Genomic DNA, 54,980 nt, shown 5'->3' on the forward strand with positions numbered 1-54,980 from the left:
GGCGTCGTGCGGCCCCTCCCATGTCCGGACATGTACTCGCGCCTCAGCGGCCGTCTGAAGCGCCTGCCGAACTTCTGTCCACAGGCGGATGTCGCCCTGTGGACAAAGGGGAGTTTCACAAATCAGTCACGGCCTCGGGCACGGCCCAACTTCCCTCCGTCTCCCGCCATCCACCCGTATATGAGGTACGCGTGGTTATGTCACCCCGTGACCATCACCGGGGTCATCCTGCTCCTGCTCAACGACCACCTCTTCAAGCCGCTCTGGCCCGGCCTCCTCACGGGCAAGCTCAGTGACCTGGCCGGACTCGTGGTCGCCCCCGCCGTGCTGGCACTGCTCCTCGGACGCCGCGCCGACCTGGCGGCCACCGTCCTGACCGGCCTGCTGTTCACGTTCATGAAGACCACGGAGACGGGCGCCGATCTCGCCTCCCAGGCTTGGAGCCTCGTGGCCGGGCCCGCGCGCGTCCTGGCCGACCCGACGGACCTGATCGCCCTGCCCGCCCTCGCCCTGGCCTGGTGGGTACGGCAGCGCAGCGCCGGCACCGACTCCCCGCGCCGGCGGATCATGGTCACCGTGCCGCTGGCCGTCCTGGCCGTGACCGCCACGGCCGGGCCCGTCCCGGCATCGGCGGCCCTGTCCGTGGACGTGACCGAGTCGGGCAAGATCGTCGTTGGGACGACCGGCACGGAACACAGCTCCCGCCTCTCCGACGACGGCGGCACGACCTGGACCGACGGAACCGCCCCCGCCGCGACCCGGACGTCGATCAGCGCCCAGTGCGTGCCCGGCCAGGCGACCCGCTGCTACCGCGTCCGCCAGAACCACCTCGGCGTGGACCAGTCGGACGACGGCGGCCGGACCTGGCGGCCCTCCTGGCAACCGTCCCCCGACGCCCGCCTCCGGCTGAGCAGGAAGTACGGCGCGGACGAGAGCATGCTCATGTCCTACGACCTGGCGGTCCAGGCCAGGCCCGGAGGGCACGTCGTGGTCGTCGCCAACGGCGTGGACGGCATCCTGGTCAGGGACGTCTCAGGCGCCTGGCGTCGTCTCGGCTGGTCCTACACCCTCGACGACGTGCGGGCCGACGAGGTGGACCTCAGCCCCGAGCGGAACGTCGCGCTCTTCCTGGCGGTGTGCATGCTGCTGGGCGGCGTCGGCGCCAGGATGCGCAGGTATCAGAGCGCGTTCGCGACATCAGGGGCGATCGGGGCGCTGGCCATGTACGTCGCGCTGGACAGCGGGAGCGGCGAGACGGTGTTCGTCAACCTCACCGCCGTGTTCAGCTGGGCGGTCGCGCTGGCGACCGGGCTGGCGTGCCTCGTGCTGGCCTGGGACGGAAAGCCGCAGCCGGTGAGCGCGCTGACCGGCGTGGTGGCCGCGCCGCTGGTCTACGCGGCCGTCTACCTGCCCTTCCACGGCTGGGCACGCGGCACGCCCGAGACCCACGGGACCGCCGTCACGCTCGCGGCCCTGCTGACCGGCCTGATCGTGGTCGCGGGCGTCGCCGTCATCGCGATCGACGCCCGCCGCCACTCCTACTTGGACGGCTCCAGCACGTCGAGCCCCACGTAGGGACGCAGCGCCTTGGGAACCACCACCGACCCGTCGGCCTGCTGGTGGTTCTCCAGGATCGCCACGATCCACCGGGTGGTGGCCAGCGTGCCGTTGAGCGTGGCCAGATGCTGCGGCTTGCCGTCTTTGTCCCGATAACGGACGGCGAGCCTGCGCGACTGGAACTCGGTGCAGTTGGAGGTCGAGGTCAGCTCGCGGTAACGGCCCTGGGTCGGGATCCACGCCTCGCAGTCGAACTTGCGCGCCGCCGACATGCCGAGATCGCCCGCCGCCGTGTCGATGATCCGGTAGGGGACCTCGATCTTGGCCAGCATGTCCTTCTCCCAGGCCAGCAGCCGCTGGTGCTCCTCGTGCGCCTCCTCGGGACGGACGTAGGAGAACATCTCCACCTTGTCGAACTGGTGGACCCTGATGATGCCCCGGGTGTCCTTGCCGTACGAGCCGGCCTCGCGGCGGAAGCACGACGACCAGCCCGCGTAGCGCAGCGGCAGCTCGTCGCCGCTCACGATCTCGTTGGCGTGGTAGCCGGCCAGCGCCACCTCGGAGGTGCCGACGAGGTAGAGGTCGTCCTCCGGCAGGCGGTAGATCTCCTTGTCGTGGGCCACGTGGAAGCCGGTGCCCTGCATGGTCTCCGGCTTGACCAGCACCGGAGTGATCATCGGGGTGAAACCGGCCTCGATCGCCTGCTGCATCGCCATGTTGAGCAGGCCCAGCTGCAGGCGCGCGCCGACGCCCTTGAGGAAGAAGAACCGCGAGCCGGACACCTTGGCGCCGCGCTCCATGTCGATCGCGCCGAGCGCCTCGCCGAGCTCCAGGTGATCCTTCGGCTCGAAGTCGAACTGGCGCGGCTCCCCGAACGTCTCCAGGACGACATAGTCGTCCTCGCCGCCCGGAGGGGCGCCTTCCTCGACGATGTTCGGCACCGTCTGCATGAGCTGGTCGAGCTCGGCGGCCAGCTTCTCCGCCTCGGCCTCGGCGGCCTTGACCTGGCTCGCGAGGTCTTTGGCCCGCTGGAGCAGCGCGGCCTTCTCCTCGCCCTGCGCCTTGGAGACCGACTTGCCCATGCTCTTTTGCTCAGCGCGCATCGACTCGAACGAGGTCAGCGCGGATCGGTGGCGCTCGTCGAGGTCGAGCAGCGTTGCGACGACGGAGTCGTCCTCACCGCGGGCACGCTGCGACGCCCGTAGCCGGTCGGGATCCTCACGAAGGGTACGCAGGTCAATCACAAGGAAAGGCTACCGGCGCCCACCCCCACCCCGCCCCCGGATTCCCCGGCGCACCACTCGGGGCGCACCCGCAGACCACCCGAAGGCACCGCGACCTGTATGAACCATCGGGAACGGTCGGACCCGCGTCAACACCTCAGAGCGGTCAGTCCCGCGTGAACGCCCCAGGGTCAGAGCCGGCCGGATCTGATGCGGGCCAGCCAGTCGGCGGCCTCGGCGAACTGGGTGTCGGCCGTGCCCCTCTTGATCTGCGGCGCGACCCCGTCGGCGCGGGGGTAGCTGCCGAGGAAGCGCACCTCGCCGCAGATGCGGTGGAGCCCGGCGACGGCCTCGCCCACCCGCGCGTCGGCGATGTGCCCCTCGAAGTCGAAGTGGAAGAAATAGCGCCCGATGCCGTCGCCCGTCGGCCGGGACTCGATGCGGGTCAGGTTGACCCCGCGCACGGAGAACTCGGTCAACATCTCCAGCAGCGCGCCCGGGTGGTCGTCGGCCAGGAAGACGACCAGCGTGGTGCGGTCGGAGCCGGTCGCCTCCGGCAGCGGCCCCGGACGGCTCACCTTGACGAACCTGGTCACCGTGTCGGACCGGTCGCCGATGTCGCCGGCCAGTGCCACCAGCCCGTAGTGCTCGCCGGCGATGCGCGCGGCGATGGCCGCGTCGTACGGCGAGCCGGGCAGCGAGACCTCTTGGGCCGCGGCCGCCGTGGAAGGCGCGGCGACCACCACGGCGTCGGGCAGCTCGCGGGCGATGAAGGCGCGGCACTGCGTGATGGCCGCGGGATGGGTGTAGACCCGCTTGATGTGCGCGATCTCGGTGTCGGGCCTGGCCAGCAGCGAGAACTGGACCGGCAGCAGCAGCTCGGCCGTGATCGTCAACGGCTCGCCCCAGGCGAACTCGTCGAGCGTCGTGGTGATCGCGCCCTCGATGGAGTTCTCCAGCGGCACGACGGCGCCGTCGGCGTCACCGGAACGGGCGGCGTTGAGCGCCGCGCTCACCGTGGCGCAGGGCAGGCGCTCGGCGGCGGGGTCAAGGAGCCTCAGGGCCTCTTCGGTGAAGGTCCCTTCCGGTCCGAGATAGGCGAGTCTGGGCATGTATCCAGAGTATCCGCAGGTGGTCGCAGCACGCCGCCCTTTCGCCGACCGCGTACGGCACCCGTACGGACACTCAGCGTGAACCCTTGAGGACCCGCGGCGGGACCAGCGGCCCCAGCCCGAGCCGGGCCGCCCGCACCGCCTGCTCCTCCTCCGGCGACAGCGGCTGCTGCCCCTTCCCGCCCACCACCGGACGCACGTACGTGCGCGTCTCGCTGGTGCCGTTGATCGAGGTCAGCACGATGCCGTCGCCCAGCCCGTTGATCATGGCCACCGAGAACGAGAGCCTGCCGCTCATCTCGGCGAGCGCGTCGTAGCGGCACACGGCCACGTCCCTGATCGCCTTGAGGTCGCCGGCGCCCTCGCCGGCCTGCCTGGCCACCCTGCGCAGACAGTCGTCGACGGCGGCCCTGGCCTGCCTGAGGCCCATGTAGCCGATGAACACGCCACTCACCCCGGCCACGAGGCCCACGACTACCCAAGCGGTAACGAGCACGACACAGAGGGTAATGCTTCGGTCAAGCCGGCTGCCGCCGTTTGGGCAACCAGGACGCCAGCAGCCAGACCAGAGCCAGCGCCCCGAGCCCGAACCCGTCCTGCACGATCTTCCCGAGCACCAGGCTCACCCCCGGGATCCCGGCGGCGATCAGCGAGACCCCCCACCAGGGCACGGGCACCACGTAGAACAGCCAGACCCCCGCCGCCACCCGCAGCCTCACCGGATCGCGCCCGTCGCCGACGATCGCCCCGAGCACCACGACCACCCAGGCCAGATGGTGGATCCAGGCGACCGGCGAGAGCAGCACCGCCATCAGCGACGTCAGCGCCACCGCCGTCAGCTCGTCCTTGGCCTGGTACGCCGCCCGCGCCGCCCGGAACCCGTACCAGGCCACGGCCGCCACGATCACGGCCCAGATCACGAACGTCAGCGACTCCGGCATGTACAGCCGCAGCAACATGCCGCGGATCGACTGGTTCGTCGTGGCGGTGTTCGCCCCCAGCCGCTCCGGATCGAGCAGCGCCGAGAACCAGAAGGCGGACGCGTCCTGCGGGATCACCACGAACGGCAGCACCGTCAGCACGGCCGCCACGAACGCCGCCATGAAGAACGTCCGCCACTGCCTGGTGACCAGGAAGTAGATCAGGAAGACGCCGGGAGTCAGCTTGACGGCCGTGGCCAGCCCGATCAGGAAGCCCCGCGGCAGCCAGGGCCGCCGTGCCAGGCAGTCCACCAGGCACAGGGCGACCAGCAGGATGTCCACCTGCCCGAACCGCACCTGGTCCCGGATCGGCATCAGGTACGTGCAGGCCACCATGAGCAGCCCGAACACCCACGGCACGTAGGCCCGCAGCGCCTGGCGGAAGGCGAACCAGACGGTGACCGCCAGCGCCACGAAGATGCCGGCCGTCCACACCCATTGGGCGGTGCCCCAGGACATCTCGGCCAGCGCCACGGCCAGCATCGCCGCGACGGGCGGATAGGTGAACGGCAGCAGCTGGGGCGCCGGGGTGAAGAAGTCGTACACCGGACGGCCGTCGAGCAGCATCTGGCCGCCGGTACGGTAGACGTCGAGGTCGACGAGCCGCTGGTCGTCCGGGTTGGTCAGCCACGTGTGCACGAGAGGCGCGGCCGCCGCCGCGACGACGAGCGCCACCACCACCCACGCCCACCACTGCCGCCGGATCACTCGCACCTCGCCTCTTGTCACGATGTGGCACGTTACCGTGGCTGTTGATCGAGGGCGCAGACACTGGGGGTTCCGTACATGCCTTACGCCACGCTCGGGGGCGAGCACCAAGCGCGTCGCGTACGCCCCGCGACCCCGAGCGCCCACCCCAAGCCCCTGCACAGTCTCGGTGCAGCGGCGCCTCGGGCGCGCCGCCATCTCATCACGGTGCTCCTCGGCCTCCTGATCGCCGCCCTCCTCCTCCCCGGCACGGCCGCCGCCGCCCAGGGGAGCGCCGCGGCGGCCTCGGGCAACGGCGTCCCGGGGCAAGGCGGGCCGGCAGGGGGGCGGGTCGTCGTGGTCGGCGTCCCCGGCCTCCAGTGGAGTGACTTCAGCGAGTCGGGCACGCCGACCCTGTGGAAGCTCGTCGCCCAGGGCAGCTCGGCGTCACTGTCCACCCGCGCCGTCCCGCCCAAGGACCGTGGCCTCACCTGCCCCATGGCCGGCTGGCTGACCGTCTCCGCCGGTCAGCGCGCCGGCACCCCCGGACAGGGCTGCCCCGCCGCGACGCCTCCCCAGGCCGCCGGGGAGGGCGCCACCGTCCCCGGGTGGCGGGAGCTGGTGGCCTTCCAGGCCGACACCGGCTACGCAGCCCAGATCGGCACGCTCGGCCAGTTGGTGGCGGACGGCGGAGGCAAGGTGGCGGCGATCGGCCCCGGCGCCGCCCTCGCCGCCGCCGACAAGACCGGAAAAATCACCAAATACGCCCCCACCCTCGACGCCCTGAACGACCTGACCCCCTACAACCTGATCGTCTTCGAAGCCGCCGACCTCACCACCGCCTGGGCCCGCGGCCCCCTCGACGATCACGGAATCCCGGTCTCGCTCCCGGCCGCCGAACGCCGAGCCGCCGCAACCAGGGCGGACCAGCAGATCGCCGGCCTGATCGGCAAAGTGCCCCAGAACACCACCGTCCTGCTCGCCGGCATCTCCGACCTCAGCCCGAACGCCCACCTGCACGCGGCCCTCGCCACGGGACCGTCCCCGAGCGGGCAGCCGTACCCGCGGGGTGGCTCTCTCACCGCCTCCTCCACCCGCCAGGACGGCCTGGTCACCATCACCGACCTCACCGCCACCGCCATCCAGCTCCTGGGCCTGACCGCCCCTCGCGACGTGGTCGGCCGCGCCTGGCAGCCCGACGGCGACGCCTCCGCGCCGGCCGCCGCCACAGTGACCCGACTGGCCGACGGCGACCTGGCCAGCCAGGTGCTCCGGGACGTACGCGGGCCCTTCTTCACCGTCCTGGTGAGCGTCCAGCTGCTCTTCTACGCCCTGGCCGCCCTGGCGCTGCGCCGCCGCCGCTCCTCCCGTGCCCGGCAGGCCCTGCCCGCGTCCGACGCCGCCGGCTCGTCGGCCGACCGCACGCCCACGGCGACCGCCGCCGTGCCGGGCGCTCCCCAGGCGAACGGCCACCCTGCCTCGGCTGCGGGCGGCGACCCGGCCGACGCCTCGAAGCTGCTGGCCGCCATCCAGGTGGTGGCGACGGTCAGCGGCGCCATCGCCGTCTCCACGTTCCTGGCCCAGCTCGTGCCGTGGTGGAGCCTGCCGATGCCGATGGTCTCGGTGATCGTGACGATCCTGGCCATCGCCGCCCTGGTCACCGGCCTCGCGTTCGCCGGCCCCTGGCGTGCGCACGTGCTCGGCCCGCTCACCGTGGTCGCGGCCGTCACCTCGCTCGCCCTCCTGATCGACGTGATGACCGGCTCGGCCCTCCAGGTCAACGCCGTGACCGGCTACGAACCCGTCACCGGAGGACGGTTCTACGGCTTCAGCAACATCGCCTTCGCCGTCTACGCCACCGGCACGGTGCTCGGCCTGGCCGGGGTGGCGCATTGGCTGCTCGGCAGGGGCGTCTCCAGGACGGTGGTCGTGGCGCTGTGCGGCCTGTACGGCGCCTTCGCCGTCTTCGCGGACGGTTCGCCCTCGTGGGGCGCCGACTTCGGCGGTGTCCCGGCGTTCGTGATCGGGGTGGCGGTCTTCCTCATCCTGCTGTCCGGCAGGCGGGTGTCGGTGGTGAAACTCCTGCTCGTGGGGGTGGGCGCGGTCGCGCTGATCGCCGCCATCTCGGTCTTCGACTGGATGCGCCCGGCCGACAGGCGCACGCACCTCGGCGCGTTCGTGCAGCAGATCATCGACGGCCAGGCGTGGACCGTCGTCGGACGCAAGTTCGGGGCCATGATCGGCGTGACCGTGGGCAACTGGCCGCTGACCCTGCTCTCGCTGGTCGCGCTGGCCTTCCTGTTCCTGGTGCTGGCTCGCCCGTCGCGCTGGGGGGCCTCGGCGCTGGGTCAGGCGTACACGCTGGCCCCGCCGCTCAGGGCCGGCCTGTTCGGGACGCTCACCTGCGCCTTCATCGGCTTCCTGATGAACGACTCGGGCATCGCCATCCCGGCCATGGCGCTCACGGTGGCGGTGCCGCTGACGCTCGCGGCCTGCGTACGGGCCCTCCAGCTCGCCACGCCCACACCACCAGCAGAACGGTCAACGCCAGCAGCGCCCACGCGATCTGAGGCCTGAGGACGCCACTGAGCCATTCGACGCCCCGCGGCTGCCCGTCGACCCGGGCGGGCAGGTAGGCCAGGGACAGGACCAGCAGGTGGGCGACCATGAACCCGTCGACGGCCGAGGCTCCCACCAGAGCGAGCATGCCGAACGCCAGCCCGTCGTACCAGGGCAGGATGTACGGCGTGGCGAACAGGTAGGCCACGACGAGCGCCGCCGCCACGACCGGCGCCTCCAGCCCTCCGGAGGCCCCCTCGCGGAAGGCGGACCGCCGGGACGCCAGCCGGAGCAACGACCAGGCGACGAGCGCGAGCACCACCAGCGCGCCCACCTGGATCTCGCCCCGATACGCGCGCCCGGTGCCCACCAGGGCCCAGAGCCCCCCCTGCACCAGCTTCCAGAACGAGGCGTGCGAGATCGCCTTGCTGGTGGTCGTCACCGGTGTGATCGCCTCGGGCCCGACGACCGCGTAGCCGACGACCACCACGGCCAGCGCGCCGGCCGCCATGACGGCGAGCCGCCCAGGACGGCGGCGCAGCTCCCACGCGGGCCCCAGCGCCACCAGCCCCGCGTTGAGCTTCGTCGCCACCCCGAGCCCGAGCAGCACCCCCGACGCGACCGGACGTGCCCTGGCCAGCAGCGCGGCCACCATGCAGGCGATGGCCAGGGTGTCGGCGTGCATGCCCGCGACCAGGTGGTAGAGCAGGAGCGGATTGACCGCCCACAACAGGGCGGCCCGCAGCCGCCGGGCGGGGTCGTCCCTGGTGAAGCGGTCGATCAGCAGGGCCGTGGCGACGAAGGCGGCGGCGTTGAACACCGCCAGCACGAAGATGGTCAACCGGAGCGAGTCGCCGCCGATCCAGCTCGCCAGCGCCTGCAGAGCGGTGGCGACGGGCCCGTAGACGCTGGGTTCCTCGCGCCACGGCCGCTCGACCGCGTCGGCGATGGGATCGCCCGGCAGGTCGACGGCGCCGTGCGTGTAGGGGTTGAGCCCCAGCGTGACCATCCGGCCGTACACGGCGTAGTTGAGGTGATCGCCGGAGCCCGAGGGAGGCAGGAACGCGAGCACCCCCGCGGCGAGACAACCGAGCAGCACCAGCGGCCGGACCCGCAGCCCGGGACGCGGCCCGGCGGCCAGCGCCGCCAGCAGCCCGGCCCCGCCGACGAGCAGAGCCGCCGCGGCCAGGACGAGCACCGCATAAGGATCAGGACGGGCATCCAGCCAGTACGGCGGCTGCCACCCCGGCCCGCCCAGCGCGGGAACCATGGGAGAGGGCCCGAGCAACCCGATCGTGATCGTCAGGAGCACCGAGACCGCGATCATCACCAGCCCGGGAACCGCGAGCCGCGCTCGAACGGCGTCCAAGAGCCGCCCCGGCCGAGGCGCCGCCGCGCGCCCACCGGCCGAGGCCCGGGCGAACACCGGCCGCCCACCCCACGCGACGACCCCGCCCCCGCCCGCCGGGAACCGGCGCCGGTCGGCGGCAGACCACGGAAGCCGCAGCGATGCCACCCGGAAGGGTGGGGCTTGTGCCTGTTTGCGGCGTCTCTCCGAAGTCACCCGCAAATTCCAGCACACTCGTCACGGCCCCAGCCCCAGATCATCCACGCCTGTGGATAACCCGGAGCACGAAATCACCGCTTAGGAAGGAGTTTGCCGAGATTTTCGACGACCACCGGCTCCCGGCTCGCCAGAGCCAGAGCGACGTCCCGCAACTGCCGGGCGCGGTGCAGCTGAGCCCGCCAGTCGTTGCCGGTGGCGCGGTGGGACATCTCCACCTCGACCTCGACGACCCTGAACCCCTTGCGCAGCAGGTCGATGGTGAGCGCCGTCTCCACGCCGAACCCGTGCGCCAGCGGCCGGGCGGCCTCGAAGGCGGCTCGGGTCAGGCAACGCTGGCCGTTGAGCGGCTGGGCGGCCTCGAAGCCGGTGGCGCGGCGGATGCCGTCTTTGGACACGCGCACGACTAACCCATGGCCGCCGAGCTTCACCCGCGTGCTGAACAGCGCGATCGTCATGTCGGCCTTGCCCTCGCGCACGGGCTCCACCAGCGGCGCCGCGGCGCTCGCCGTGTCACCCAGGTCGGCGTCGAGGAAGAGCAGGTGGCGAGGGGTACGGTCCTCGTCGAGGAGGCGTACGGCCTCAGCGCCCGTCTCCATGGCCGCGGCCTTGCCGCGGTTGCGGCTGTGGCGGACCACCCGCGCGCCCGCCGCCCGCGCCACCTTGCCGGTGCGGTCGTGCGAGCCGTCGTCGACGACCACGACGAGATCGACGCCCGGCAGGCCGGCCGCCGCGGCGACGGTGGCGGCGATGCGGTCGCCCTCGTTCACCGCGGGAATGACGACGGCCGTGTCAGCCTGCGTCATGATCCCTCGGTGATGAGGAACTCCTGCGGCAGCTCGTCATGCACGGTGAACACCGAGACGAGCCCCGTCACCTGCAGGATCTTGCGGACGGCCGGACGCGGCGCGGCCACCTCCAGCACACCTCCCCGCTCTTTCATGCGCTTGAGCGCCGAGAGCAGCACGTTCATCCCCGTGGAGTCGCAGAAATCCACGGCGGACATGTCGATGACCACCCGGCTGGGCTCGTCCTGCAGCAGCCGAGTGAACTCGGCCTGCAGGTGAGGCGCCGTATAGAGGTCGATTTCTCCGGTGATGGCAACGAGTGCGCACCCGGCATGTGATCGAGTCGAGACCTTGAGCTCCACATGGGCAGGCTAGCGGCGCGGAGGCTTCCGGTCACGTTGTCACGCCGAGAGGGGAACGACAGGTTTTTGTCCTCCGTTTGGGCTCCATCAAAACGGAGAGTACGCGAAGCTTGACAGCGTGACACCGGAACCGGCAACGCTTCATGGAGAAGGAGGGGCTGTGGCCCGCCCCATGGGCCTCGTATCGATGAATGCAGAGAAACCTGAAGATCCACAGCGTCAGGGGCTCCGGGAACGTCTGGAGACCATCCTCATCCGCACAGAAAAGGCCACGTCATGGCATGACGAAGCAGCGCGCCTGCGCAGTCTGCTGAACCACGAGGGCTACGTCCCGATCCGCACCAGGCTGGCGAGCGAAGACCTCGACTTCCTGGCCGGCTCCCGCGCCGACCTGCTCAGGTTCGCCGAGCTCGGGCTGCGGCTGCTCGACCTGCACCAGCCGCGTGACGCGGGTGGCATCACGAGCGACACCGCCAACCCGATCCTGCGGTGCCGGAGCTGCATGTGGCGCTGGCCCTGCCCGACGTTCCGGGCGATGTCGGAGTCGTTCGGGCAACGCGACACCGCGCTCCCCGAACCCGCCTGACCCGGGCGACCACGATCGAGGAAGCGAGACCACAGCGGAAGATCGAGGCAGGACACCGTGCGGGAACGTCAACTTCCGGACACCAGGGGCAACCGGATCTCGAACCGGCACCCCGGTCCTTCGTTGACCACCCCGATCATCCCATCATGCGCCTCGACGATCCCCTGGGCGATCGCCAGCCCGAGCCCGGCGCCGCCGTCGGCGGTGGGCGTACGCGCGGCCTCCCCCCGGAACGCCACCTCGAACACCCGAGGCAGATCCTCCTCGGGAATCCCCCCGCAACCGTCGGCCACCGAGAGGCAGGCCATCCCCTGCTCGTCCACCCCCGCCCGCAGCACCACGGCCCGTTCCGACGGCGTGTGCCGGATGGCGTTGACGACCAGGTTCCGCAGGGCCCGGCCCAGCGCCGCCGCGTCGGCCTCCACGGGCACGGCCCCCGCCGCCTCCGCCGTGAGCACCACCCCCTTGGCCCTGGCCAGCGGCTCGACCCCGGCCAGCGTGTCCGCGACGAGGTCGGCGAGCCCGATCCTGGCCCGCGAGAGCCGCAACGCGCCCGCGTGGATGCGCGACAGCTCGAACAGGTCGTCCACCATGGCCGAGAGCCGTTCGACCTCCAGCTTGATCTGGCCGTGGTAGCGCGCGACCGTCTCGTGGTCGGCCACCACCCCGTCCTCCAGAGCCTCGGCCATGGCCCGCAGGCCGGCGAGCGGCGTGCGCAGGTCGTGGCTCACCCAGGCGACCAGTTCCCGGCGCGCGCCTTCGAGCGCGCGTTCCCGCGCGTACGCCTCCTCAAGGGTGCTCGCGATCTCCTGGAGCTCGGCCGGCAACCCCAGCGGCGCCCTGAACGGCACGTCGCGCACGGCCGCCACCAGCCGCCTGCTCTCCCCCACCACCCGCCTGGCCAGCACGAACGCGACCCCGAGCCCCACCAGGCCGCCCACCGCGACCACGCTGAGCACGAAGTCCTTGACCGCCCCCTCGATGATCATCTTCATGGTGATGGCGACCACGCCCGCCAGCGTCGCCGCCACGGCGACCACCACCACGACGGCCAGCATCACCCCGATCGACCTGGTCCGCAGCCGTCCCATGGCCCATACGCCGGCGGCGGCGACCAGCAGCCCCAGCCCCGCCGAGACGGCCACGACCATGGGCAGCTCGCTCATCGACACCATGGGATCGGGAGGCGTCACCCCGCGCTCTCCTGCGGCTCGTACCGGTAGCCGACACCCCAGACCGTGACGATCCGCCGCGGCTCGGTCGGGTCCGCCTCGACCTTCTCCCGCAACCGCCGCACGTGCACGGTCACGGTCGAGGAGTCGCCGAACGACCATCCCCACACCTGGTCGAGCAGCGCCGACCGGCTGAACGCCTGGCGCGGGTTGCGCATGAGGTAGGCCAGCAGGTCGAACTCCCTGGCCGTCAGCATCACCTGCGCGCCGCCGAGCCGCACCTCGTGGGCGCCGACGTCCACGACGAGGTCGCCGTCGCGCAGCACGCCGGTGCCGGCCGTGACCGACGCCCCCCGCGCCCGGCGCAGCACCGACTGCACGCGCAAGGCCAGCTCCCGGGGGCTGAACGGCTTCGTCACGTAGTCGTCGGCCCCGGTCTCCAGGCCCACCACCCGGTCGATCTCCTCGCCGAGCGCGGTCAGCATGATCACCGGGACCGGCCACCGCTCCCTGAGCTTCCTGCACACCTGGAGCCCGTCGATCCTGGGCAGCATCAGGTCGAGCACCATGAGGTCGGGCGGGTCGGCCAGGGCCCTGCGCAGCGCCTCGGCGCCGTCGCCCACGCACTCCACCTCGTGCCCGTCGCGCTCCAGATAGCGCGCCACGACCTCGGACACGGTCGGATCGTCGTCGACCACCAGGATGCGGGTGTTCACCGTCTCACCGTACGGCTGAGCCCCACGTGGCGGACATGGTGGCGGACATGGACGTCACAGGTTCGTAAGCCTCGCGGATCATGCTCGCAGGACGTACGGTGGCCTCATGAGTAGAGTCGTGATGCTCGTTTTAGGGACCCTTCTCGGTCTCTTCGTGCTGTTCAACTTCCTCCTGCCCCTGCTGGCAGGTCTGTTCAAGTTCGCCCTGATCGTCGGGGTCGTCGGCCTGATCGTCTTCATCACCGTCACCGTCGTCGGTAAGTCCCGTTCGTCGCAGTGACGTCGCTTCTGTTCGATCCGTGGCTGGTGGGGATCACCATGATGGCGATCCTCCTGCTGGCCACGTGGGCGGCCACGTTGCCGCCCGTCCTCGGCGGTGAGTCTCCCGGCTTCCCGCTGACCTACGCGCGCCGCACGGCCTTCCAGCGGCTGCGCGATCCCGACGCGGCCGGACGCCCGCGTCCACGAGCGCCCTAGGCGAGCCCCGCTTCCGTCAAAGCGGGGCTCATCGTCATGTGTGAGCCCTGATCCGTCGTCATGTCTGAAGGGCTCATGATCGATTCACTTGTCACGTTCGTCATCGGCGTGTCCGGCGGCCATGCCGCGCTCGCCATCGTGCTGTTCACCCTCGCCGTACGCCTAATCCTGCTGCCGCTCAACGTCCGGCAGGCGCGGGCCGGCCAGGTCCGGCAGCGGCTCGCGCCCAAGTTGCAGGAGCTGCGCAAGCGCCATGGGCGCGATCCCGAGCGGCTGTCCAAGGAGCTGACCGCTCTGTACGCCCGGGAGGGCACGTCGCCGTTCGCGGGGATCTTGCCGATGCTGGCGCAATTGCCGTTCCTGTGGCTGATGTTCAGGGTGGCCACGCACCCGACGGCACTGGCCGGTCACACTCTGTTCGGGGCGCCACTGGGCCAGCAGCTCGCGGGTGTGGTGGCCAATTTCGGTCTGATCAGTTGGCCGGTTTCGGTCTTTGTCGTCGTGATCGCGGGGCTCGTGCTGCTGGCATGGCTGTCGGCACGCTCGATCAAGGTGTCGAAGGAGCAGCCTGAGTTGCTGCGCAAGGTCATGCCGCTGTTGCCGTACGGCTCCGCGCTGGCCGTGCTCGTGCTCCCCCTGGCGGCCGGCCTGTACCTCCTGGTCTCCACGGCGTGGGCCGTCACCGAACGGGCCGTACTGGCGGCCAGGACCGCCTAGCCGGCCTCCTTCAGGGCCGCGACCTGCCCGTTCACCGCCGCCCCGTTGGGTGCGGGCAGGATGGCCCACACCGTCGTCGTGTCACCGTCGTGACGAACCCCCCAGCTCTCAGCCACGTATTCGACGATCCCCAGCCCCCGGCCCCCGAGCGAAGACAGGGTCGGGCGGCCCGCCCGCGGCTCCGTCGCCGCACCCCCGTCACTGACCGCCACCTCTATGTGATCGTCGCTACGCATCCAGGCGACCCTCACCATGCCTGAAGGCAGCGGATGCGCGTGCCGCAGCGCGTTGCTCAGCAACTCGCTCACCACCAGCACCGCATCGTCGATCGCGGCGGTGTAGACCCCACAATCCTGCAGGTCAGTGCTCAGACGCTGGCGGGCGACGGCGACGCTGGACGGCGCGTACGGCAGCAGCACCACGCTTGACACACCCACCTCCCCGTTCCCTGTGCCCCCCGCGGGAACACTCCCCGGTACGACCGAAATGCCCCGTTAGCCAATCGCAGAAACCGCATCTCGATCACAGCTTGTACACATTGGACGATAGATCAGCTCAACTGTGACCACCTCGTTACCGCATCGGTGTGTCGGATCGGATAGGGGAAGCGCGCCTCAGGATCAACCGCATCCTCGTACCCCCTCCGGGCCTCGGTTGAGCACTCACTTCTCCCCCCTGTGCCCTGGCCAGACTGCGCACGATGTAGAGGCCCAGCCCCACTCCACCAAAGCGCCTCCGGTCCCCGCTGTCCACCTGGACGAAGCGCTCAAAGATCCGTTCGCGGTCAGGCGGTGGGATTCCGACCCCCTCGTCATCCACCACTACGACCACGCCGTCGTCTTCGGGCCAAGCTTCAACACAGATCAATCCACCCATTGGGGAATATTTAAACGCGTTCTCCAGCAATTGCCCCAAAACGATGTCGGTTGCCAGGGCGTCACCCAGCACCGGCGGCAAATCGTCCGGGATGCGCACTTCGACGCGGTGGCGGTCGGACAACACGGGGAGGCCGAGCGTGGCCGCGTGGATCCGGGCCGCGAGGTCGAACGCCTCGATCCGCACGGCCAGCTCGTCCGCGCCCGCCCTGGCTCCCAGCAGCAGGTGGTCCATGAGCTGGCCCAGCGATCCGGCCCGCTCGGCGATCGTGTGCACGGCCGAGCGGCGTTCCGCGTCGCTCATCTTGTCCCAGCGCGCGTCGAGCGTGCCGGCGAACCCGCGCACGATCGTGATCGGCGTGCGCAGCTCGTGGCTGGTGGTGGCCAGGAAGAGGTCCTTGGCCTCCTCCAGCTCCTTGGCCTGGGTGACGTCGCGGAAGTCGATGACGATCTCGCCGGTCTCCTCGATCCGCGCGCTCACCACGTCCAGCCAGCGCCCGTTCTCCATCTGGAACGTGAGCTTCTCGCCGGGGCTGGGCAGCGGGAACGGCGGCGGGCCGCCGATCACCGCCTCGGCGGGGAAGGCGGTCAGCTCGGCCGCGGCGGGGTTCCAGCGCACGACCCGGCCGGCGTCGTCCAGCACGGCGATGCCGTCGGCGCTGGCGTCGAACACGGCCCGCTCGTGCGCCCGCTGCCGCACCGCCTCCTGGTAGGCCACCGCGTTGCCGACCGCGATGCCGGCGTGCCCGGCCAGCAGTTCGAGCAGCTCCAGCTCCAGGTGGCCGGGGGCGGGCCCGGCGAACAGCGCGTAAAGGGCCCCGTAGGGGCGGCCGCCGACCGCGGCCAGGCCGAGCGCGATCGTGTGCAGCCCGTTGAGCCTGGCCCAGACCAGGTCGCCGAGCCCCTGGGACTCCAGCATGACGGTCTTGCCCGTCCGTAAGAGCTTGTCCACCAGGCTCGTCCGCAGGCCGGTGGTGGTGCCCCTGAGCGTCTCCGGCAGCCGGTACGTGCTGACCAGCCGCAGCCGCTCCCCCTCGATCAGCACGAACCCGCCCGCGTCCGCGCCCGTCAGCTCGGTGAGGCTGGCCGAGATGCGGTCGAGCACGGCAGGCAGCTCCAGCTCGGAGTTGATGTCGCCGACCACGTCGGTGAGCCGGCGCACCAGCCTGGCCCGGCGTTCCATGCGCAGCCCGGCGACCTCGTCGGCCCGCGCGGGATGGTGGGCCAGGACGTAGCCGACCACGGAGTTGCCCATGCGCAGGGCGTTGATGTCCACCCGCAGGTCGAGCGGCCTGCCGTCCTTGTGGACGCGCTTGGTGCGCAGCGACACCTGGCCCCCGGTGCGGACGCGCTCCAGCACCGCGTTTTGCTCGGCGGCCAGCTCGTCGGGGACGATCGGCGCCCGGCGACCCAGCATCTCGGCCGCCGTCCAGCCGAACAGGTGCTCGGCCGCCGCGTTCCAGACCAGCACGCTCTGGTCGCGGTCGAGCGCCACCACGGCGTTGGGGGACCCGGCGAGCACGGCGCGAGCGATCTCCTCGTCACTGCCGACCCATGCGTATCCCACACCTCCATAGTGCACGTGGCGTGGTGGGTCTGACGGGCGATCCGTCCGATACGCTGCGCTCACGAAGATTCCGGTGGCTGAAACGGGTGAGAGGCATGTCGAGCAGCGACCTCGATGCCCTGCTGAGAGTGACCTCCAGCACCTACAAGGGCGAGGGGCCCCCGGACATCGCGTTCGGCACCTACGACGGCGCGGTGGGCAGGCTGGTGCTCGCGGTGACCGGCAAGGGCATCGCGGCCTGCAGTTTCGAGGCCGAGAACACCGTGTTCGAGCGGGTGGCCAAGGAGGTCGGCACGTTCATCGGGCCCGACGCCCGCCGCCTCGACCCGGTGCGCCGGGAGCTCGACGCGTACTTCTCCGGCCGGCTGCGCACCTTCGCCACGCCGGTCGACCTCGCGCTGGCCACGCCGTTCGCCCGTACCGTGCTGCAGAAGACCATGGCGGTGCCCTACGGCACGACCACGACGTACGAGGAGATCGGCGCGAGCATCGGACGGCCGCGCGCCCTTCGCGCGGTCGGCAACGCGGTCGGCGCCAACCCGGTGTGCGTGATCGTGCCCTGTCATCGGGTGGTCCGCGAGGACGGCGAGCTCGGCGACTACGCCGGAGGCGTGGCCGCCAAGCAGCACCTGCTCAACGTCGAACGCCGGGTCTCAGCGGGCCGCTGAGCGGCGCCGGCCGAGCACGCCGATGAGCAGCGTCACCAGGGCCGCGACCAGCGCGCCGCCGAGCGCGCCGTTCATCCACGGCTCCCGCGTGAAGCCGACGGCCTCGCGGGCGGAGGCCCAGAAGCCGTCCCAGCCGGCGACCGTGGGCGTCGAGGTGGTGAACCAGTAGGCGGCGAAGCCCAGCGCCCACGGCAGCAGCATCAGCCAGCGCGAGGGCGCGTCCTCGGCGGTGTTCCAGCGGGCCGCGCCGCCGAGCACGAAGTAGTCGACGGCCAGCACCGCGAACATCGGCACGAACACCGCGCCGATCACCCCGAGGAACGCGCCGTAGGAGGTGACGTCCACGACCAGGGCGATCGCGGTGGTGAGCACGCCGATCGCGGTGGAGACGACCCGCCGGTCCACCTTCGGCATCAGGTTCTGCAGCGAGACGGTGGTGGAGTAGACGTTGGCGAAGGACTGGTCGGTCTCGCGCAGCACCAGGATGCCGAAGAACAGCGCGCCCAGCGGCGCCGCGACGAACGGCTGGAACACGACCATGCCGTCGGCCTGGACCGCCTGGGCGCCCGCGATGGCCACCGCGTACACGCCGAGCGCCAGGCAGGCCACCTGGGCGACGGTGTAGCCGCCGACGACGCCGGTGAAGGCGGCCCGGCTGGAACGCGAGTGCCTGGCGAAGTCGGCGGCCATCGGCACCCACGACACCGACAGGGCGATGACGTAGTCGACGGCCGGGGCGAAGGCCGTCCACGACCCGCCCGTGTACGTCGGCGCCTCGCCCAGGAACGACACGGTGAACCAGATCAGCGACACGATCACGCCGGCGGTCACGTACCGGCGCAGCAGCCGGATCGACCCGAGCGGCCAGACGGCGAGCGCGGTGGTCAGCACCCCCGCCACCACCACCCACACCTGGTACGGGACGCCGCCGAAGATCGCGTTCGCGGCCTTGGCGATCACCCAGAGCTCGAAGGCCCCCCAGCCGAGCATCTGCACGATGTTCAGCACGGACGGGACGTACGACATCTTCGCCCCGAACAGCCCACGCAGCAGCACCATCGCCGGCCGCCCGGTCTGCGTGCCGGGGATGGCCGACAGGCCGACCATGGCCGTGCCGATGAGGCTGCCGACCACGGCGGCCGTGAGCGCGGCCACGAGGCTGAGCGGCGCGTTGCCCAGGGGATCGATCAGGACGAGCGCGCCGGAGAAGCCGAGGAGGCTGACACCGAGGTTGGCCCAGAGCGCGCCCTGGTCGAGGACGCCGAGGGTCTTGGGGGGCGCGCCGTCAAGGGTCAGCGGAACTTCGTCGACGACATGCGTCATCGCACACTCCCTACGCCGGCATTACCCGGACAGGTTCAGGCGGTCGGCAGCGGCTGTGTTGCTGCCCTCTCAGCCCGGCGCCCCGAGCTCCCGCGACTATGCAGTTGGCGCCCTCATCATGCCTCAATGGCGGCGGAACCGCCACAGTGGGGCATTCAGGCCACGAAAGGATCCTGCCCGGTCTCACTGACCATCGGACGGCGCGCGAACTCCCACGACTGCATGCCGCCGCCCACGTTGACGGCGTCGCGCCCGAGCTGGTTGAGCCACGCCGTGACCTGCATCGACCGGCCGCCGACCCGGCACACCACGTAGACGGTGCGGTCGGCGGGCACCTCCTCGACCCGGCCCTGGATCTGCGACATGGGGATGTGCACGGCCTCGGGGGCGTGGCCGGCCAGCCACTCGTCCTGCTCGCGGACGTCGAGCAGGTAGGCGTCGTCGGGAACGGCGGTGACGTCGATCTCTGGAACGGTCATGCCTCCATCATCCCGCGCCCGGGACCCTACTTGAGCAGGCGCGACATCCGCCGGTCGGCCAGCGGCCTGCCGCCCGTCTGGCAGGTCGGGCAGTACTGGAGCGCGGAGTCGGCGAAGGACACCTCGCGGATCGTGTCGCCGCACACGTCGCACGGCTGGCCGGCCCGGTTGTGCACGCGCAGCCCGGACTTCTTCTCCGCCTTGAGGTCTTTGGCGGCCAGCCCGTGCGCCCGTTCGACGGCGTCGCGCAACGTCGTCACGATGGCCTCGTGCAGGTCGGCGATCTGCGCGTCGGTCAGCGTCGCGGCGATCTTGAACGGCGACATCCTCGCCGCGTGCAGCACCTCGTCGGAGTAGGCGTTGCCGATGCCCGCGATCACCTTCTGGTCGCGCAGCAGCCCCTTGATCTGGGTGCGGTTGCCGCCCACGATGCGCTTGAGCGCCTCGACGGTGAAGGCGTCGTCGAGCGGGTCGGGGCCCAGGGCGGCGACGCCGGGCACGTCCTCCGGCTTGTCGGTGACGTAGACGGCCAGCCGTTTCTGCGTGCCGGCCTCGGTCAGCTCGAAGCCGGGGGCCAGGCCGTCGTCGTCCGGCGCCAGCCGTACGCGTACGGCCAGCGGTCCCTTGCCCGGCCGCACCGGCCGCGCGCCGGTCAGGTCGTCGCGCCAGCGCAGCCAGCCGGCGCGGGCCAGATGGATGATCAGGTGCAGGCCGTCGCAGTCGAGGTCGAGGAACTTGCCGTGCCTCGACACGTTCGTGACGGTGAGCCCGCCGAGCGCGGTGACCGGCGGGTCGAACGTCTTGAGCGCCTGGAAGCCGACGACGTCGACGCCGGCGATCGAACGGCCGACCGCCCGCTCGCGCAGGAAGTTGGTGAGCGACTCCACCTCGGGAAGTTCCGGCATGCCCCCAGGGTATGGCGCGCGCCGGACCGGCACGCGACTACGGCACGCCCCAGAAAGCTACGGCACGTCCCAGAAGGCGAGCTCGTGTGCCATGCCCTCGGCGAACAGCGCCTCCGCCCGTACGGGGTCGGGGTCGGCCTCGTCGATCATCTGCCCGATCCGTACGGTCAGCGCCGCGAACGCGGGGTCGGCATAGGTGTCCACCCAGGCCCGGTACCGCGGCTCGGCGGGCGGGTTCTCGGCGAGGATCTTCCCAAGACTCGAATAGCCCCACATACACGGATAAAGCGCGGCCAACCCCTCCCCGTACGACCCCGCCGCCTCCAGCAGAAACGCCGTGTACGCCACACACGCCGGCCCCTTCACCGCGTTGTCCAGATCGGCCCCGAACTCCGCCGACAACGACCGATGCAGCCGCAGTTCGTCGTGGTACGTCGCGTACGCCAGATCCACCAGGTCTCCCAGATGCCCGTCCGGCGCCTGCCAGGCCAGCCTGGAGAACACCCGCACATAGTCGAGCAGGTACAGGTAGTCCTGCTCCAGCCAGGACCGGAAGATCGGCTCCGGCAGGTCGCCGCGCCCGATGCCGGCCACCGTGGGATGGTCCAGCTGCGCCTGGAGCAAGGGCCGGCCGATCGCGTGAAGTCTTTCCGAAATGCTCATGCCTGGGAGGTTAGTGTCGGGACATGACCGTGACGATCGCCGAAGAACTCCTCCTCCTGGCCCACGACGAGGAAGCAGGCAAACAGCTCATCGGAGGCGTCCAGCTCGACCCCGCGCTCGGCGGCGCGATCCTCGCCGAGCTGGCCGCCGCGGGCCGCGTCGAGCTGGCCGACGACAGGGTGACGGTGACGGACCCCACCCCGCTGGGCGACGCCGAGCTCGACGCCGCCCTCGCCCGCATGGCCGAGGACGGCAAGGCCAGGAAGCCCGCGTGGTGGGTGCAGCGGCTGCAGTCGGACAAGCTGCGCAGGCGCCTGCTCACCAGGCTCGCCGAGGCGGGCGTGCTGGCCGAGGAGCGCGGCCGGGTCCTGGGCGTCTTCCCGACCACGCGCTGGCCGGAGGCGGACCCCCAGGTGGAGGCCGACGTGCGCGAACGCGTCACGGCCGTCCTCGCGGGCGCCGACCCCGACGAGCGCACCGCCACGCTGATCGCGATCATGCACGCGGCGAAGCTCGACCGCAAAGCCTTCCCCGGCGCCGACCGCGAGCGCGTCAAGGAGATCGCCGAGGGCGAGTGGGCCGGCCAGGCGGTCGCCAAGACGATCACCGCCATCACCGCGGCCATCGCCGCCACCGCCTCCACCGCCGCAGTCGTCGCCGCCACCACGACCTGAGCCGTGCCCTTGCCGGGCCGGGCCCCTGATCGGGCCCGGCCGTTCCCGCGAGGCTCGCGCCTACGCGGGGCAGGTCAACCGGCGTCCACGATCTCCTTCGGCACCGGCTTGTCGGCCTTCAGCGCGTCGAAGAGGGCCAGCGCCTTGAGCCGGTCCCACTTGACCGCCGCGCCGCCGCCGGCGACGATCTCGTTCCCGCCGAACGGCACCACCGTCGTGACCGGGCTGTCGCCCATCGCCAGCCCCAGCGAGAGCATGTCGAACGCGCCGGTGCCGGAGTCGACCTCGACCGCGTCCGTGGCGCTCATGGCCAGCGGGATCGAGGTGAACGGGTTGATCAGCACGCCCGGGCTGGCGGCCTTCTTCACCACCGCGCCGAGGAACTGCCGCTGCCGCTTGGTGCGCTCGAAGTCCGGCAGCGCGCCGCCCTTGCGGGTGCGCACGTAGCCGAGGGCCTGGGCGCCGTTGAGCACCTGCTTGCCCTTCTTGAGCTTGAGCCCGGCCTTGGGGTCGTCGACGTCGGCCCGGACGTTGATCTCGACGCCGCCGATCGCGTCCACGATGTCCACGAAGCCGGCGAAGCCGATCTCCATGTAGTTGTCGACGTGCACGCCGGTGACCGTCTCGATCGTGCGGACCAGCAGCTTCGGCCCGCCGGACGCGTACGCCGCGTTGAGCTTGTCGCGCCCGCGCCCCGGAATGGTCACCGCCGAGTCGCGCGGCAGGCTGACCAGGGTGGGCTTGTCGCCGTTGTCGGAGATGTGCAGCAGCATCATCGAGTCGGTGCGCTGCCCGACCGCGCGCCCGGTGGCCAGCTTCTTGCGCTCGGCCGCGGTCAGCCCCTTGCGGCTGTCGGAGCCGACCAGCAGCCAGTTGGTGCCGGGCGTGTCGGCGGGCCGGCCCGGGTACTCGTCGAGCACCCCGTCGATGCCCGCCAGCCGGGAGTTGATCCAGAAGAACAGGCCCACGGACGCCACCAGGAGCAGCGCGACCAGGCCCGCGACGATCTTCAGGACGGTCCGGCCGCGCACCCGCGGCCCCCTGGACCCGCGCGGCTCCTTCGGCGCGGTCTCGCCCGCCGCCCTGAGCGGTTTGACCGGGCTGTTCCCGGCACGCTCGCGTCCGTAGACCTTGCCCGATCGGGGAGGCGGCGGAGGCGGCGGCGACTGCTGCTCGTCGGAGTAGGCGGGCAGCTTGGACGTGGCCGCGTTCGGCACGCCCGGCGGGACCCGGTGGGCGGGTGCGCCACCGGAACGCTGCCCGTCGCCGGGCCTCGGTGGCAGCGGGCGGCCGTCGCCCGGCGAGCGCATGGCCCGCGTACGGTCGTCCTCAGACACTTCGCCTTCTTCCCTTCGGTATGCCATAGACGCTACGTCCAACCCCCTGGCAGTGAAGACATCTCACCAAGTTTCTCCCACGGACAAGTACACACAACTAGCTGAGAGTCACTGCGGAAACATAGACGCGGACTGCGTCGTTAGCGTTATGGACGACCTCTATCGAAGGGATGATCGTGTCCGCTCCGGACTCGTGGAGTCTTGGCCCGTGCCTCGGCACGGGTTCCTCTGAGGGCTCACCCCGGTGAGCGCCTATCTCGGCCTACTGGCCCTTTTCCTCCTCACCGCCGCCACCGGGTACTTCGTCGCCCAGGAGTTCGCCTTCGTCGCCGCCGACCGGGGCCTCCTGCGCGAGCAGGCCGCCGCCGGTGACACCCAGGCCGAAAAGGCGCTCCAGGTGACCTCCCGGCTCTCGTTCATGCTCTCGGGCGCCCAGCTCGGCATCACCGTCACAGCCCTGCTCGTCGGCTTCCTGGCCGAGCCGGCCATCTCCGTCCTGGTACGGCCCTGGCTCGACGGCACGGGCCTGCCCGACGCGGCGATCACGGGGCTGTCCGTGGCCGCCGGCGTGTTCGTGGCGACCGTGGTGCAGATGGTGCTCGGCGAGTTGGCGCCGAAGAACCTCGGCATCGCCAGGCCCGAGCCGGTGGCCAAGTTCCTGGCCGGGTCCACGCTGGTCTACCTGGCGGTCGTCGGGCCGGTGGTCAAGCTGTTCGACTCGGCCGCCACCGGGCTGCTCCGCCGCGTCGGCATCGAGCCGGTCGAGGAGGTCGAGCACGGGGCCACCCCCGAGGAGCTCTCCCGGATCATCGAGGAGTCGACCCAGGCGGGCGAGCTGCCCCCGAGGTTGTCGGAGCTGCTGGAGCGCGCCTTGGAGTTCGGCGACCACAGCGCCGAGGAGATCATGGTGCCGCGCCCCCGCGTGGTGGCGCTGCGCGACTCCCAGCCCATCTCCGACCTGGTGGAGGTCATGCGCGAACGCGGCCACTCCCGCTACCCCGTCGTCGGTGACGACGGCGACGTGGTGGGCGTGACGGGCGTGCGCGAGCTGCTGGAGTCCGGCCTGGACGAGGGCCTGGTCGGCAGCATCACCCGCCCCGCGCTGCTGGTGCCCGACTCGCTGCCGCTGCCGGCCGTCCTCGACCGGATGCGGGCGGCCAACGACGACATCGTCTGCGTCATCGACGAGTACGGCGGCCTGGCCGGCGTGCTCACCGTCGAGGACCTGGCCGAGGAGCTGGTCGGCGAGCTCGTCGACGAGAACGACCCCGAGCCGGCGGGCGCCGTCGAGCGGCCCGGCGGCGTCTGGGAGGTGCCCGGCTGGCTCAGGCTGGACGAGGTCGAGCGCGCGACCGGCGTCGCGCTGCCGGAGAGCGACGACTACGACACCCTCGCCGGCCTGGTGCTGGCCCGGCTGGGCCGGATGCCCGACCCCGGCGACATGGTGACCGTCCCGATCGAGGGGGTCGCCGACCCGTTCGCCGACGACGCGGCCGAGCACCTGGCCGAGCTGACCGTCATGTCGCTCAACCGCCGGGTGCCCGAATGGGTGCGGCTCGCGCCCGTGCAGCACGCGGAGGCGTCCCGATGACGATGATCCTGGTCAGCCTCGCGCTGCTGTTCTTCAACGCGCTGTTCGTGGCCGCCGAGTTCGCGTTCGTCTCCTCCAGGCGGCACCGCCTGGAGGAGATGGCCTCGGGCGGCAACCGCCTGGTCCGGGTCGCGGCCAAGTCGGCCGTGGGCGGCGGGCGTCAGCTCTCGCTCATGCTGGCCGGCGCGCAGCTCGGCATCACGCTGTGCACGCTGGGCCTCGGCCAGGTCACCGAGCCGGCCATCGAGCACTTCCTGGAGCCGGTCTTCGCCGCCGTCGGCGTGCCGGAGTCGCTGCGCATGCCGATCGCGCTGACGATCGCGCTGGCGCTGGTGACGTTCCTGCACATGGTGGTGGGCGAGATGGCCCCCAAGTCGTGGGCGCTGACGCACCCTGAGCGGGCGGCGCTGGTGCTGACGCTGCCGTTCCGCGGGTTCACGCAGCTCATGCGGCCGCTGCTGTCGTCGCTCAACGGGCTGACCAACCTGATCCTGCGCCTGTTCGGCGTGCAGCCGCGCGACGAGCTGGCCACCACCAGGACGCCCCGGCAGCTCGCCATGCTGGTGGGCGAGTCGGGCCGGATGGGCCTGCTCGACCGCGAGGAGCACGACCTGCTCACCCGCGCGCTGCGGCTGCAGGCCGAGGGCATCGAGCGTCTGATGGTGCCGATCGACCGGGCCGTGAAGGTGCCGCCGGCCGCCGGGTCGGCCCAGATCAGGGCCAGGGCGGCGGGCAGCGGCCACCTGCGGCTGCTGGTGGGCGGTCCGGCGGGCATCGAGGGCGTCCTGCACGCCCGTGACGCCCTCCTGCAGCCCACGCGCACGGCCGGTGAGCTCGCCAGGCCGCTGCCGAGGCTCGCGTGCGTCACGCAGGTCCCCGAGGCCGTGACGGCACTTCAGGAGGCCCGCGCGCACCTGGCGCTGGTCACCGGCCAGGGCGGCGCGGTCATCGGCATGGTGAGCCTCACGGACCTGCTGGGCGAGCTCCTGGACACCAAGGCCGCCTCGCGCGCCTACTCCCCGGCGGCGAACCCGTCGAGGTAGGCGGCGTGCTGCGCCCGCTCGGCCTCGATGAGCGGGTGCGGCTCGGCGTAGACGTGTTCGAAGATCGCCGAAGGGGCGGGGTCGGGCAGTTCGAGCAGCCGCCTGCGCAGCTCGGCCCCGATCTTGGCGGCGTCGGCCTCGACCTCGCGGAAGAAGTCGTCGCCGGTGCCGGCCGCGGTCAGGTACGCCCTGACCCGCTCGATGGGGTCGCGCCGCCGCCACGCCTCGACGTCGTCCTTGGCCCGGTAGCGGGTGGGGTCGTCGGAGGTGGTGTGCGCCCCCATCCGGTACGTGAACGCCTCGATGAGCGTGGGCCCCTGCCCCGACCGGGCGTCGGCCAGCGCCTTGCGCGTGACCGCGAGGCAGGCCAGCACGTCGTTCCCGTCGACCCGGACGCCGGGGAACCCGAAGCCCTCGGCCCGGCGGTACAGCGGGATCCGCGACTGGCGTTCCTGGGGCTCGGAGATGGCCCACTGGTTGTTCTGGCAGAAGAACACGATCGGCGCGTGGCAGGCGCCCGCGAAGACGAACGCCTCGTTCACGTCGCCCTGTGAGGTGGCGCCGTCGCCGAAGTAGACGATGGTCGCCCCGGCCTTGTCGGTGCCGATGACGCCGTCGCGCTGCATGCCCATCGCGTAACCGGTGGCGTGCAGCGCCTGCGTCCCGATGACGATCGTGTACAGGAAGAAGTTGTGCCGGGACGGGTCCCAGCCGCCGTGGTTGACGCCGCGCCACATGGCGACCACGTCGAGGGGGTCCATCCCCCGGCAGTAGGCGACCCCGTGCTCCCGGTAGGAGGGGAAGACGGCGTCCAGATCCCCGACGGCGCGCCCGGAGCCGACCTGGGCGGCCTCCTGCCCGAGCAGGGACGTCCACAGCCCCAGCTCCCCCTGACGGGCGAGCGCGACGGCCTCGGAGTCGATCCGCCGGACGGTCACGAGATCCCGATAAAGATCCCGGATCTCATCATCCGAGACGACCAGCGGATATTCCGGATGCTCCACGCGCTCACCGGAGGGCGTGAGCAGCTGAACCATCGAGTCATCCATGTGCGGCAACCCCCTGAACAGAAACCCAGCGGCCACAGTTTGCCGTAGCCCTCAGGATCACCCGAACCCGCCCACCAAACCAATGTGACCTAAATCACGCAAGCCACCAGAAAGTTCGCTGCAAGCCGGCTGACCTAAAGTCCAAGAGCCACGTCACAAGAAAGAAATCCCAGAACCCTTGCGCAGCAAGACCCGGTACGAAACGGTGGGCCAGACCCACGAACAGCAACCCTCATGGATGGGGGTCCGGGGGAGAATCCCCCGAACGCTTGTCCCCCTGGGGGTCCGGGGGTTATCCCCCGGGCAGATATGACGAGGGGACCCGAGGAAGCCGACCTGTAAGGCCGGCGACCAAGGATCCCCTAGTCACCGAGTGGGCGAGGAGGGATTTGAACCCTCACGTCCTTTCGGACACACGGACCTGAACCGTGCGCGTCTGCCGTTCCGCCACCCGCCCGTTTGTGGGTGCGGAGAAACAGTAGCACGGAACAGCCACTGGTACTGAACCCGGATACGATCGCAGAAGACACGGAAGCGGAGGAGCTGGGCGCGACTGGCAACGAGCGTCACGACGCCGCCTCGTGGGACGAGCGGAAACCGGGCGCCGGAAGCGTCTGGGGCCGCGATCATATGCAGGGAAGAAGGGAGGTACCCGGTGGGAGTCCTTCAGCGCTTCGAGCGAAGGCTCGAAGGCTTGGTTGAGGGGGCCTTTGCGCGGGCGTTCAAATCTGACCTTCAGCCGGTCGAGGTCGCCAGCGCGGTTCAACGGGAGATGGACGAGCGGGCGGCGATCGTCGCACAGGGCCGGACGCTCGTGCCCAACGACTTCGTGGTGGAGCTGTCCACGACCGACAGCGAACGGCTTGAGGTCTACGCCGACAGCATCAGCCACGAGCTGGCCAACCTCGCCAGGGAGTACGCCAAGGAACAGGGCTACTCCTTCGTGGGACCGGTCCGGGTGCGCTTCGAGACCGCCGGGGACCTGGCTGTGGGCCTGTTCCGCATCCGGTCCGGCGTCATCCGCGGCGCGACGGTCGAGCAGGACGAGATCCGCCAGCCGGCGAGCGACCTGCCCCCGTCCAGGCCCGGGGCCTTCAACGGGCGGCCCAGGCTGCTCGTCTCCACCCAGGACGACCCGCAGGGCGACCGCTCCTACGAGCTCACCACGCCGGTGACCTTGCTAGGCAGGGGCACCGACTGCGATCTTCGTCTTGTCGATCCGGGAGTCTCGCGGCACCATGCGGAGCTGCGCGTCGAGGGGCAGCTCGTGGCCCTCGTCGATCTCGGTTCGACGAACGGCACCTTCGTCAACGGCCAGCCGGTACGCAGAATCGAGCTCCAGAACGGCACGCGAGTGACGCTGGGACGCACGACTCTGGTGTTCCGGCGCGATTAGGGGTAGACAGACGGTCCATGTCCGAGCTCACGCTGCTGCTGATCCGGCTCGCCTTCCTGGCGGTGCTGTGGTTTTTCGTCATTGCCGCAGTCGGCGTGATCCGGACTGACTTGTTCGGTTCACGCACGGCTCCCGCGGGCCCGCGCAAAGCCGTGAAGCCCGCCAAACCGGTGGCCAAGCCCAAGAGCAAAAAGGGCGAGCCACGCCAGCTCATCGTTACCGGTGGCCCATTGCAGGGCACCACCATTAACCTCACGGAGACGCCCATCACCATTGGCCGGGCGAACGACGCCACGCTGGTAGTCAGCGACGACTACGCATCCAGCCGGCATGCCCGGCTCTTCCCTCAGGACGGTCAGTGGATCGTGGAAGATCTCGGTTCGACCAACGGCACGTATCTCGACCGCTCGAAAGTCACCCGTCCGACCCCGGTGCCGCTCGGTGTTCCGATCCGCGTCGGCAAGACAGTCATTGAATTGCGCAAATGACCATCGCACTCCGCTACGCCGCCCGCTCGGACGTCGGCCTCCTCCGCGAAGGGAACGAGGACTCGGCGTACGCTAGCGGCCGCCTGCTGGCCGTCGCCGACGGCATGGGCGGGCACGCACACGGCGAGGTGGCGAGCTCTGTCGCCATCGCCGCCATGGCCTCTCTGGAAGAGGCCCAACAGGGGGGTGACCTGCTCAACGCCATCGAGGCAGCGGTGCGCGACGCCAATCGCCGGCTGCACGAGATGGTCGGGCGGGATCCCAGCCTCAAAGGCATGGGCACGACGCTCACCGCCATGCTCTGGAACGGCACCCAGGTCGCCCTGGTGCACGTGGGCGACTCGCGCGCCTACCTCCTGAGACGCGGCGAGCTCTACCAGATCACCCATGACCACACCCTGGTGCAGCAGCTCGTCGACGACGGGCGCATCACGCCCGAAGAGGCGGCCACGCACCCCCAACGATCGATCCTGCTGCGCGCGCTCGACGGCAGCGGCGAGGTCGATCCCGACCTCACCCTGCGCGAGGCGCAGGTGGGCGACCGCTACCTGCTCTGTTCCGACGGCCTGTCGGGCGTGGTGAGCGCCGAGACGCTGCACGCCACGCTGACCAACATCGACGACCCCGAAGAGGTGGTCCGCCAGCTCATCGATCTGGCGAACCGGGGCGGCGGGCCCGACAACATCACGTGCGTGCTCGCCGACGTGCTGGAGATCAGCGACGGCCAGGAAGTTCCCGTGGAGGCGGCGGTCGTCGGCGCCGCGGGGATGACCAGGCTGCGAGGAGGCGCCCCGGAGACCCAGCCGGGGCGAGTGAGCGCGGTGACCGCACCCCAGCCGGCGATCGCCGACGGTGACGACTTCGATGAGCCGGTCGCGCAGGCGACCCGGCGGTCGGGGCGGCGCCGTCGTGTGTGGCCCGTGCTGGTCACCGTGCTCGGGGTGGGCGCCGTCGCCTTGGGCGCCGGTGGTTACCTCGGATGGCAGTGGACCCAGGACCAGTTCTTCGTCGGTGCCAGGGGCGACGAAGTGGTCATCTTCCAGGGGATCAAGCAGGAGGTGGGGCCGATCGAGTTCTTCCACGTGGAGAAGCGCACCGGCCGTCCGGTCTCCAAGCTGTCCCCGGCGGACCAGGCCCTGATCAAGAGCGGCATCCCCGTCACCGACGTCAACGAAGGCGTGACGAAGATAAACGGATTGAAGTTCTCCCAGGACGACAAGGGCGACACGGGCGACACGAGCTCCACCACGGCCACGTCCCCGACTCCCTCCGCCACCAAGACGAAATCGCAATAAATGGCAGAAATGCTCGCGACCCCCGTCCCGATGCCGGCCAAACGGCGGGTGGCCCAGCTGGTCCTGCTCGCCCTGGCGGTGCTGATCATCATGGGCGCCTACGCCAACGTCGGCCTGGCCGTCGACGGCAAGGTGCCGGCCGGCATGCTGGCCTACGGGCTGGGCCTGGGCGGCCTGATGCTGGCGGCCTACCTGGTGCTGGCCAAGTTCGCGCCATGGGCCGACCCGCTGATCCTGCCGCTGGTCACCCTGATCAACGGCCTCGGGCTGGTGATGATCTACCGGCTGGAGTCGGCCGACATGGGCGGCGCCTCCGCGGCCAACCAGATCATGTGGACCGGCGTCGGCGTCGTGATGTTCTCGATCACGTTGATCGTGCTGCGCGACCACCGCATGCTGCAACGCCTGACGTACACGGCGGGCGCGGTGGGCCTGGTGCTGCTGGCGATCCCGGCGCTGCTGCCCGGCTCGCTCAGCGAGGTCCAGGGCGCCAAGATCTGGATCCGCATCGGCGGCTTCTCCATCCAGCCGGGCGAGTTCGCCAAGCTGGCGCTGGTGGTCTTCTTCGCCGGTTACCTGGTGGCCAAGCGCGACGTGCTGGCGCTGGCCGGGCGGCGGCTGCTCTTCATCGACCTGCCGCGTGCCCGGGACCTCGGGCCGGTCCTGGTCACCTGGGGCCTCAGCCTGCTGGTGCTGGTCTTCGAGAAGGACCTGGGCACCTCGCTGCTGCTGTTCGGCACGTTCATCGCGATGCTCTACATCGCCACCCAGCGCACCTCGTGGGTGCTCATCGGCATCCTGCTGTTCGTCGGCGGCGCCTTCCTCGCCGGGCAGGTCTTCGACCACGTGGGCGCGCGTTTCGACGCCTGGCTCGACCCGAGCAACCCGGTCTACTACGGCACGGCTCCCGTCTGCCTGGAGGACCCGCCGGGCGACCCGATGTGCAGCAAGAGCTACCAGATCATGCAGGGGCTGTTCGGGTTCGGCGCGGGCGGCATCCTCGGCACCGGGCTCGGCCAGGGCCACCCCGACCTGATCCCGCTGAGCTTCTCCGACTTCATCTTCGCCGCGACCGGCGAGGAGCTCGGGCTGACCGGCCTGATGGCGCTGCTCATGCTCTACGCGCTGCTGGTCGAGCGCGGCCTGCGCACCTCGCTCGTGGCCCGCGACCCGTTCTCGAAGCTGCTGGCGGGCGGCCTGTCGTTCATCCTGGCCTGGCAGGTGTTCATCATCGTCGGCGGCGTGACGAACCTCATCCCGCTGACCGGCCTGGTCACCCCGTTCATGTCGCAGGGCGGCTCGGCGCTGCTGGCTAACTGGATCCTTATCGCGCTGCTGGTACGCATGTCAGACGCGGCGCGACGGCCCCCGCCCCAGGCGATCCAGAACGAAGGACTCACGCAGGTGTTCCAGCGATGAACAGCACTCTGAAGCGCGCGGCCGTGGCCTGCCTGGTCATGTTCGCGCTCCTGATGATCAACGTGAACATCCTCCAGGCGGTCCGGGCCGACGACTACCGCTCCAACCCGAGCAACCGTCGCAACTACTATGAGCGCTACGCCGTTGAACGCGGCCGCATCACCGCCGGCGGCAAGGTGATCGCCCAGTCGGTGGAGACCGACAGCAAGAACTTCAGGTTCATCAGGAAGTACACCGACGGGAAGCTCTACGCGCACGTCACGGGCTACTTCTCGCCCGAGAGCGCGAGCGCGATCGAGGGGGCCGAGAACAAGCTGCTCGACGGCTCCAGCGCCGACCTGCTGCTGCGGCGGAGCATCGACCTGTTCACGGGCGAGCCGACCAGGGGCGCGAACGTCGACCTCACGATCAACCCCAAGGCGCAGAAGGCGGCCTACGACGCCCTGCGCGCCAGCGGCAAGCGCGGCGCGCTGGTGGCGCTCGACCCGCGGACCGGCGGGATCCTGGCGATGGTGTCGCTGCCCACCTTCGACCCGGCGGAGCTGTCGGGCACCGACAAGGGCACGGTGTTCACCCGCTACAACGAGCTGGACAAGGACAAGAGCCAGCCGCTGCTCAACCGGGCCATCGCCCAGACGTACCCGCCGGGGTCGACGTTCAAGGTCGTGACGGCGGCGGCGTACCTGGAGGACGACTCCTCGCGCGGCGGCGACACCACGGTCGACGCGCCGCAGCGGCTGCCGCTGCCCAACACCAACATCAGCCTGCCCAACTACGGCGGCGCGGCCTGCGGCGCCGGCCAGGTGCCGCTCGTGTACGCGCTGGAGAAGTCCTGCAACACGCCGTTCGCCAAGATCGGCATGCAGCTGGGCTTCGACAAGCTCAACGAGCAGACCGAGAAGTTCGGCATGGGCAAGCAGATCGGCGTGCCGATGTCGGTGGCCCAGAGCGACTTCGGCAGCAAGTACGACGACGCCGCGCTCGCGATGGCCTCCATCGGCCAGCGCGACAACCGGATGACGCCGCTGCAGATGGCCATGATCGCGGCCGGCATCGCCAACGACGGCAAGGTGATGAAGCCGTACCTGGTGAACAAGATCACCGACTCCAAGAACGACGTCATGGAGGAGGCCAAGCCCGAGGAGCTGACCGAGGCGGTCAGCTCCGAGACGGCGAGCAAGCTGCGCGACATGATGGTCAGCGTGGTCAACAACGGCACGGCCAACCTCGCGCAGGTGCCGGGCGTCCAGGTGGGCGGCAAGACCGGCACCGCGGAGACCAGCAACGGCGCGCCGCCGCACGCCTGGTTCATCTCCTTCGCGCCCGCCGAGGACCCGAAGGTGGCGCTGGCGGTCATCGTCGAGTCGGGCGCGGCCAACGTCGGCGCGGAGGCCACGGGCGGCCACACCGCCGCCCCGATCGCAAAGGCTGTGCTGGAGGCGGTGCTGAACAAGTGAGTGACGGTAACGTGCTGGGTCATGCGGCTCCGTAACCGCTATCTTCTGCTCTCCCGCATCGCCACGGGCGGTATGGGAGAGGTGTGGCGCGCCCGTGACGAGCTTCTGGGCCGCGAGGTCGCGGTCAAGATCCTGCGCAGTCACATGCACGCCGACCCCACGTTCCGCGAGCGCTTCCGCAACGAGGCGCGGCTCACGGCCGCCCTGGCCGATCCAGGGGTGGCCCAGATCTTCGACTACGGCGAGCAGAGCGATCTGGCCTATCTCGTGATGGAGCTGGTGCACGGCGAGCCGCTGTCGGCCATCCTGGGGCGCAACGGCGCGCTCGGGCCCGAGGTGGCCCTCGACGTGGTGCACCAGACCGCCAAGGCGCTGCACGCGGCCCACTCCTCCGGGATCATCCACAGGGACGTCAAGCCCGGCAACCTGCTGGTCACCCGCGAGGGCACGATCAAGGTGACCGACTTCGGCATCGCCCGCGCCCTGGAGGCCGCGCCCGTCACGCAGACCGGCACCGTCCTCGGCACTGCCCAGTACGTCAGCCCCGAGCAGGCCCAGGGTTTCCCGCTCACACCCGCGACCGACCTGTACTCGCTGGGCGTGGTGGCCTACGAGTGCCTGGCGGGCCACACGCCGTTCCGGGCCGACAGCCAGGTGGCGATCGCGCTGCTGCACCTCAACGAGCAGCCGCCGCCGCTCGGCGCGGACGTGCCCGTCCCGGTGCGCGACCTGGTCATGACGCTGCTGTCCAAGGAGCCGGGGATGCGTCCGGCCTCGGCGCTGGAGGCGGCCGACCGGGCGTACGTGCTGCGGCAGTCGCTGGTCGAGGGCGTCGAGCAGGGCGCCGACCTGAGCATGTACACCGATCCGGCGGGTTTCCGGGTGCGCGAGCCGGCCACGGAGGACCAGCGGGCGACCGAGAGCCTCGCCCCGGCGACGACCGTCCAGAGCCCGCCCGACCCGCCGCCCCGCAGCCGCCGCGGCGCGCGGACGCTGGCGCTGGTCGCGACGGCCGGCTGCGTGGCCGCGGTGGGGCTGAGCGCGATCACGTTCGCCAACCGCGATACGACGCCGCCTCCCCTGCCGGAGATCGCCGAGCCCAGCCACTCCCCGATGCAGTCGCCTGAGCTGCTCAGGCCCACGCGGACGAAGAAGCACACGCGCCGCCCCCCGGCGGTTCCGGTGAAGTCGACGCGGCCGGTACCCTCGCGGTCGGCTACGGTAAGCAAGTCGGCTACTCCTACGAAGAAGCCGACACCGAAGCCAACCCCGACCACCCGTACCCCGACTCCCACCCCCACCACCCCAACGCCCAGCAGGACACCGACAACTCCGACACCAACCGCTTCGCCGGACCCGGGTGGCACAAACCCGCCGAAGGAGGAGACGTGATGCGCTACGGGGTCGATGATGGACACCGGCGGCCCCCCGAGCAGGCCGGTACCCAAGATGAACGGTAAGGGACAGTGCAGGAAATGACTCAGCCTCGGCTACTCGGAGGTCGTTACGAGCTCGACGGTGTCGTCGGGCGCGGCGGCATGGCCGAGGTGTATCGCGCCCGAGACATCCGGCTGGACCGCATAGTCGCGATCAAGACCCTCCGCTCCGACCTGGCGCGCGATCACACCTTCCAGGCCCGCTTCCGCCGCGAGGCGCAGTCGGCGGCCTCACTGAACCACCCCGCCGTCGTCGCTGTCTACGACACCGGCGAAGACGTCACCGACGGCACCCCGGTGCCCTACATCGTGATGGAGTACGTCGACGGCCGGACGCTGCGCGACCTGCTGCGCCAGGACCGCCGGCTGCTGCCCGAGCGGGCGGCCGAGCTGGTCGACGGCATCCTGCGCGCGCTCGACTACAGCCACCGCGGCGGCATCGTCCACCGTGACATCAAGCCGGCCAACGTGATGATCACGCGCGCCGGCGACGTCAAGGTGATGGACTTCGGCATCGCGCGCGCGATGGCCGACTCCGCCGCCACCATGACCCAGACGGCGCAGGTGATAGGGACCGCCCAGTACCTGTCGCCCGAGCAGGCCCGCGGCGAGCGGGTCGACGCCCGCAGCGACATCTACTCCACCGGCTGCGTGCTGTACGAGCTGCTCACCGGCCAGCCGCCGTTCACCGGCGACTCCCCCGTGGCGATCGCCTACCAGCACGTCCGCGAAGAGCCGATCCCGCCCTCGCAGATCGACCGCGAGATCCCGGCGTGGGCCGACGCGATCGTGCTCAAGGCCATGGCCAAGGACCCGGCCCACCGCTACCAGAACGCCGGCGAGATGCGGGCCGACATCCAGCGGGCCATGTCCGGCATGCCGGTCGACGCCCAGACGATGGCGATGACCGGGAACTTCAACCAGGGCACCCGCATGATGACCGCCACCCAGGCGGCCCAGGGCCCGGCCACGCAGCGCACCGGCGCGGTCCCGCCGTACGAGTACGGCGACGGCGACGGCACCCGCGTGGGGCGGCGCAGGGCCTCCGGCGGCGGTGGCGGCAACGCGGTCAAGACAGCGTTGTGGATCATCATCCCGCTGCTGATCATCGGCGCCTTCGTCACGGTCGGCTACCTGGTGTTCGGCACCAAGGCCGCGCCCACCGACGCCTCGGTCACCATCCCGGCCCTGGCCACGCAGAAGCTGGATTCCGCGCAGAAGGCGCTCATCGCCCTGGACCTGAAGCCCGAGGTGGTGCAGGAGGCCAGCGACGAGTTCGGCAAGGGCACGGTGATCCGGACCGAGCCGGCGGAGGGCGAGAAGGTCGAGAAGGGCGCCACGGTCAAGCTGGTCGTGTCCAAGGGCAAGGAGAAGGTCGCCGTACCCGACGGGCTCATCGGCATGGACACCCAGGAAGCGATGAAGGCCCTCGCCGACGTCGGTCTGAAGGGCGTGGTCAAGACCAAGCAGTCCGCCAAGCCCCAGGGCAAGGTCTTCGAGACCAAGCCGGCGGCCGGCACCGAGATCGAGAAGGACGCCAGCGTCACCCTCTACGTGCCGTTCGAGCTGACCGAGCTGCCCGACGTGACCGGCTACACCCAGCAGGACGCCATCGCCGCGCTCAAGGGCGCCGGTTTCAAGGTGAAGGTGTCGCCGCAGGCCGACAACCAGGCCGAGGGCACGGTCATCCAGCAGAACCCGGGCGCGGGCCAGAAGCTGCCGCCGAACACGACGATCACGATCGTGGTGTCCACCGGCCCCGAGACGGCTCCGCCGCCCACCAACGAGCAGCCGACCGAGCAACCGACCGACGACCAGACGGACGACTTCCCGTCCGACGAGCCGACCGAGGACAACCCGATCGGCGACGACGGCCTCAACGGCTGACCCGACCACCCAGGGCCGCCCTCCCCACACGGGAAGGGCGGCCCTCGGCGTTCCACCGCAGAACTTCCGGCCCGCCGACCACTACGCCTCGCGGAAGGGGGCGGGGGGCGAGTGCGCCGTGTTGTGGGAAGGGCCCGAGCTGGCGAGCGTCCCGCGTTGTGGGAAGAGCTGGGTGGCGGGTGTTCCGGTGCGCCGGGAGCCGGGGTTTACGGGGAGCGTGGAGAACGCCCCCGCCGCTCGGGGGCAACGGCGGGGGCGTTCATTTGGTAGTCGCTCTGTGCGAGCCGGGCGTTACACGATCCCGTGCAGCCAGTTCCCGAGCAGCCGGTGGCCGTGCTCGGACAGCACCGACTCCGGGTGGAACTGGATGCCCTCGATGGGCGCCCGGCGGTGGCGCAGGCCCATGATGACCCCGTCGTCGGTGCGGGCGGTCACGTCGAGGACCTCGGGGACGGTCTCCGGCAGCACGGCGAGCGAGTGGTAGCGGGTCATCGGCACCGGCGACGGCAGGCCCTCGAAGACCCCCTTGCCGTCGTGGTGCACGGCGCTGGTACGCCCGTGGACCAGCTCGGGCGCGCGGGCCACGGTGGCGCCGAAGGCGACCGCGATGGCCTGGTGGCCGAGGCAGACGCCGAGCAGGGGCGTGCCGCGCTCGGCCGCGCGCAGCACCAGGGGCACGCTCACGCCGGCCGCCTCCGGCGTGCCCGGCCCGGGGCTGACGAGCACGCCGTCGAAGGCGTCGCCGTCGCGCACGTCCACGACGTCACGCGGGCGCACGTCGCAGTCGGCGCCCAGCACGCGCAGATACTGGACGATCGTGTGGACGAAGCTGTCGTGGTTGTCCACGACCAGCACGCGGGTCATCTTCTTACGGTCACCTCGTCGAGCGTCACCGCCGGCTCCAGGAGCGGGAACACGGCATACCAGAGTACGACCCCCACGACCACGACCAGCAAGGCGGCCGCCAGCACCTTGCGACGGGGGTCGCCGGGCAGTTTGCGCCAGATCCAGCCGTACATGTCATTCCTTTCTGAGCTCGGTCTTCTTGAGCACGCCGTACACGATGAGGCGCTGGGCGGCGGAGTACTCGGGGTGGCAGGTGGAGAGGGTGATGTAGGCGCGGATGGGACGGATGTCGGGCTTGCCGGGGACGGGGGCGAGCACCTCCACCTCCGTGGGCTCCACGACGTCCTGGGACGTGACGCGGTAGGTGTAGCGGGCCTCGCGGGCGTCCACGATGATCTCGTCGCCGCGTTCGAGCTCGTCGAGCTCCTTGAACGGGGCCGCGTACGTGGTCCGGTGGCCCGAGACCACGAAGTTGCCGATCTGGCCGGGCATGGCGCTGTCGGGGTAGTGTCCCGGGCCCTTCTTCAGGTGCTCGGCGTCCACGCCCTCGACGATGGCGTACCGGTAGTCGCGGCCGAGCCGCGGGATGCTCAGCATGGCGACGGCCCTGCCGAGCTGGATCTTGTCGATGCGGCCGCGGTCGCGCTCCGCCTTCTCGGCGGCCAGCTCGCGCTGGAGCAGCAACTGCTGGCTCTTGGTGTAGGCGCCGGTGCCCCAGAGCAGGTAGGCGCAGAACAACATGAGGACCAGGCCGGCGGTGATGCTCAGCTCCCCCACGGCCCGGAAGATGGACCGCATGTCGTCAGCGTATTCATGACATCTCCCGACGTGGGGGATCGCCATGTCGTGCGCGTGGCGACTATCCTGGGGCACGCTTCAACTACGCTTAACGAAGAGCCTGTGGACGATCCGGAAGCCCAGGCCCTCAGCAGGAGTTACCCAGTGCCCAAGTCCAAGGCTCGCAAGAAGGCGGTTTACACCCCGCCGCAGAAGTCCCAGCAGGTCAGGGTCAGCCCGCGCTGGCTGGCGCCCACCATGGTGGTGTCCTGGATCATCGGCATCCTGTGGATCGCGATCTACTACGTCGCCCCGCAGGCGCCCTTCTTCAGCGACCTCCAGAACTGGAACCTGCTGATCGGGTTTGTCTTCATCATCTTCGGTGTGGTTCTTTCCACCCGCTGGCGTTAGTTCTTTCCACAGTCTTTTCCACAGCCTGGGGAAGTCAGATCGAGCTCAGGATCGCCGAGGTCCGGGCCATCACGAGCACGGCTAGCACGGCCAGCGCTCCCGCGATCGCCAGCACCTGCCACAGGGTCCGGTTGTTCTTGGGGGCGTAGGCCATCGCTCCCGCCAGCACCGAGCCGGTGATCAGGCCGCCGACGTGCCCGGTCCAGCTGATGCCGGGGAACACGAAGGTGATCACCAGGTTGATCACGATGAGCATGGCGATGCCGCGTACGTCCATGTTGAGCTTGCGGCCCACCACGAAGACGGCGCCGAAGAGGCCGAAGATGGCTCCGGACGCGCCCACGGTCGGCTGGCCGAGCGGGTCGAGCCAGAGGCTGAGCACGCTGCCGCCGACGGCGCTGACGAGGTAGAGGGCCGTGTACCGCACGTGCCCGAACGCGCGCTCCAGGTAGGGCCCGACGACGTAGAGCGCCCAGCAGTTGAACAGGATGTGGAAGACGCCGGCGTGCACGAACGCGGCGCTGACCAGCCGGTAGTAGTCGCCGAAGACCGCCACTCCGGCCGGCCACATCTGCAGCGCGCCGGTGACGGCGGGCACGAGGTATTGGGCGCCGAAGACGAGGACGTTGACGGCCAGGATGGCCCAGGTGACGTACGGCGTGCCGACGACCTGGCCGCCGAAGGTGGAGCGGGCCTGGCGGAAGCCCTGGTTGCCCTGGGCGACGCATTCGGGGCACTGGAAGCCCACGGCGGCGTCGCGCATGCAGTCGGGGCAGATGGGCCGGTCGCAGCGCTGGCAGCGGACCCAGGTCTCCCTGCCGGGATGCCGGTAGCACGTGGGGACCGCCTCGGCAGGCTGCTCGGGCTGCGAGGGCGGGCTGGGCGGCTGGCTGGTCATGTCCAGAGCCTATGACGTACCGGACGTAGCTGTGTGCCGTCGATCAGGGCTGCGACATGCCTGCCCGAAGGGGGCGGGACCCGTGGACGGCCCGCCCCCGTCAGGGATCGGCTCAGCCCTGTACGCGCTCGATGGTGACCGACTCCAGGACGACGTCCTGGACGGGACGGTCGCGCCGGTCGGTGTCGGTCTTGGCGATGGCGTCGACGACGTCCTGGCCCTCGACGACCTCACCGAAGATCGTGTGCTTGCCGTTGAGGTGCGGCGTGGGCACGACCGTGATGAAGAACTGCGAGCCGTTGGTGCCCTTGCCGAACCGGACGCCCGCGTTGGCCATGGCCAGCAGGTAGGGCCGGTTGAAGTAGAGGTCCGGGTGGATCTCGTCGTCGAACTCGTAGCCGGGGCCGCCGATGCCCTGGCCGAGCGGGTCTCCGCCCTGGATCATGAAACCGGAGATGACCCGGTGGAAGATGGTCCCGTCGTACAGACGGGCCGTGCTCTTCTCGCCCGACTCCGGATGCGTCCACTCGCGGGTGCCCTCGGCGAGCTCCACGAAGTTGCGGACGGTCTTCGGCGCCTGGTTCGGGAAAAGCTCGACCTTGATATCGCCGCGATTGGTCTTCAGATTTGCGATCAGCTTCTCAGCCACGAGACAGCTGCCCCCCTCTATGCACAGGGTTGTTTGTGATGTTCTGAGGAATATGGCCGTTCGGCCTCCTGAGCCATCCTCCCATGGACCGCCATGATTGAGCCGCCTTGTCCAGGGAAGGTCAAGCGCGGGGCCCCAACGACAGGGGAGGTTGTCGTGTCCCTGACACTGAAGAGACGCCGCGTGGTAATAGAGGTACCCGCCACGTGGATGGGCCGCATGAAGGCCCAGGCCGTCAAGACCGGCCATCGCATGGCGCCAATGGCGGACCAGGCCAAGGTGGCCACCGCACAGCGCATCGAAGACGCCCGTTACTGGGCGGCGCCAAGGCTCGACGCCGCGGCGCACGGGTTCGAGGATCAGGTCGCCCCCAAGGTCAGCAGGATGCTGTCGGCGGCGGCCAAGCGAATCGACCCGAAACCGTCCCGGTCACGGCGGTGGCCGACGATGGTGCTGCTGACCGGTCTTGCGGTCGGCGCGATCGGCTACATGGCCTACCGTCGCAACGCCCAGCAGTGGACCGAGCACATGAAGGACTCTGCCTCCGATGCATCACGCTGGGTCGGCGAGAAGGCGGACAGGACCGCGCATTCAGCGGACCGGATGGCGTCCAACGTGCAGAACAAGACGGACCAGGCATCGCACAACATGCCCTGATCCGGACCGGAAGCGCGCCTCCGCTCTCACGAGAGCGGGGGCGCGCTTCCGCGTTCCGGCCCGTTGACGGTTCACCAAGCGCTTGCTACAAAGCCGAGCATGGCGCTGTCACCGCTCGACGATCACCCCGTGCACCAGACCGCCCAGGTCATGCGGCACGTCGCCACCTCCGACCGCAACTTCTACGACCGCTACTACTTCAACTGCCACGCCGGCACCGACGAGCTCATGCTGATCGTCGGCCTCGGCCAGTACCCCAACCTCGGCGTCACCGACGCCTTCGCCCTCGTAAGGCACGGCGACCTGCACCGGGTCGTGCGGGCCTCGCGCGAGCTGGGCCCCGACCGGATGGACACCAGGATCGGCCCCTTCCGGGTCGAGGTGATCGAAGGGCTCAAACGGCTCCGCGTGATCCTGGAGCCGACCGAGCATGGCCTGTCCTTCGAGCTCGACTGGGAGGGGACGATCCCGGCGACCCTCGAACCCCGCCACTTCCTGCGATGGCAGGAACGGGTGATGTTCGACTCCATGCGGCTCGCCCAGACCGGCCGCTGGTCCGGCAGCATCACCGTCGGCGACCAGATGATCCTGGTCACCCCCGACCGCTGGCTCGGCACCAGGGACCGGTCATGGGGCGTGCGGCCGGTGGGCGAGCCCGAGCCGCCCGGCATCCAGGCGAACAACCCCGGCACGTTCTACTGGCTGTACACGCCGATGAAGTTCGACGACCACGCCATCCTGTGCATCATCCAGGAGGACCACCGTGGCCGGCGGCTGCTGGAGGAGGCCGTACGCGTCTGGACGGACGGGCGGGAGGAGGAGTACCTCGGCCGGCCGGACTATCGCCCGGTCTACGCCCCGGGCACCCGGGACGTCGTGGACGCCGTGATCGCCTTCTCGCCGCCGGGCGGCAGGCCGTTCGAGGTGCGCTGCACGCCGGTGCTGCCGGTGCACCTCATGGCCGGCACCGGATACGGGCTGGAGCCGGAGTGGAGGCACGGCATGTACCAGGGGCCGGGGCCGGTCGTGCAGGGGGTGACGTACCGGCTGCCCGACGACGCCGCCAGGATGTGGGGCCTGGTCGACGCCGTCGGCCGCTTCGAGTACGACGGGCTCGTCGGCCACGGCCTGTACGAGTACTGGGCGCTCGGCCCGCACCCGTCGTTCCCCGGGTGAAACTACTTGGCGGGCTCGGCGGGGGCACACACGATGTGGACGACCTTGCTGGGGTCGTCCAGCTGCACGGCGCCCGGGGGAAGCTCGGTCGCGGGCAGCGCCGGAAGCATCCGCGCCGCCTCGCCTTCGGGAAGGGCGGTGGGCCCGGCCTCGGCATCGGTCAGGGGGGTCGCCGGGACGGCGGGCACGGCCTCGCCCTCGGGAACGGTGGCGCTCGGCGTGGTGGGCGCGGCCTCGGTGCCGGACTGAGGGGCGCTCGGGGCGGAAGGCGTGGTCGGTGCGGCCTCGGCGCCGGACTGAGGGGCGGTCGGGGCGGAAGGCGTGGTCGGCGCGGCCTCGGTGATCGTCCGGGGGCCGAGTTCGATCACGCGGCCCCGCTCGGCCTTGAGCTCCGGCGCGCCGTCCGCCCGTTCCCCCTTCTCGTCGCGCATGACGAACACGCGGGCCGCCGGGCCGTCGGCGAGCTTGACCTCCTTGCCGTCCGGCGTCCGGCAGAGCACAGCCGTGGTCGTGGCGGTGGTGGCGTCGGGTGCGGGGGTTCCGTCGGCCAGGGCGGAGCCGCCCAGGCCCGCGAGCGCGAGCACCCCCACCGTGCCGAGGACCGCGAGACGTCGCTTGAACATGCATTCTCCTCAGTGGAATCCATCCGAACGCCCCCGAGCGTGCTCGCCCGCACCTGAAGCGACCCTGAACGCGCCCGAAATGATCTTCAGGTTGGCTTTAGGTTCGCTCAGGCACTCTGGACGTCGTGCGAGTGCTGCTGGTGGAGGACGAGGAACGGCTGGCCGGCCTGATCAAGGGCGGGCTGGCGGGCGAGGGCTTCGCCGTGGACGTGGCCCACGACGGGCGCGACGGCCTGTGGATGGCGACCGAGAACGCCTACGACGTGATCGTCCTGGACGTGATGCTGCCCAGGATGAACGGCTACACGGTCTGCTCCCGGCTGCGCGAGGCGGGCGACTGGACCCCGATCATGATGCTCACCGCCAAGGACGGCGTCTACGACGAGGCCGAGTCGCTCGACAACGGCGCCGACGACTACCTGGCCAAGCCGTTCTCGTACGTGGTGCTGCTGGCCCGGCTGCGCGCCCTGGTGCGGCGCGGCGGGACCGAGCGGCCGGTGACGATCACGGTCGGCGACCTGGTGGTGGACCCGGCCGGCCTGCGCTGCCGCAGGGGCGGGGTGGAGGTCGGGCTGACGCCGAAGGAGTTCGCGGTGCTGCACGCGCTGGCCCGCCGCCCCGGCGAGGTGGTCTCCAAGAGCGAGCTGCTGGCCCAGGCGTGGGACTTCTCCTACGACGGCGACCCGAACATCGTCGAGGTCTACATCAGCGCCCTGCGCAGGAAGATCGACCTGCCGTTCGGCCGGACGACGCTGGTGACCGTCCGGGGAGCGGGTTACCGGTTGGAGGCGGCATGAAGGCGCTGCTCGGACGGCCGACGTGGGCGCGGGTGTCGGGCGGGCTGTCGTCGGTGCGGGTGCGGGCCACCGTCGCGGCGACGCTGGTGGTGGCCCTGGCGCTCGGCGTGGCGGCCCTGGTGCTGGTCATGGCGTTGCGCGGCACGCTGGAGGGCAACGCGGGCGAGGAGGCGGTCAGGCGCGCCGCGGCGGCGATGCCGTACGCGGAGACGGTGCCGATCATGCCGGAGGGGGCGACGCCGGCGGCCACGACGACCGCCGCCCAGATGAGCACGATCATGGTGGACGACCTGTCCGTGGTGCGGCTCGCCGATCCGGACCTCGTCCTGGCCGGCCGCGCCACCGGCTCGCCCGCCCTGTGGGCGCAGCCGGCCGACTACGCCGTCGCCGGTCTGCAGGTGAGCACGCCGACCGGCCCGGCCACGCTCTGGTCGCGGGTCTCCCTGGACGGCGTGCAGAAGGCCGTCCAGGCCCTGTACGGCGCGTTGCTGCCCGGCGTGCCCGCCCTGCTGCTCGTGGTGGCCGGGATGACCTGGTTCTCCGTGGGCCGCGCGCTGGCCCCCGTGGCCGCGATCAGGGCCAAGGTGGCCGACATCACGGCCCGCGACCTGCACCAGCGCGTGCCGGTGCCGGGCTCCAAGGACGAGATCGCGGCCCTGGCCACCACCGTGAACGGCACCCTCGACCGCCTGGAGACGGCCGTGGGCCGGCACAAGCGGTTCGTCGCCGACGCCGCGCACGAGCTGCGCAGCCCCATCGCCACCCTGCGGGCCCGGCTCGAACTGGCCGAGCAGAGCGAGCTCACCCGCGAGGCGCTGGCCGACGTCGAACGCCTGCAGTCGCTGGCCGCCGACCTGCTCATGCTGGCCAAGCTGGACGCCGGCGAGCCGCTGCGCACCGACGAGCTGGACCTGGGTCAGGTGGCGGCCGAGGAGTCGCTGCGCGCCAGGCGGCGGCCGGAGATCAGGGTCGAGCTGGACATCGAGCCGGACGTGGTGCTGCACGGCTCCCGCGCCCACCTCGACCGGCTGGTCACCAACCTGGCCGACAACGCCGTACGGCACGCCGCCTCGGCCGTACGCGTACGGGTGCGCGCCGAGGAGGGCCGGGCCGTGCTGGAGGTGCGCGACGACGGCCCGGGGATCCCGCCGGAGCACCGCGAGGCCGTCTTCGGCCGCTTCACCCGCCTGGACGAGGCACGGGCGAGGGACGCCGGCGGCGCCGGGCTCGGCCTGCCCATCGCCAGGGACATCGCCCACCTGCACGGCGGCACGCTCACGTACACGGACGCCGGTTTCGTGGCCCGGTTCCCCCTCGCGGAGGGGGCGCTCAGCCCCGTTTGACGGCCAGGGCGTAGTTCGTGCTGCGCTGGAAGATCTCGAAACCGGCGCGGGAGTAGACGCTGACGGCTCCCGTGGGGTTGTCGGCGTCGACGCCCAGCCCGGTCGTGTCGAACCCCTGCGCGAGGAAGGCGGCCAGGGCGTGCGCGATCAGCGCGCCGGCCACGCCCTTGCCGCGCCACTCCCGGAGCGTGCCGATGATCTGGATCCAGGCCCGGCGCTCGCCGGCCAGCGCGTTGTAGCCCTCGAAGGTGTGGGTGATGAGCGTGCCCACCGCCCGCCCCTCGTGCAGGGCCAGGAACGACGATTCGGGCAGGAAGTTCTGGGAGCCGACGATGTAGTCGCGCCAGCTCTCCGGGGTGTGCGGCACGCTGCCCCAGTGGTCGAGGAACGCCTCGTTGCGTACGCGGCGGGCGCCCTCGTCCAGTTCGGGCGACCAGGGGGCGACGGTCACCCCGGCGGGCGGCGCGACGGCCGGCAGGTCGCCCGACAGCGAGCGTCCCATGTGGGCGAACCAGCGGTTGGCGACGAAACCGGCGCCCTCGGCCAGCGCCTTCAGCCCGAGGTTGGTGTCGGGCACGTAGAGGTGGATCTCCGGCTGCACGCCGGGGAAGGCCCGCTCGCTCAGCCCCGGCGCCGCGGCCAGGCTCCAGTCGACGATCCGCCGCCCGAGCCCGCGCCTGCGGTGGGCGGGGTGCACGCCGCCCGACAGCCGCATGACGTGGGTGTCGGTGGCGGACTGCCGGGTCGGCAGGTAGCCGTAGGCGACGATCTCGCCGCCCTGCCTGGCCGCGAGCGTCCCCGCGGCCAGGTCGATCAGGCGGTGGCCGAGCTGCTCCCTGACGTCGTCGAGGTCGTGGACCTCGCCCGTGCGATCCTCGGCCTCGATCGCGGCCAGGAGTGCGGCGAGCGCCTCGGCGTCGTCAGGGGTCAGCGGTTCCCACACCAGGCTCATGGCCAGCAGCCTAGGACAGCCTGGCGGAGCACCCCAGTTCTTTCCCTATGCGGCCGATGCCTTCGGCGAAGTCCTTCCTCGTCCGCTGCGCGAACCCGATGAAGAACCGGTTGGCCAGGGGCACGCCCCAGCGTCCCCACTCGGCCACGTTGTAGACGCGGTGCTCCACGCGGGCGCCCTCGGGGTGCGGGAGCACGGTCCACTCGCCCCGGTACCACCAGCCGCCCTGGTAGGCGACGGTGTACCCGTCCTGCTCAACGGTCATCGGGTACGCGGGCAGCGAGCGCGTCAGGGACTGCCACACCTGCTCGACCGGGGCGCCGACCACCCCGGCCACCTCGGTGATCAGCCGTTTCCTCACGGCTTGCGCACCCGGCTGTTCTGGAAGGAGGCGAACCGCCAGCCTTCCGGCGTGCGCAGCGCGGTCAGCGTGACGACGGACTCCCTGCTCGGGTCGGGCACGCCGTTCACCGACGAGTTGCCGCCGACGATCACCAGCGCGACGTCGTCGGTCAGCGGCCTGACGAGCGGCGCGGGGCCGCCCTCGGCGAGCTTGATGGAGGTCTCGAACAGCGCGCGGTGGGTCTCCTCGATCGCCTTCCTGCCCTGCAGGTGCAGGCCGAAGAAGGTGATGTAGTCGGCGTCCTCGGTGAACAGGCCGGCGTAGGCGGCGGAGTCGCCGGCGTTCCAGGTCTCGGTCATCCGCTCCACCAGGCGGGTGATCTCTTCGGACATGGCACAGCTCCTTTCGTCGCGGCGCCTATCCTGGGAGTTGCGCGTCCGGGCAGGGCAGGCGCCGTGTTCGGATGGCCGGCCGCCGGGGTGTTGGCGCACCCCGGCGGCCCTTCTCTCACCCCTCGGTCGTGCTCGTCCAGGCGAGCTCGCCGTGGTCGAGCCGGTCGAGAAGTCTTCTGATCCAGGCGAGCTCGGCGGCGTGCAGCGCCTGCTCGCACTCGACCTCCAGCATGAGGATCTCGGGCAGGCCACTGTCGTGCATGGCCTTGATGTGTCCTTCCATCCCGGCGAGCGTGCCTTCGAGGGTGGCGGCGCGGGTGCGCAGCGCCCGCTGCGCCTCGGGCAGCGGCAGGCAGCCGATCAGCGAGATGGCCGCCACGAAGGCGCGCCGGTCGGGGTCGGGCTGCTCCAGCAGCCGCCGGAGCCGGGTGACCAGCTCCTCGCGGCCCTCGTCGGTGATCTCGTAGACCGTGCGCTCGGGCCGGCGGCCCTCGCGGCCGGTCGCGGCGGGGACGATCAGCTCGTCCCCGGCCAGCCGCTCGACCGCGTGGTAGAGGCTGCGCGGCAGGCCGGTGATGTAGTCCTTGTGCGTGTCGATGATGAAGCGGTGGAGCTCGTAGGGGTGGCTCGGCTGCACCGTGAGCAGGGCGAGCACGGTCAGGTCGACCAGGCTCTTGCGTTGTGCCATGTTGCCTCCCCCTATATTGCAGTTTGCAATATAGCTCACCTGTCGAGCTGGAGGAAGGCCCGCTCGATCGCCTGCCGCGACACCGCCTCCGGGTACGGGAACCGCGTGATCGAGTCGCGCAGCCCCTCCACGTGGGCCTTCGCGGCCAGCTCCGCCACCAGCGCCAGCTCGGCCTGCTGCTCCTGGACGAAGGCCCGGCCGACCACCGCGCCGTGCCCCGGCACGAACACCGGCTCGGGCAGCGCGTCGAGCATCGCGGCCGTCGTGTCGGGCCAGTCGAGCGGGTAGGAGTCGCCGAACGCCGGCGGCGCGCCCTCCTCGACCAGGTCACCGGCGAACACCACGCCGGCGTCCGGCACGTGCACGACGATGTCGTTGCTGCTGTGGCCGAGCCCGAAGTGCCGCAGGTGCACCATGCGTCCGCCGATGTCGAGGCTGGCCGAGGTGGTGAAGGTGTGGTCGGGCGGCACGATGGCGATCTCCTCCATCTCCGCTCGGCGGTCGGGCAGCCGTTCGATGACGTCCGCGCGGTGCCGCTCGCCGTAGACGTCGATCTCCTCGGCGCACCGGACGTGGCTCCAGATCTCGGCGGGACGGAAGAGCGCGTTGCCGAAGTAGTGGTCGAAATGCGAATGGCTGTTCACGACCGTCCACGGGTGGCCGGTGATCGTCCTGATCGCGTCGATCAGGTCGGCCGCCTCCCGGTGGGAGCTGCGGGTGTCGAGCACCAGGCAGTGCCCGTCGCCCACGATCAGGCCCGTGTTCAGGTCGAAGGACTCATGGCGGCGCACGTAGACCCGGTCGCCGACCTCCTGCCACTGCTCGTTCATGGCAACGAACCTTACTTTTCGGACTTCCCGCCGGTCATCCCTGAAGGTAGGCCAGCACGGCCAGGACCCGGCGGTGGCCGTCGGACTCGGGCGGCAGGTCGAGCTTGGTGAAGATGCCGGCGATGTGCTTGGCCACCGCGGCGTCGGTGACGACCAGCTCCCTGGCGATCGAGGCGTTCGCGCGGCCCTCGGCGATCAGGGCGAGCACCTGCTGCTCGCGCGGGGTGAGCCGGGCCAGCGGGTCGCGCCGCCGGCGCAGGAGCTGGCGCACCACCTCCGGGTCCACGACCGTGCCGCCCGCGGCCACCCGGTCGAGCGCGTCGACGAACTCGCGCACGTCGCCGATCCGGTCCTTCAGCAGGTAGCCGACGCCCGCGCCGTCGCCGGACTCCAGCAGCTCGGCCGCGTACGTCTGCTCGACGTACTGGCTGAGCACGAGGACGGCCAGCTCGGGGTGACGGCGGCGCAGGCCGAGCGCGGCGCGCAGGCCCTCGTCGGTGAAGTCCGGGGGCATGCGCACGTCGGTCACCACGGCGTCGGGGCGGTGCTCGGCGACCGCCGCGACCAGGGCTTCGGCGTCGCCGACCGAGGCCGCCACGGTGTGGCCGAACCGTTCGAGCAGCCCCACCAGCCCCTCGCGGAGCAGCACGGCATCCTCGGCGATCACGACGCGCACGGAATCTCCACTCGTACCAGGGTCGGGCCGCCCGGCGGGCTGGACACCGACAATCTTCCCGCCACCACGGCCAGCCTGTCGGCCAGGCCGGTCAGCCCGGTGCCCCTGGCCGGGTCCGCGCCGCCGACGCCGTCGTCGCGCACCTCGACGGCCAGCGTGCCGGCCGTCGTCCGGGCGGTGACCGTGGCCCTGGTGGCTCCGCTGTGCCTGGCCACGTTCGCCAGGGCCTCGCTGACCACGTAGTACGCGGTGACCTCGACGGGCGCGGGCAGCCGTCCCAGCTCGTCGGCGTCAACGTCCACGGGGACGGGCGAGCGTCCGGCCACGTCGCGGATCGCCGCGCCCAGCCCGCGGTCGGTGAGCACCTGCGAGTGCACGCCCCGGATCAGCTCGCGCAGCTCGGCCAGCGCCTGCCTGGCCTCGTCGTGCGCCACGTCGAGCAGCCGGGCCGTCGGCGAGTCGTCGGGCACGTCCAGCCGGGCGAGGCCGAGCGTCATCGACAGCGCGACCAGCCGCTGCTGCGCGCCGTCGTGCAGGTCCCGCTCGATCCTGCGGCGTTCGGTCTCGAACGCGTCCACCAGGCGCGCCCGGGACCGCACGACCTCGCCCAGCTCCGACCCGGCCGGCGCGAGCACCGCCCTGGCCATCGCGCCCCGCGCCCCGCCCCAGGCCGTGATCGTGTACGCCGCCACCGGCAGCAGCAGCACCCCCGCCACGCTCGCCACGGCGCCGAGGGCCGGCCCGGCCTCCGGCTGGACCACGGGCGACAGGATCAGCAGCACCGGCCCCCCGACGGTGAACCCCAGCATGACCAGGTCGATCCACCACATCGCGAACACCGTCATGACCGCGCCCCCGATCTCCCGCCGGCGCCGGTCGGGCACCGGCGGCAGCGGCACGGTGTCCACCAGGCGCAGCCGCACCCGTTCGAACCGCGCGATCAGCGGCACGACCAGCGCCAGCAGCACCGGCACGAGCAGCAGGCCGGCCGGCGGCCCGGCGAGCCCGACCGCGATGACCCCGAGGGCGACGGCCGCCCCCGGGACCACGCTGCCCACCAGGTACGCCACGCACCGCCACGGCCAGGCCGACCGGAGGAAGGCGGGCGGCCGCTGCGTGAGCGCTTCGAGCGCGGTCCTGTCTCCCACCCGGTGACCGTATCCGGGGCCGGGAAAGGCCCGCAGTAGTGCAGGGTCTACCGTCGGCGGCTCAGCCCGCCATCAGCGGCTCGGCGGCGGTACGCAGCTCGGCGCTGAACGGCGTGGGCCGGAAGGTCTGCGGATCGAGGTTGACGTTGACGCGGTAGCCCTCGGCGTGCACGACCGAGCGGTCCTGCGACAGGACGCGGAAGCCGTACACGCCGCTGGTGCGGCCCATGCGGTCGATCCAGAAGTCGACCTGCACCTCGCCCGCGCCCATGACCGGCGCGTTGTAGGTGATCTTGAACTCGCGGACGGCCAGGTAGAGGTCCTTGAACTTGGAGATCGCCGGGTCGAAGCTCCAGCCCCGCTCGGCCCAGTAGGCGGAGATCGCGCGCTCGACCAGCAGGGCGTAACGCGAGTTGTGCAGCAGGCCCATCGCGTCGAGGTCGTCGAAGTGCACCTGGGCGGGGCGGGTCTGGGTCACGCGGACTCCTTCAGTCGGTCGTGGACGGCTCGGCGGGCCCGCTCGTAGGCGGCCTCGCCCCTGCCGAGCAGGCGGGTGTGGGTGACCGCGGCCTCGCCGAGGGCGTCGATCTCGTACGCGAGCTGCGCCGGGTCGGTCTCCGGGGGCAGCTCCCCCAGCTCGACCGCCTCCCGGACCAGCCGCTCGATGAACCTCAGCCAGTCGGCCATCGACTCGGCCACCCGGTCCCTGACCGGGCCGGGACGGTCGTCGAACTCCACCCGCGCCGTGTAGAAGAAGCACCCGCCGGGCAGGACGCCTCTCTCGTAGAACCGCAGGCGGGCCTCGTGCAGGGCCAGGACGCGGGCCACGCCGGGAGGGGCCTTGAGCGCGGGCTTGACGATCTCGTCGGTCCATTGGCGGACGGCCCACTCGATGGTGTCGAGCTGAAGTTGCTCTTTATCCCTCCAGTGGGCGAAAAATCCGGATTTGCTGACTCCGGCGGCTTCTGCCAGCCGGCCGAGGGTCAGCCCGTCCAGACCGTGCACCGAGGCCAGTGACACGGCCTGCCCGAGGATCGCCTCACGGCTGCGCTGCCCGCGCGCCCGGCGACCGTCTTCCTTCACGTCGGCCATGCCGCCAGCATACATTAACGACCGATCGTTCAGATTGCTGGGTCAGATCCTTCCGGAGCGCACCCCGTCAGATCCTTCCGGAGCGCACCGCGACCGCGTCGAAGATCCGGACCGCCGCCGCGGCGTCCGCGTCCGCGAGCGGGCAGTCGAGCTGGGGATCGTTGCCGTCGAGCCCCGACTCCCGCTCGACGATCCGCGCCACCTGGTACATCAGGTCCACGACCCGGCCCGCGGCCTCACCGTGCCACCAGTAGGGCACGCTGATCCCCCAGCCGCCCGCCCAGTGGTCCACGGAGATGCCGGTGCCGTCGTGTTCGAGCTCCCAGTTGGGCGGGTCCTCGAAGACCGTCACGTCGCCGAGGAGCGCGCGGGCCTGGGTGACGACGTTGTTCCAGGCCACCAGGTCCGGCGGGCGCGGCTCGTCGTCCTCCGAGCCGAAGTACAGGTCGTAGCTCATGGTGGACGAAACTAGCGCCCACCCCTGACGAATCCACGCACAATACGCCGAACGACAACAACCAGCGCGAGCGCCACCCCGACCCCCACCACCACAGAACTCCCCCCACGGGCCGCCTGTGCGGCCACGGGCGCCGCCCCGCCGGCGGTGACCTCCGAGTAGACGTCGTCGATGATCAGGTTGAACCGGCGTTCCCTGCGCGACCCGGCGCTCGTCGTCCGCAGCGTCCGGGCCTGCCGCCAGAAGTCACGCCCGATCGGCCCGGCGAGCACGGTGGCGGCGATCTCCCGCAGGTGCGCCTCGGTGATCGAGCGCAGCTCCCACATCAGCAGCCAGTGGTTGAGGATCATGTTCACGTACAGGTGGGCCCGCTGGCCCTCCTCGTCGCCGGAGGCGAAGAACGCTCCCCAGCAGGCCCGGTAGAGCGGGTCGTCCATCGCCATCTTCATCAGGTCGCCGTGCAGCGTGCGCAGCGCCTGCTCCCTGGCGGACTTGGCCTCCCTGGCCTGGAGCACGAGCGAGAACGCCACGCCGATGAGCGCGAGGACGGCCAGGATGGCCGAGGCCGCGCCGTACGTCTGGCCGATGTCGCCGAGCACCGACCAGTCGCCGCGGCTGCGCCCCAGGGCGGCCAGGAAGAACGGCGAGGCGACGACCAGTCCGGCAGCGGCGACCACCGACAGCAGGAGCAGGATGGTCACCCAGTAGCGCCCGAACGACCGCCTGTTCACCGGGCTACAACGTGGCGGAGTGGCGCAGGGGCGGGGGGAGGACGTCGCGTTCGGCGGTCATGTACGGAATGAGCTCCACCCCCTGGCCGAAGAGCTTGTCCATGTCGTCTCCGCAGCTCTCGATCAACGACCGGTCGACGATCTTGCGCGCTCCGGTCAGTGTGCCGTCCTCGCTGTAGAGCACCTCGTACATGACCGCCGAGTCAAGGACGACCAGCTCAGGCAGCGGCCCGGGGAAGCCGAGCGCGGGCAGGCGGTCGGCTTCGAGCACGCGGATGTGCTCACCCGCCAGCGCCCGCAGACGGATGTAGTAGAGCTCCCACTGCAGGTAACGGCTGAAGGGCCGCTCGACGAGCCGGACGCGCCGCATCGCGAACTCCCCCGCCTCGCGCAGCGGCTGCTGGATCTCGTGGCGACGCTCGTCGATGAGCCTGATCGCCTCGCCCCAGTCGCCGGCGTCGAGGGCCAGCCAGCTCGGCTCGTCCGGCTCGCGGTAGCTCTGGCGGGTCTCCAGTTTCCAGAAGACACGTTCGAGCCCGCGGAAGTACGGCCAGAAATCGGAGAAATACTCATCTGGAGTGAGCAGCTGGGACTGCGCCGCAGCGACGTTTCTAAGCATCAGGGATATCCGGCTTGGCGGCTACGAGCATCTTGCGAGGAATGACGACCAGGCGTTCGTCTCGGGCAATACTAACCCCCGCGGGCAGGCGGCCACGATAACTCTCTGTGAGGTCGCGCCCGATCACCGCTATATCGCCGTTGGAAAGCTCCCAGATGTCAGGACATGAGGGACTTGCCGTGGTATCGCCGAGCTCAAGGGCCGACCTCCCCAGGCGTCGTCGCAGTTCGGCCGATGCGTCAGCTTCCCATGGACGCGCCACGGCAAAACCTCTTTTCCCTGGTGGCGTTACGCATGAGTGTGACATCGAATGCCATGACGGACAATGTCCCTGTCACGGAAGAGTGAATTCACTGCGGCGGCAGTAATGTTTTCGCGGTGAGCGCCGGATCATTCTCCCTCTGCGCGCTTGCGGAACTCCAGCCCCTCGAACGCCCCCGACGTGCGCCAGCCGTCGATGTAGGCGAAGTACGCCATCGCCCCCTGTGGATGGCCGATGTTCAGCCGGCCTTTCATGCCGGCGTCGCGGCCCTCGTTGTTGTAGTAGCCGGGGGTGCAGTCGGCGGAGGCGCCCAGGATGCTTCCGGGGCCCGACAGCAGCAGCTCGATCCAGGCGTCCTCGGCCTCCCGGGTCGCCTCGACCTCCTCGAATCCCTGGTCGAGCGCGTGGCTGACGATCGTGGCGATGGTCCGGCCGGCCTCGGTGAGGTTGTGCGGGATGTTGGAGATGAGGTTCGCGCCCTGCGTGGGCTGGACGACGAAGACGTTGGGGAAGCCGTGCACGTGGATGCCGTGCAGAGTGCGCATGCCGTCCGCCCAGCGGTCGGTGAGCCGGAGGCCGTCGCGGCCGGTCAGCTCGTAGCCGGCGCGCCGGGTGTAGTCGGTGGTCACCTCGAAGCCCGAGGCGTAGATGACGCAGTCGACCTCGTACTCGACGCCCGCGGCCACCACCCCGCGCGCGGTGACGCGCTCGACGCCCTTGCCGTCGGTGTCCACCAGGCGGGTGCCCGGCACGTTGAAGGACTGCAGGTACTCGTCGTGGAAGCAGGGACGCTTGCAGAGCTGGCGGTACCAGGCCTTGAGCTTCGCCGCGGTCTGCGGGTCGGCGACGATCGCGTCGACGCGGGCCCGGATCTCCTCCATCTTCTCGAAGTCGGAGTCCTCGTACGCCTGCGCCATCTTCTCCGGCGTCAGGTCCTCGGACGGCAGGGCCGCGATGCGGGCGCGGACGCGGCGGGCGATGTCGGTCCAGCCGTCCATCACCAGGTCCTCGTCGACCAGGCCGCCGGTCTGGTTGCCGGTGAAGTTCTCCAGCCAGCGCTGCTGCCAGCCGGGGGTGGCGATCCCGGCGAACCAGGCGGGGTCGGTGGGCCGGTTGTCGCGTACGTCCACCGAGGAGGGGGTGCGCTGGAACACGTACAGCTCGGCGCAGGCGCGGGCCAGGTGCGGCACGCACTGGACGGCCGTCGCGCCCGTGCCGATGACGGCGACGCGCTTGTCCGCCAGCCGGTCCATGGGCGCGCCCGTGGGGTCGCCGCCGGTGTAGGCGTAGTCCCAGCGGCTGGTGTGGAACGAATGCCCGCGGAACTCGTCGATGCCCGGGATGCCGGGGAGCTTGGGCACGTGCAGCGGGCCGATGCCCATGACCACGAACCAGGCGGTGAAGGCGTCGCCGCGGTTCGTCCGGACGGTCCAGCGCGACCGGGACGCGTCCCACTCCAGGTCCTGGACCTCGGTGTGGAAGAGCGCGTCGTCGTACAGACCGTAGTGCTTGCCGATGCGGCGGCAGTGTTCCAGGATCTCGGGCGCGTGCGCGTACTTCTCCGTCGGCATGTGGCCGGTCTCCTCCAGGAGCGGCATGTACACGAACGACGCGGTGTCGCACTGGGCTCCCGGGTAGCGGTTCCAGTACCAGGTGCCGCCGAAGTCGCCGCCCTTCTCGACGATCCGCACGTCGCCGACCCCCGCCTCCCTGAGCCGGGCGCCGGTGACGAGCCCGGCGAACCCGCCGCCGACGACGGCCACCGTCACGTGGTCGGTCTTCGGTTCGCGCTCGGTCCTCGGCGTGTACGGGTCGTCGAGGTAGTGGGCGAAGCGGCCGGTGAGGCGGACGTACTGGTCGTCGCCGTCCGGGCGGAGCCGCTTGTCGCGCTCTTCGAGGTATTTACGGCGGAGGGCTTCTTTGTCCATACGTCCTCCGGGGACGAGGTTCCGAATTCCAGAATGTCATTCGCGAATCTCGTTCGACAAGGCCCGCGGACGGGCGAAGCGGGCCCGCAGCCGGCCGAGGACCGGCGGACCGCCCGCGAAGCACCACAACGCGATCACCGGATCGCAGATGGCGCAGCCGAAGGAGGAGTCCGCGGCGAAGGGCAGCAGCGGGCTGCCCTGGAGGTGGTGCAGCACGTCCCAGGCGGTGTGCAGCAGCCAGCCGATGCCGATGAACGTCCAGCTCTCCAGCCCGCGGTAGGCGACGTAGGTCATCACGACCGGCAGCAGGAACTCCCAGTAGCCGAGCCCGCCGCCGCTGAGGTAGGCGGCGCCCGCGCCGGCCACCAGCACGGCGTTGGCGCGGCGGCCGTGCGGCTCGGGGATCAGGGAGACGAGGGAGACGGCGACCAGGCCGATCAGGATCGGCATGAGGATGGACATGGGGCACTTCCTGCCGGTTTCGAGGGGAACGCAGCCAGGCTAGGCGGGCCGTCCGGACCGTCACAGTGGCTGGTTCGACAAACACCGACGAGTTCCCGCCAACCGCCCGCCGCCTGGCCTAGCGTGGCCGCATGCACACTGTGGCGGTCCTGGCCCTCGATCACGTGGTGG

The 54,980-nt window shown here is 70.8% G+C and carries 61 protein-coding genes, 1 tRNA gene and 1 riboswitch (1 of these 63 only partly in view); of the genes, 23 read left to right on the plus strand and 39 right to left on the minus strand.

The annotated features are described in order from the left end of the window. Positions 1–207 precede the first annotated feature (207 nt). The gene (locus AB0C33_RS22260; RefSeq protein ID WP_358290962.1) at positions 208–1,575 is read left to right on the plus strand and encodes a hypothetical protein; all 1,368 of its coding nucleotides are present in this window, start codon (positions 208–210) and stop codon (positions 1,573–1,575) included. Here the strand turns inward: AB0C33_RS22260 and serS are convergent. From serS to AB0C33_RS22280, 4 genes are all read right to left on the minus strand, one after another. Continuing rightward, entirely contained in the window at positions 1,539–2,801 is a 1,263-nt protein-coding gene (gene serS / locus AB0C33_RS22265) for a serine--tRNA ligase (protein WP_358290963.1), read from the minus strand. The two genes, AB0C33_RS22260 and serS, sit on opposite strands and share 37 nt — an antisense overlap. Positions 2,802–2,971: 170 nt before the next feature. Next, a complete protein-coding gene (gene pheA, locus AB0C33_RS22270) occupies positions 2,972–3,892 on the minus strand; it encodes a prephenate dehydratase (protein WP_352363259.1) in 921 nt (306 codons plus the stop codon). Between the two features lie 73 nt (positions 3,893–3,965). Then, on the minus strand, positions 3,966–4,388 hold the full coding sequence (locus tag AB0C33_RS22275; protein ID WP_358290965.1) for a DUF4446 family protein: 423 nt from the start codon (positions 4,386–4,388) through the stop codon (positions 3,966–3,968). Between the two features lie 22 nt (positions 4,389–4,410). Further along, positions 4,411–5,601, minus strand: a complete 1,191-nt coding sequence (locus AB0C33_RS22280) for a glycosyltransferase 87 family protein (protein WP_358290967.1) — start codon at positions 5,599–5,601, stop codon at positions 4,411–4,413. A 186-nt stretch (positions 5,602–5,787) separates the two neighbouring features. On the opposite strand from AB0C33_RS22280, the gene AB0C33_RS22285 reads away from it, so the two are divergent. Next, entirely contained in the window at positions 5,788–8,136 is a 2,349-nt protein-coding gene (locus AB0C33_RS22285) for a hypothetical protein (RefSeq protein WP_358290969.1), read from the plus strand. On the opposite strand, the gene mptB is transcribed toward AB0C33_RS22285, so the two are convergent. From mptB to AB0C33_RS22300, 3 genes are all read right to left on the minus strand, one after another. After that, the gene (gene mptB / locus AB0C33_RS22290) at positions 8,021–9,487 is read right to left on the minus strand and encodes a polyprenol phosphomannose-dependent alpha 1,6 mannosyltransferase MptB (RefSeq protein WP_358290971.1); all 1,467 of its coding nucleotides are present in this window, start codon (positions 9,485–9,487) and stop codon (positions 8,021–8,023) included. The two genes, AB0C33_RS22285 and mptB, sit on opposite strands and share 116 nt — an antisense overlap. A 269-nt stretch (positions 9,488–9,756) precedes the next feature. Then, positions 9,757–10,488 carry a glycosyltransferase gene (locus AB0C33_RS22295; RefSeq protein WP_358290973.1) on the minus strand — a complete coding sequence of 244 codons (732 nt, stop codon included), beginning with the start codon at positions 10,486–10,488 and terminating at the stop codon, positions 9,757–9,759. Further along, on the minus strand, positions 10,485–10,832 hold the full coding sequence (locus tag AB0C33_RS22300) for an STAS domain-containing protein (protein ID WP_352318253.1): 348 nt from the start codon (positions 10,830–10,832) through the stop codon (positions 10,485–10,487). The genes AB0C33_RS22295 and AB0C33_RS22300 overlap by 4 nt, the downstream gene beginning before the upstream one ends. Before the next feature lie 160 nt (positions 10,833–10,992). On the opposite strand from AB0C33_RS22300, the gene AB0C33_RS22305 reads away from it, so the two are divergent. Then, positions 10,993–11,418, plus strand: a complete 426-nt coding sequence (locus AB0C33_RS22305; protein WP_358290975.1) for a hypothetical protein — start codon at positions 10,993–10,995, stop codon at positions 11,416–11,418. Between the two features lie 68 nt (positions 11,419–11,486). On the opposite strand, the gene AB0C33_RS22310 is transcribed toward AB0C33_RS22305, so the two are convergent. After that, positions 11,487–12,611 carry a HAMP domain-containing sensor histidine kinase gene (locus AB0C33_RS22310; protein ID WP_358290977.1) on the minus strand — a complete coding sequence of 375 codons (1,125 nt, stop codon included), beginning with the start codon at positions 12,609–12,611 and terminating at the stop codon, positions 11,487–11,489. After that, a complete protein-coding gene (locus tag AB0C33_RS22315; protein ID WP_358290979.1) occupies positions 12,608–13,306 on the minus strand; it encodes a response regulator transcription factor in 699 nt (232 codons plus the stop codon). Before AB0C33_RS22315 ends, AB0C33_RS22310 begins: the two co-directional genes overlap by 4 nt. 106 nt (positions 13,307–13,412) lie before the next feature. Here AB0C33_RS22315 and AB0C33_RS22320 point away from each other — a divergent pair, with 106 nt between their 5' ends. The 3 genes from AB0C33_RS22320 to AB0C33_RS22330 are packed head-to-tail and all read left to right on the plus strand — an operon-like array spanning position 13,413 to position 14,500. Then, positions 13,413–13,586, plus strand: a complete 174-nt coding sequence (locus AB0C33_RS22320; RefSeq protein WP_358290981.1) for a hypothetical protein — start codon at positions 13,413–13,415, stop codon at positions 13,584–13,586. Further along, positions 13,583–13,783 carry a DUF6412 domain-containing protein gene (locus tag AB0C33_RS22325; protein ID WP_352318263.1) on the plus strand — a complete coding sequence of 67 codons (201 nt, stop codon included), beginning with the start codon at positions 13,583–13,585 and terminating at the stop codon, positions 13,781–13,783. The genes AB0C33_RS22320 and AB0C33_RS22325 overlap by 4 nt, the downstream gene beginning before the upstream one ends. A gap of 60 nt (positions 13,784–13,843) precedes the next feature. Then, positions 13,844–14,500: a YidC/Oxa1 family membrane protein insertase gene (locus tag AB0C33_RS22330; protein WP_358290983.1), complete on the plus strand. Its 657-nt coding sequence runs from the start codon at positions 13,844–13,846 to the stop codon at positions 14,498–14,500. On the opposite strand, the gene AB0C33_RS22335 is transcribed toward AB0C33_RS22330, so the two are convergent. Both AB0C33_RS22335 and AB0C33_RS22340 read right to left on the minus strand, forming a co-directional pair. After that, a complete protein-coding gene (locus tag AB0C33_RS22335) occupies positions 14,497–14,922 on the minus strand; it encodes an ATP-binding protein (protein WP_352363279.1) in 426 nt (141 codons plus the stop codon). The two genes, AB0C33_RS22330 and AB0C33_RS22335, sit on opposite strands and share 4 nt — an antisense overlap. Positions 14,923–15,073: 151 nt before the next feature. Further along, on the minus strand, positions 15,074–16,942 hold the full coding sequence (locus AB0C33_RS22340; protein WP_358290985.1) for an ATP-binding protein: 1,869 nt from the start codon (positions 16,940–16,942) through the stop codon (positions 15,074–15,076). A gap of 95 nt (positions 16,943–17,037) precedes the next feature. Between AB0C33_RS22340 and AB0C33_RS22345 the strand changes: the two genes are divergently transcribed. Beyond that, positions 17,038–17,610 carry a methylated-DNA--[protein]-cysteine S-methyltransferase gene (locus AB0C33_RS22345; RefSeq protein ID WP_358290987.1) on the plus strand — a complete coding sequence of 191 codons (573 nt, stop codon included), beginning with the start codon at positions 17,038–17,040 and terminating at the stop codon, positions 17,608–17,610. Here the strand turns inward: AB0C33_RS22345 and AB0C33_RS22350 are convergent. From AB0C33_RS22350 to AB0C33_RS22365, 4 genes are all read right to left on the minus strand, one after another. Continuing rightward, positions 17,596–18,933 carry a cytosine permease gene (locus AB0C33_RS22350; protein ID WP_358290988.1) on the minus strand — a complete coding sequence of 446 codons (1,338 nt, stop codon included), beginning with the start codon at positions 18,931–18,933 and terminating at the stop codon, positions 17,596–17,598. The genes AB0C33_RS22345 and AB0C33_RS22350 overlap by 15 nt on opposite strands. Continuing rightward, positions 18,924–19,037: riboswitch (TPP riboswitch) on the minus strand. Its footprint overlaps the gene before it by 10 nt. Before the next feature lie 51 nt (positions 19,038–19,088). Beyond that, positions 19,089–19,412 carry a rhodanese-like domain-containing protein gene (locus AB0C33_RS22355; protein WP_352318274.1) on the minus strand — a complete coding sequence of 108 codons (324 nt, stop codon included), beginning with the start codon at positions 19,410–19,412 and terminating at the stop codon, positions 19,089–19,091. Positions 19,413–19,438: 26 nt separating this feature from the next. After that, on the minus strand, positions 19,439–20,317 hold the full coding sequence (locus tag AB0C33_RS22360) for a DNA-formamidopyrimidine glycosylase family protein (protein ID WP_358290990.1): 879 nt from the start codon (positions 20,315–20,317) through the stop codon (positions 19,439–19,441). Positions 20,318–20,374: 57 nt separating this feature from the next. Continuing rightward, positions 20,375–20,980: a TenA family protein gene (locus tag AB0C33_RS22365; RefSeq protein WP_358290993.1), complete on the minus strand. Its 606-nt coding sequence runs from the start codon at positions 20,978–20,980 to the stop codon at positions 20,375–20,377. A 23-nt stretch (positions 20,981–21,003) separates the two neighbouring features. Here AB0C33_RS22365 and AB0C33_RS22370 point away from each other — a divergent pair, with 23 nt between their 5' ends. Continuing rightward, a complete protein-coding gene (locus tag AB0C33_RS22370; protein WP_358290994.1) occupies positions 21,004–21,654 on the plus strand; it encodes a GPP34 family phosphoprotein in 651 nt (216 codons plus the stop codon). A 74-nt stretch (positions 21,655–21,728) separates the two neighbouring features. Here the strand turns inward: AB0C33_RS22370 and AB0C33_RS22375 are convergent, their stop codons facing one another. Beyond that, positions 21,729–22,991 carry an LCP family protein gene (locus AB0C33_RS22375; RefSeq protein ID WP_358290996.1) on the minus strand — a complete coding sequence of 421 codons (1,263 nt, stop codon included), beginning with the start codon at positions 22,989–22,991 and terminating at the stop codon, positions 21,729–21,731. Between the two features lie 244 nt (positions 22,992–23,235). Between AB0C33_RS22375 and AB0C33_RS22380 the strand changes: the two genes are divergently transcribed. Further along, the gene (locus tag AB0C33_RS22380) at positions 23,236–24,582 is read left to right on the plus strand and encodes a hemolysin family protein (RefSeq protein WP_358290998.1); all 1,347 of its coding nucleotides are present in this window, start codon (positions 23,236–23,238) and stop codon (positions 24,580–24,582) included. Then, on the plus strand, positions 24,579–25,625 hold the full coding sequence (locus AB0C33_RS22385; protein WP_358291000.1) for a hemolysin family protein: 1,047 nt from the start codon (positions 24,579–24,581) through the stop codon (positions 25,623–25,625). Before AB0C33_RS22380 ends, AB0C33_RS22385 begins: the two co-directional genes overlap by 4 nt. Here the strand turns inward: AB0C33_RS22385 and pdhA are convergent. Beyond that, the gene (gene pdhA / locus AB0C33_RS22390; RefSeq protein ID WP_358291002.1) at positions 25,595–26,662 is read right to left on the minus strand and encodes a pyruvate dehydrogenase (acetyl-transferring) E1 component subunit alpha; all 1,068 of its coding nucleotides are present in this window, start codon (positions 26,660–26,662) and stop codon (positions 25,595–25,597) included. The two genes, AB0C33_RS22385 and pdhA, sit on opposite strands and share 31 nt — an antisense overlap. A gap of 386 nt (positions 26,663–27,048) precedes the next feature. Next, positions 27,049–27,131 (minus strand) — tRNA-Leu (locus AB0C33_RS22395). Positions 27,132–27,329: 198 nt separating this feature from the next. Here AB0C33_RS22395 and AB0C33_RS22400 point away from each other — a divergent pair. From AB0C33_RS22400 to pknB, 7 genes are all read left to right on the plus strand, one after another. Beyond that, on the plus strand, positions 27,330–28,070 hold the full coding sequence (locus AB0C33_RS22400; RefSeq protein WP_125640997.1) for a DUF3662 and FHA domain-containing protein: 741 nt from the start codon (positions 27,330–27,332) through the stop codon (positions 28,068–28,070). A gap of 17 nt (positions 28,071–28,087) precedes the next feature. Then, complete coding sequence (locus tag AB0C33_RS22405) at positions 28,088–28,558, plus strand: FHA domain-containing protein (protein WP_357693136.1); 471 nt, start codon at positions 28,088–28,090, stop codon at positions 28,556–28,558. After that, the gene (locus AB0C33_RS22410) at positions 28,555–29,853 is read left to right on the plus strand and encodes a Stp1/IreP family PP2C-type Ser/Thr phosphatase (RefSeq protein ID WP_358291004.1); all 1,299 of its coding nucleotides are present in this window, start codon (positions 28,555–28,557) and stop codon (positions 29,851–29,853) included. The genes AB0C33_RS22405 and AB0C33_RS22410 overlap by 4 nt, the downstream gene beginning before the upstream one ends. Continuing rightward, positions 29,854–31,272 (plus strand): FtsW/RodA/SpoVE family cell cycle protein, encoded by a 1,419-nt coding sequence (locus AB0C33_RS22415; protein WP_358291006.1) that lies wholly within the window; start codon positions 29,854–29,856, stop codon positions 31,270–31,272. Then, a complete protein-coding gene (locus tag AB0C33_RS22420; protein ID WP_358291008.1) occupies positions 31,269–32,729 on the plus strand; it encodes a penicillin-binding protein 2 in 1,461 nt (486 codons plus the stop codon). Before AB0C33_RS22415 ends, AB0C33_RS22420 begins: the two co-directional genes overlap by 4 nt. 21 nt (positions 32,730–32,750) lie before the next feature. Then, positions 32,751–34,121, plus strand: coding sequence for a serine/threonine-protein kinase (locus AB0C33_RS22425; RefSeq protein WP_358291010.1), 1,371 nt, complete (start codon positions 32,751–32,753; stop codon positions 34,119–34,121). A gap of 83 nt (positions 34,122–34,204) precedes the next feature. Beyond that, the gene (gene pknB / locus AB0C33_RS22430) at positions 34,205–36,052 is read left to right on the plus strand and encodes a Stk1 family PASTA domain-containing Ser/Thr kinase (RefSeq protein ID WP_358291012.1); all 1,848 of its coding nucleotides are present in this window, start codon (positions 34,205–34,207) and stop codon (positions 36,050–36,052) included. Between the two features lie 291 nt (positions 36,053–36,343). Here the strand turns inward: pknB and AB0C33_RS22435 are convergent, their stop codons facing one another. Genes AB0C33_RS22435 through AB0C33_RS22445 form a run of 3 tightly spaced genes read right to left on the minus strand, consistent with a single transcriptional unit; the run spans position 36,344 to position 37,696 of the window. Next, the gene (locus AB0C33_RS22435) at positions 36,344–36,916 is read right to left on the minus strand and encodes a gamma-glutamyl-gamma-aminobutyrate hydrolase family protein (protein WP_358291014.1); all 573 of its coding nucleotides are present in this window, start codon (positions 36,914–36,916) and stop codon (positions 36,344–36,346) included. Next, positions 36,913–37,071: a hypothetical protein gene (locus tag AB0C33_RS22440; RefSeq protein WP_358291016.1), complete on the minus strand. Its 159-nt coding sequence runs from the start codon at positions 37,069–37,071 to the stop codon at positions 36,913–36,915. Before AB0C33_RS22440 ends, AB0C33_RS22435 begins: the two co-directional genes overlap by 4 nt. A 1-nt stretch (position 37,072) precedes the next feature. Next, positions 37,073–37,696: a class E sortase gene (locus AB0C33_RS22445; protein WP_358291018.1), complete on the minus strand. Its 624-nt coding sequence runs from the start codon at positions 37,694–37,696 to the stop codon at positions 37,073–37,075. A gap of 144 nt (positions 37,697–37,840) precedes the next feature. On the opposite strand from AB0C33_RS22445, the gene AB0C33_RS22450 reads away from it, so the two are divergent. Beyond that, entirely contained in the window at positions 37,841–38,086 is a 246-nt protein-coding gene (locus AB0C33_RS22450) for a cell division protein CrgA (protein ID WP_358291020.1), read from the plus strand. A gap of 34 nt (positions 38,087–38,120) precedes the next feature. On the opposite strand, the gene AB0C33_RS22455 is transcribed toward AB0C33_RS22450, so the two are convergent. Both AB0C33_RS22455 and AB0C33_RS22460 read right to left on the minus strand, forming a co-directional pair. Continuing rightward, positions 38,121–38,984, minus strand: a complete 864-nt coding sequence (locus AB0C33_RS22455) for a rhomboid family intramembrane serine protease (protein WP_358291022.1) — start codon at positions 38,982–38,984, stop codon at positions 38,121–38,123. Between the two features lie 112 nt (positions 38,985–39,096). Beyond that, complete coding sequence (locus AB0C33_RS22460; protein ID WP_352363322.1) at positions 39,097–39,633, minus strand: peptidylprolyl isomerase; 537 nt, start codon at positions 39,631–39,633, stop codon at positions 39,097–39,099. 219 nt (positions 39,634–39,852) lie between these two features. On the opposite strand from AB0C33_RS22460, the gene AB0C33_RS22465 reads away from it, so the two are divergent. Further along, positions 39,853–40,290 carry a hypothetical protein gene (locus tag AB0C33_RS22465; RefSeq protein ID WP_352363324.1) on the plus strand — a complete coding sequence of 146 codons (438 nt, stop codon included), beginning with the start codon at positions 39,853–39,855 and terminating at the stop codon, positions 40,288–40,290. A 99-nt stretch (positions 40,291–40,389) separates the two neighbouring features. Beyond that, positions 40,390–41,466 (plus strand): hypothetical protein, encoded by a 1,077-nt coding sequence (locus AB0C33_RS22470; protein ID WP_358291024.1) that lies wholly within the window; start codon positions 40,390–40,392, stop codon positions 41,464–41,466. 2 nt (positions 41,467–41,468) lie between these two features. On the opposite strand, the gene AB0C33_RS22475 is transcribed toward AB0C33_RS22470, so the two are convergent. Further along, positions 41,469–42,089: a hypothetical protein gene (locus tag AB0C33_RS22475; protein WP_358291026.1), complete on the minus strand. Its 621-nt coding sequence runs from the start codon at positions 42,087–42,089 to the stop codon at positions 41,469–41,471. A gap of 125 nt (positions 42,090–42,214) precedes the next feature. On the opposite strand from AB0C33_RS22475, the gene AB0C33_RS22480 reads away from it, so the two are divergent. After that, positions 42,215–42,886, plus strand: a complete 672-nt coding sequence (locus tag AB0C33_RS22480) for a response regulator transcription factor (RefSeq protein WP_352363329.1) — start codon at positions 42,215–42,217, stop codon at positions 42,884–42,886. Next, on the plus strand, positions 42,883–44,229 hold the full coding sequence (locus AB0C33_RS22485; protein WP_358291028.1) for an ATP-binding protein: 1,347 nt from the start codon (positions 42,883–42,885) through the stop codon (positions 44,227–44,229). Before AB0C33_RS22480 ends, AB0C33_RS22485 begins: the two co-directional genes overlap by 4 nt. Here the strand turns inward: AB0C33_RS22485 and AB0C33_RS22490 are convergent. From AB0C33_RS22490 to AB0C33_RS22560, 15 genes are all read right to left on the minus strand, one after another. Continuing rightward, the gene (locus tag AB0C33_RS22490; RefSeq protein WP_358291030.1) at positions 44,216–45,181 is read right to left on the minus strand and encodes a GNAT family N-acetyltransferase; all 966 of its coding nucleotides are present in this window, start codon (positions 45,179–45,181) and stop codon (positions 44,216–44,218) included. The two genes, AB0C33_RS22485 and AB0C33_RS22490, sit on opposite strands and share 14 nt — an antisense overlap. Positions 45,182–45,191: 10 nt before the next feature. Further along, complete coding sequence (locus AB0C33_RS22495; protein ID WP_358291032.1) at positions 45,192–45,542, minus strand: hypothetical protein; 351 nt, start codon at positions 45,540–45,542, stop codon at positions 45,192–45,194. Beyond that, positions 45,539–45,916, minus strand: coding sequence for an SgcJ/EcaC family oxidoreductase (locus AB0C33_RS22500; RefSeq protein WP_358291034.1), 378 nt, complete (start codon positions 45,914–45,916; stop codon positions 45,539–45,541). The genes AB0C33_RS22495 and AB0C33_RS22500 overlap by 4 nt, the downstream gene beginning before the upstream one ends. A 115-nt stretch (positions 45,917–46,031) precedes the next feature. Then, positions 46,032–46,604: a PadR family transcriptional regulator gene (locus AB0C33_RS22505; protein ID WP_358291036.1), complete on the minus strand. Its 573-nt coding sequence runs from the start codon at positions 46,602–46,604 to the stop codon at positions 46,032–46,034. 35 nt (positions 46,605–46,639) lie between these two features. Then, on the minus strand, positions 46,640–47,434 hold the full coding sequence (locus AB0C33_RS22510) for an MBL fold metallo-hydrolase (protein WP_358291038.1): 795 nt from the start codon (positions 47,432–47,434) through the stop codon (positions 46,640–46,642). Positions 47,435–47,468: 34 nt separating this feature from the next. Then, positions 47,469–48,110 (minus strand): response regulator transcription factor, encoded by a 642-nt coding sequence (locus AB0C33_RS22515; protein ID WP_358291040.1) that lies wholly within the window; start codon positions 48,108–48,110, stop codon positions 47,469–47,471. After that, positions 48,098–49,258: a histidine kinase gene (locus tag AB0C33_RS22520; RefSeq protein WP_358291042.1), complete on the minus strand. Its 1,161-nt coding sequence runs from the start codon at positions 49,256–49,258 to the stop codon at positions 48,098–48,100. Before AB0C33_RS22520 ends, AB0C33_RS22515 begins: the two co-directional genes overlap by 13 nt. A gap of 61 nt (positions 49,259–49,319) precedes the next feature. Further along, positions 49,320–49,736, minus strand: a complete 417-nt coding sequence (locus AB0C33_RS22525) for a thioesterase family protein (RefSeq protein WP_358291044.1) — start codon at positions 49,734–49,736, stop codon at positions 49,320–49,322. Beyond that, positions 49,733–50,350 carry a TetR/AcrR family transcriptional regulator gene (locus AB0C33_RS22530; protein WP_358291046.1) on the minus strand — a complete coding sequence of 206 codons (618 nt, stop codon included), beginning with the start codon at positions 50,348–50,350 and terminating at the stop codon, positions 49,733–49,735. The genes AB0C33_RS22525 and AB0C33_RS22530 overlap by 4 nt, the downstream gene beginning before the upstream one ends. 67 nt (positions 50,351–50,417) lie before the next feature. After that, positions 50,418–50,807: a hypothetical protein gene (locus AB0C33_RS22535; protein WP_358291048.1), complete on the minus strand. Its 390-nt coding sequence runs from the start codon at positions 50,805–50,807 to the stop codon at positions 50,418–50,420. 11 nt (positions 50,808–50,818) lie between these two features. Further along, positions 50,819–51,538 (minus strand): DUF6082 family protein, encoded by a 720-nt coding sequence (locus AB0C33_RS22540; protein ID WP_358291050.1) that lies wholly within the window; start codon positions 51,536–51,538, stop codon positions 50,819–50,821. A 4-nt stretch (positions 51,539–51,542) separates the two neighbouring features. Next, positions 51,543–52,157, minus strand: coding sequence for a DUF6879 family protein (locus AB0C33_RS22545; protein ID WP_358291052.1), 615 nt, complete (start codon positions 52,155–52,157; stop codon positions 51,543–51,545). Beyond that, a complete protein-coding gene (locus AB0C33_RS22550; RefSeq protein ID WP_358291054.1) occupies positions 52,150–52,419 on the minus strand; it encodes a hypothetical protein in 270 nt (89 codons plus the stop codon). The genes AB0C33_RS22545 and AB0C33_RS22550 overlap by 8 nt, the downstream gene beginning before the upstream one ends. Before the next feature lie 128 nt (positions 52,420–52,547). Next, the gene (locus tag AB0C33_RS22555) at positions 52,548–54,347 is read right to left on the minus strand and encodes an NAD(P)/FAD-dependent oxidoreductase (RefSeq protein ID WP_358291056.1); all 1,800 of its coding nucleotides are present in this window, start codon (positions 54,345–54,347) and stop codon (positions 52,548–52,550) included. A gap of 36 nt (positions 54,348–54,383) precedes the next feature. Further along, positions 54,384–54,809 carry a DUF6010 family protein gene (locus tag AB0C33_RS22560; protein ID WP_352363358.1) on the minus strand — a complete coding sequence of 142 codons (426 nt, stop codon included), beginning with the start codon at positions 54,807–54,809 and terminating at the stop codon, positions 54,384–54,386. A 131-nt stretch (positions 54,810–54,940) separates the two neighbouring features. On the opposite strand from AB0C33_RS22560, the gene AB0C33_RS22565 reads away from it, so the two are divergent. Next, positions 54,941–54,980, plus strand: partial view of a helix-turn-helix domain-containing protein gene (locus AB0C33_RS22565; RefSeq protein ID WP_358291058.1) — the 5' end (the start) only. 962 nt of this gene lie beyond the right edge of the window; only the first 40 of its 1,002 coding nucleotides appear in the window; it begins with the start codon at positions 54,941–54,943; its stop codon lies beyond the right edge, outside the window.

Source organism: Nonomuraea sp. NPDC048881 (assembly GCF_040649795.1).
Lineage (GTDB): Bacteria > Actinomycetota > Actinomycetes > Streptosporangiales > Streptosporangiaceae > Nonomuraea.

Bases quoted from the DNA above. Each gene is read 5' to 3' on its own strand.
- pheA (WP_352363259.1), bottom strand. From the start codon at position 3,892: ATGCCCAGACTCGCCTATCTCGGACCGGAAGGGACCTTCACCGAAGAG.
- AB0C33_RS22295 (WP_358290973.1), bottom strand. From the start codon at position 10,488: ATGACGCAGGCTGACACGGCCGTCGTCATTCCCGCGGTGAACGAGGGC.
- AB0C33_RS22320 (WP_358290981.1), top strand. From the start codon at position 13,413: ATGAGTAGAGTCGTGATGCTCGTTTTAGGGACCCTTCTCGGTCTCTTC.
- AB0C33_RS22330 (WP_358290983.1), top strand. From the start codon at position 13,844: ATGTCTGAAGGGCTCATGATCGATTCACTTGTCACGTTCGTCATCGGC.
- AB0C33_RS22345 (WP_358290987.1), top strand. From the start codon at position 17,038: ATGTCGAGCAGCGACCTCGATGCCCTGCTGAGAGTGACCTCCAGCACC.
- AB0C33_RS22350 (WP_358290988.1), bottom strand. From the start codon at position 18,933: ATGACGCATGTCGTCGACGAAGTTCCGCTGACCCTTGACGGCGCGCCC.
- AB0C33_RS22355 (WP_352318274.1), bottom strand. From the start codon at position 19,412: ATGACCGTTCCAGAGATCGACGTCACCGCCGTTCCCGACGACGCCTAC.
- AB0C33_RS22360 (WP_358290990.1), bottom strand. From the start codon at position 20,317: ATGCCGGAACTTCCCGAGGTGGAGTCGCTCACCAACTTCCTGCGCGAG.
- AB0C33_RS22365 (WP_358290993.1), bottom strand. From the start codon at position 20,980: ATGAGCATTTCGGAAAGACTTCACGCGATCGGCCGGCCCTTGCTCCAG.
- AB0C33_RS22370 (WP_358290994.1), top strand. From the start codon at position 21,004: ATGACCGTGACGATCGCCGAAGAACTCCTCCTCCTGGCCCACGACGAG.
- AB0C33_RS22385 (WP_358291000.1), top strand. From the start codon at position 24,579: ATGACGATGATCCTGGTCAGCCTCGCGCTGCTGTTCTTCAACGCGCTG.
- pdhA (WP_358291002.1), bottom strand. From the start codon at position 26,662: ATGGTTCAGCTGCTCACGCCCTCCGGTGAGCGCGTGGAGCATCCGGAA.
- AB0C33_RS22405 (WP_357693136.1), top strand. From the start codon at position 28,088: ATGTCCGAGCTCACGCTGCTGCTGATCCGGCTCGCCTTCCTGGCGGTG.
- AB0C33_RS22410 (WP_358291004.1), top strand. From the start codon at position 28,555: ATGACCATCGCACTCCGCTACGCCGCCCGCTCGGACGTCGGCCTCCTC.
- AB0C33_RS22415 (WP_358291006.1), top strand. From the start codon at position 29,854: ATGGCAGAAATGCTCGCGACCCCCGTCCCGATGCCGGCCAAACGGCGG.
- AB0C33_RS22420 (WP_358291008.1), top strand. From the start codon at position 31,269: ATGAACAGCACTCTGAAGCGCGCGGCCGTGGCCTGCCTGGTCATGTTC.
- AB0C33_RS22425 (WP_358291010.1), top strand. From the start codon at position 32,751: ATGCGGCTCCGTAACCGCTATCTTCTGCTCTCCCGCATCGCCACGGGC.
- pknB (WP_358291012.1), top strand. From the start codon at position 34,205: ATGACTCAGCCTCGGCTACTCGGAGGTCGTTACGAGCTCGACGGTGTC.
- AB0C33_RS22435 (WP_358291014.1), bottom strand. From the start codon at position 36,916: ATGACCCGCGTGCTGGTCGTGGACAACCACGACAGCTTCGTCCACACG.
- AB0C33_RS22440 (WP_358291016.1), bottom strand. From the start codon at position 37,071: ATGTACGGCTGGATCTGGCGCAAACTGCCCGGCGACCCCCGTCGCAAG.
- AB0C33_RS22445 (WP_358291018.1), bottom strand. From the start codon at position 37,696: ATGCGGTCCATCTTCCGGGCCGTGGGGGAGCTGAGCATCACCGCCGGC.
- AB0C33_RS22455 (WP_358291022.1), bottom strand. From the start codon at position 38,984: ATGACCAGCCAGCCGCCCAGCCCGCCCTCGCAGCCCGAGCAGCCTGCC.
- AB0C33_RS22465 (WP_352363324.1), top strand. From the start codon at position 39,853: ATGAAGGCCCAGGCCGTCAAGACCGGCCATCGCATGGCGCCAATGGCG.
- AB0C33_RS22470 (WP_358291024.1), top strand. From the start codon at position 40,390: ATGGCGCTGTCACCGCTCGACGATCACCCCGTGCACCAGACCGCCCAG.
- AB0C33_RS22475 (WP_358291026.1), bottom strand. From the start codon at position 42,089: ATGTTCAAGCGACGTCTCGCGGTCCTCGGCACGGTGGGGGTGCTCGCG.
- AB0C33_RS22485 (WP_358291028.1), top strand. From the start codon at position 42,883: ATGAAGGCGCTGCTCGGACGGCCGACGTGGGCGCGGGTGTCGGGCGGG.
- AB0C33_RS22490 (WP_358291030.1), bottom strand. From the start codon at position 45,181: ATGAGCCTGGTGTGGGAACCGCTGACCCCTGACGACGCCGAGGCGCTC.
- AB0C33_RS22500 (WP_358291034.1), bottom strand. From the start codon at position 45,916: ATGTCCGAAGAGATCACCCGCCTGGTGGAGCGGATGACCGAGACCTGG.
- AB0C33_RS22505 (WP_358291036.1), bottom strand. From the start codon at position 46,604: ATGGCACAACGCAAGAGCCTGGTCGACCTGACCGTGCTCGCCCTGCTC.
- AB0C33_RS22510 (WP_358291038.1), bottom strand. From the start codon at position 47,434: ATGAACGAGCAGTGGCAGGAGGTCGGCGACCGGGTCTACGTGCGCCGC.
- AB0C33_RS22530 (WP_358291046.1), bottom strand. From the start codon at position 50,350: ATGGCCGACGTGAAGGAAGACGGTCGCCGGGCGCGCGGGCAGCGCAGC.
- AB0C33_RS22535 (WP_358291048.1), bottom strand. From the start codon at position 50,807: ATGAGCTACGACCTGTACTTCGGCTCGGAGGACGACGAGCCGCGCCCG.
- AB0C33_RS22545 (WP_358291052.1), bottom strand. From the start codon at position 52,157: ATGCTTAGAAACGTCGCTGCGGCGCAGTCCCAGCTGCTCACTCCAGAT.
- AB0C33_RS22555 (WP_358291056.1), bottom strand. From the start codon at position 54,347: ATGGACAAAGAAGCCCTCCGCCGTAAATACCTCGAAGAGCGCGACAAG.
- AB0C33_RS22560 (WP_352363358.1), bottom strand. From the start codon at position 54,809: ATGTCCATCCTCATGCCGATCCTGATCGGCCTGGTCGCCGTCTCCCTC.